Consider the following 57,671-nt stretch of genomic DNA (forward strand, 5'->3'; position numbering starts at 1 on the left):
CCAGTGTGGCCGATCACCCTCTCAGGTCGGCTACGCATCGTCGCCTTGGTGAGCCGTTACCCCACCAACTAGCTAATGCGCCGCAGGCCCATCCCCAAGTGACAGATTGCTCCGTCTTTCCAGTTCTCTTCAGGAGAAGAAAACAACTATTCGGTATTAGCTACCGTTTCCGGTAGTTGTCCCAAACTTGAGGGCAGGTTGCCTACGTGTTACTCACCCGTCCGCCGCTAACCATCAGAGAAGCAAGCTTCTCTTCAAGTCCGCTCGACTTGCATGTATTAGGCATGCCGCCAGCGTTCGTCCTGAGCCAGGATCAAACTCTCCAATAAAGATGAATTTCAGCAGCGTGGTTAGACGCTATGAAAATCATCGGTGGTATTGAAAAGAGCGATAAGCTCATTTTGAAACTGACGATTCATTATGAATCAAAAGTTACTATCCATTTGTTCAGTTTTCAAGGAACTTGTTGTCCGTTTGTGTTAATGCTTGTCAACCGGACAGGAATCTTATCTTATCATGTCGACTAACTAACTGTCAACTCTTTTTTTCGTCAGCGTTCAAAGCGTTTCGACAATCATTCGCTTGAGGCGACAAGAAATAATATATCATGATCTAATTTATTTAGCAAGCACTTTTTAATAACCTTTATATAAATGATTTATAATCCACAACTCCCGCTATCTAACGAAACTCTCAACTACATCAATCGACAGATTATATGAATCCGGATGGATCAACTCTATTTACATACAGATACTTCGAGTTACTGAAAAATGAATTCTATTTACTTAAAACAGAAAGGGTACATCTACTTTTGAACCAATAGTATTAGATAACCAATTAGAGGATACTTTTATATTAGAAGTGTTTCCCTTCACCTTTTGATACAAGTGATCCAAAACGCTCTATAATAAGGTATATATAATATAGAATAAGGAATGAATATGATACTCCCGTTCAAGTAATCACTGACACAGTACACAATAATACTAAATTCAGAACCGCTCTCTAATCACAATCGGCTTCATTTATATCGAGGATGTTCTGATGAATAACCTATATGGGGTGAAAGCATATGAAGCAATGGCTGAAGAACATTCGAAAGGGTTATGGTAAAAAGCTCGTTTCCATTCATGCCTGGAATGCCTGGATTGTTGTCATCCTCGCGGTATCAGGTCTTATGTTGGTCGGTGGTTTCTGGCGTGAGTTACTCGGGATTGGACGCGTATGGTTAAAGTGGCTACATATTGTCGTCGGTCTAGCTATGCTAGCACCTGTGGTGTATTACTTACTTTTGGCCGGAAAGCACTGGAAACAACTTCGCAATAGGCCATGGCAGAGAGCAAATACAATCGTTGTTCTTGCACTGCTGGTAGGGTGGCTGTTATCAGGTATAGTGTTATGGCAGTTCAAGCTCGCTGGGCCGAGATGGTCGAATGCCGCGCTTCTGGTTCATGATTTGCTGACTTGGGTGGGCCTGCCTTATATCATCTACCACTCCATTACACGAACGAGATGGTTAAAAGATCCTGCACGCCGTGCAGTAAAAGCAACGACAGTTGTAGCAGAGGGTAGAAATAGGGTGCATTCAACTGATGCTCCTGATGAATATACAACGCCAGCAGCGGTAGTTTCTACCGAATCTATACGTACCATTAAGGAGAGTCCTCTCCATCAACCAGAGAAACCTCAACCCGTGTATACACGGCGGGCATTTATTCGTTCTGCTGTAGGCGTGGGCCTAGCTGTGACTTTGGGGCCTACTTTTATATCATGGGTTGGACGAAACCTCAAACTAGACAATAGTATTGATAGCATGCTGGAGAACGACCCCAATCACATGGTGCCTTTGCCACAAGCGCTGCCAGCTTCCTCACCGCCCGTCGGAGGCGGAGCTGAAGGTCATTTTCGCGTATACACGGTTACACCGATACCTTCCTTTTCCAATGCAAACTGGTCATTCCGGATTGATGGGCTTGTTGAACGGGCACAGGTATGGAACTGGGAGCAGTTCGTGAAACTTGCACGTACCGTTCAGGTCAGCGACTTTCACTGCGTTACAGGCTGGTCTGTATATAAGAATACTTGGGAGGGAATATCTCTTAAGCAACTTTTGACCCAAGCAGGCGTAAAACCCGAAGCGCACAGCGTCAAGTTCTACTCCGGGGACGGTGTATATACGGATGCGATAACGATGGATCAGGCACAGATGGATGATATTATGGTAGCTGTCATGCATGACGGCAAACCGATCCCGGCAGATTTGGGCGGTCCGGTACGCTTGGTCATTCCCCAGATGTATGCCTATAAGTCTGTCAAGTGGCTGAATCGTATTGAACTGATTGACAGCGAACATATCGGCTACTGGGAAGAACGAGGTTATGACAAGGATGCATGGCTTACTGGTGCTTCTCAGGCGCGTTCCTGATTTGAGTTACTGCCGATATACAGTTGAGTTTAAATAAATGTGCAAACAAAAGACCCCCGTTCCACTTATTCGTGGTACAGGGGTCTTTAAGTTATCTATACCTTATTCGAGTTACGCTCCGATTTAATCAAAGCCTACTCCACATTCAGAATCTATCCCTCTTGATTTAAAAGACGTACAAGTTCGTCCTCATCCTCAATGGTAGGAATGCCGAGATCATGAGCTTTGGTCAGTTTAGAACCTGCCTTCTCTCCGGCAATAACGAGGTCTGTCTTTTTGGAGACACTACCCGTTACCTTCGCTCCAAGTGCTTCGAGTCGTTGCGTTGCCTCTTCCCGCGTAAGTTGATGCAGCGTTCCGGTCAGCACGACCGTTTTGCCACTGAAGAAGGAATCTTCCACAATCGCTGCTGGTGCCTCAGGCGCCTGAGCTTTCACGCCTAAATTCAGCATCTTCTCGATAGCTGCCTTTGTAAACGGGTCTGCAAAGAAAGTCACAATGCTCTCAGCTACAATACCACCTACATCAGGTAGTTCAACGAGTTCCTCTGCCGTTGCATTCATAATGGCATGCAGGTCGCGGTAATGATCAGCCAGCATACGTGTAGTTGATTTACCTGTATTCGGAATACCCAGTGAATATAGGAACGAAGCGAGGTCACGATCCTTGCTCTGCTCCAGTGCAGCAATAAGGTTGTTCGCTTTCTTTTCACCAAACCGCTCCAGCTTCACCAAATCATCGAATTGCAATGTATACAGGTCAGCAGGCTCACGCACGTTCAATTCATCGTACAGCTGAATCGCCGTTTTCTCGCTGAATGTCTCAATGTCCATAGCATCACGGGAAGCAAAATGAGAAATCCGGGCCACCGTCTGCGGTTTGCACGCCAGCTTGTTGTTACAGAACAAATGCGCTCCACGCTGTTCCAGCGGGAATCCACATGCCGGACATTGCTCAGGGAACACGATTTCCTCGCCATCACTCTCTTCAGTCACTTTACCCAGGATCTCAGGAATGACATCATTGGAACGACGGATAAAGACACGTGTACCCAAGGCAAACTTCAAATTTTTCCTCTCAATGTCACCCACGTTATTCAATGTACAGTTCTGTACCGTTACCCCAGCTAGCTCAACCGGTTCAACTCGAGCAAGTGGAGTCACTTTGCCGGTACGGCCCACATTCCAGACAACAGAGTTCAGAACGGTCGTGGTCTCTTCCGCCTCGAACTTGTACGCTACCGCCCAACGAGGGAATTTATCCGTATAACCCAATGCCTCACGGGTGCGCATGTCTGTGATTTTAATAACAGCTCCATCGATCAGGTAGTCCAGTTGACCACGACTTTCTTGTATCGCAGCCAATTGCTCCATCACATCATCAAACTCATGGAAATATGTAATAGATGGATTGACTTTGAATCGATTCTCACGGAGAAAATCCATCATCTCCTGATGGTTGGCAAACTGAATATCATCCGAATAACCTACATTATAGAAATACGCGTTCAACCGCCGCTCTGCGGTAGTCTTCGGGTTCAGGTTGCGCAGTGCTCCTGCTGCGGCATTCCGGGCATTTTTGAGCGGCTCTGCTGCTGTTTCATTATAACGATTCAATACAGACAGGTTCATGATGCCTTCACCCTGGACTTCAATGGTGCCGCCTGTATAAGGGATTTTGAGGGGAACCGACTTAATCGTTCTAACCTGAGCCAAAATGCCCTCGCCTACGGTTCCGTTTCCACGCGTAGAGGCTTGAACCAACTCACCGTTTGTGTACGTTAGATTCAGGGTCAAACCGTCAAACTTCAGTTCAATCACATAGCCAGGTTCGGGCAACGGATTGTCTGGATTTTTGGTGTTGAAGTCATTGACCAGCTTGAGCACACGAGTATTCCAGTTTCGCAGCTGCTCTATATTCTGGGCTTTGTCCAAGCTCCACAATGAGGATAAATGGCGATGAGGTGTAAACCCTTTGAGCAGTTCACCACCCACACGCTGTGTCGGAGAATCAGGCAAAACCATGCCACTCTCCTGTTCCAGCGTAACCAGTTCATCGTACAGAAGATCATACTCCTTATCACTGATCTGCGGCTGATCCATCGTGTAGTACTGATAATTATGCTGGTTCAGCTCGGTAACGAGTTGCTCCATCCGGTGCATCGGGTCCATACAGGGCCATCCCTCCGTTATTATAATTTGGATCTATGTAGAACGAACGTTAGAGCAAGCTCTAAGTTCGTTCATGAACATCTATTCTACTTTGGTGATCGGGGCAAAGCCTGCAAGCAGACGTTTTAGGCCAACCGGGGCCGGGAATGCGATCTGAAGCTCTGTGTCATTACCTGTGCCTTTCACCCCAACAATGGTACCTGTTCCCCATTTGCCGTGTTGTACTTTATCTCCGGCTTTGAAACCATCAGAACCAGCTCCGGCAGCGACCGGTTTAGATGCTGACGACGGGGCAGGCGTGCTGGATGTGCTGGACGACGTACTCATGGTAACCCGTGAGGAAGTAACTGACGAAGCGGAAGAACCACTTTGGCTCTGACGATCAAACAACTTGCTTGCTCCACCAAAGTTACTCCCTCCACTGGCACCAAGTCCACGGCCACCATATGATCCACCTGCGCTGCTACCACGACGGTAGCGGTCACGAGCGATGGAGGTATCTTCTTTTAGCTCATCCGGAATTTCATCTAGGAAGCGTGATGGCGGGTTCGCCGTTGTGCGTCCGAACAAGGTCCGCATTTGCGCGCAAGACAGGAAGAGTTGTTCTTCCGCACGCGTAATGCCCACATAAGCCAGTCTGCGTTCTTCCTCCAGCTCCTCGTTATCCATAAAGGCCCGGCTGTGTGGGAAAACTCCTTCCTCCATACCAACGATAAAGACGACAGGGAATTCCAGACCTTTGGCACTGTGCATCGTCATCAGGGTAACTGCGTCACTCTGATCCTCTTCATCATCGTTCATACTGTCGATATCTGCAATCAGTGCGAGATCGGTGAGGAATGAAACGAGCGTTTTGTCTTCATTATTTTTCTCGAATTCCATCGTAACGGACAGGAACTCATCAATGTTCTCCAACCGCGCGCGGGATTCGAGCGTATTTTCATTTTGCATCTCTAGTCGGTACTGACTCATCTCGAGAATCTTCTCGGTCAGTTCGGTCACAGACAGATATTCTACCATCTGATGCAGCGCGGCGATCATATCATAGAACTCCACCAGCGCATTCCGCGTTCGACCGGCAAAACCGAGATCGTCCACAACCTGAAGCACACGGTATATTGAAATCCCCCGTTCTCCTGCTGCAGCTGCCAGCTTCGCTACCGTTGTATCACCAATGCTGCGTTTTGGTACATTAATAATCCGGGTAAGGCTGATGTCATCATCGGGGTTCGACAGCAGGCGCAGATACGCCAGAATGTCCTTGATCTCTTTACGATCATAGAACTTGATGCCGCCAACGATCTGATACGGAATATCAGACTTAATCAGAATTTCCTCTATAACCCGGGACTGGGCGTTGGTACGGTACAAAATGGCATGGTTCTGATAGGATTTGCCGTTCTTCACATTTTTACTAATCTCGGAGGTTACAAAATACCCCTCATCATGTTCGGAATCCGCACGGTACACCTTGATCTTTGAGCCACCCTCTTTGTCCGTCCACAGTTTCTTCGGTTTGCGCCCAGTATTCAGGCCGATTACCTCATTCGCTGCATTCAGGATATTCGAAGTGGAACGATAGTTTTGCTCGAGCAAAATCGTATTGGCTTCAGGGTAGTCTTTCTCAAAATTCAGGATGTTGCTGATATCCGCTCCACGCCAGCGATAGATCGATTGGTCACTATCCCCTACGACGCAAATGCGGTGATGACTATCAGCAAGCATACGGCAAAGCATGTACTGCGCACGGTTGGTATCCTGGTACTCATCCACGTGAATGTACTGGAATTTCTTTTGGTAAAAGTCGAGAACTTCCGGTACCTCTTTGAAAAGTTGAATAGTCGCCATGATGAGATCATCAAAATCGAGCGAGTTGTTGGCTCTGAGCCGTTTTTGGTACATCTTATACACTTTCGCCACAATGCCTTCAAAATAGTCAGCAGCCTGTTTCTCATATTGCTCCGGACTGATCAATTCATTCTTCGCGGTACTCATCATCGATTGAACGGCTTTTGGCTCAAATTTCTTGGTGTCGATGTTCTGGTCTTTCATACAACTACGAATGACAGATAATTGGTCAGATGAATCCAAAATGCTGAAATTGGAGGTGAAGCCGATGCGTTCAATGTCACGGCGCAGAATACGCACACACATGGAGTGAAACGTTGATACCCAGATGTCACGACCCTGAGAGCTGCCAACCAGTTGGGATACCCGGTCTTGCATCTCGCGTGCCGCTTTGTTCGTAAACGTAATAGCCAAAATACCCCAAGGGGGTGCTTTTCGCGTTGCAATAAGATAGGCAATCCGGTGTGTTAGAACACGGGTCTTGCCACTGCCCGCTCCAGCCATAATCAACAGCGGTCCATCCGTCGCCTCGACGGCTTGCCGTTGGGGGGTGTTAAGCCGTGCTACGGCATCATGTATATTTACAGGTTGCATGCATGCATGCTCCTTTCATTGGTTGAAATCGATATAAGTAGTACTAAGGGTTACACTCGTCACTACGATGACAGAATAATCTTCCGATCGCCGTTATTCCCGGATTTTTTGATCTACTTTTTTCAAAGTGAAAATCCGGTAATAAATGCGAGCACTTCGTTTCTCCAGCTTATTTCTGTCCTCTTCGTTCTCGTGTAAAAATTTAGTTTAGCTTATTTTTAAGAGTAGTTGAAATTACAATTGAACTGCAATTACTATCTTTCAGTTCTTTCAGTTGTTGAAAAAGTGAGAACGCTCCGCTTCTCCATTGCAGTCTACGTTCTTGTGTAAACGACATTGCGCTCATGTAACTTGTTCTATTTAGCAAAGCCGAAGTTCTATTTTAACAGATCAGGAGGGGAAATTGGGGGAATGGTAAACTAAACCGATTAAACGGATTGTTTCACAGCTTGGACCGTCTCCAACGCCTTGTGCAAATCACTGTACACAATGTTTCCAACCACAACGGTGTCTGCTACCTGTGCAGCTTGTCTAGCTTTCTCCGGACTATCAATCCCGCCGCCGTAGATAAGATGCGCCTTGGTGAGTTGTCTGTGTGTCTCTCCAACCAGCTCCATATCTCCAAACGTTCCGCTGTACTCCATATATACGATAGGCAGGTTTAGCAGACGTTCCGCAGCCTGGGCGTAAGCAACCGCAGCATCCGTCGTTAATTCCGTATCCGCTCCCGTCATTCGGGCAACAGTGGAGTCGGCATTAAGGACAATATAACCTTCTGCAATAAGCAGATCCCATGGGATCAGGTAACCGTAACGCTCGATGGCTTGCTGGTGCTGTCCGATCATCCATTTGCTATCCGTTGCATTCAGCACCATCGGAATTAGATATCCGTCAAAACCAGGCACAACTGCCTCCAGCTCGGATACTTCTAGCACGCAGGGCAGCTCGTAGCGACGTACTCTGGACATCAGGTCAACCGTGTTGTCATAGGTAATTCCCGAAGACCCACCAACAATAATGGCATCGGTACCCGACATGCAGATCAGGTCAAGTGCTTCATCCGTTATTTCCCGGTCCGGGTCTAGCTTAAATACATGTCTCCACTGCTTAATCATGTCTATCAACGAACATTCCTCCAGAGGTTCTTCTGCATCCTAAAAAGCTTGTAAACTAAGTCTAAGTCAGCAGGGAGTGAGTGTCAATGTTCGTATAAAAAGGGGAACAAAAAATCACAGACTTTTCCCTGGAATTGCAGGAGAAGCCTGTAATTTTAGATGGCAGGGATGTGATGCTACAGAATTTAAGCCAGCGCCTGCTGCCACTTCGAACATCAATATCTTGAGTAGAGTTGGATCCAAAGTCTCAAGTAGGAATACCGCAACCTCTGAATCATAATTTTATACTCAAGGTTTCCAGGCAAAACGTGTGTTCATCTCATCCAGTTCCTGCTCGGTTAATACATCCGAATACACGCCGTACACGCCCCATTTCTCATAGTTTGCTACCTGATCGGTGTCATTAATGGTATGAACGTAGGTGACGGCTCCTGCCTGCTTCAGCTTGGCCACGAAATTCTGGTTTACTTTATATTCCGGCATGGTTACGGCATCGATGTCATTCTTTTGTACAAAATCAACCACCTGAGCTTCAGTATCCTGCGTAGCATAAAGGGTATAAATAATAGAAGGAAACGCGTAGATTTCTTTCACGGTTTCGAGCATCGGCTCGTTATAGATCTGTACTACAACCCGATTAAGAATTGAAGGGTCATGTTTCTTGGCTGCGTCCACGAGTGATTTTAGCACCTGCTGAATATCCTCGTCCTTCTGTTCTTTGGTATCGGTCACGATATACATATCCGGGTACTTGGCTAATACATCCATAATGCCGTCGGCATCCATCGGTTGGTACATGCCCAGAATAGGGGTATTCATAAATTCATCATGTGTCAATGCTCCAGCCTGTTTGTCTTCGGGTAACTCCTCGTCCTGTCCCAGCATTTTGCTCATGTTGGCGGTCCATTCATGTCTGGCTACTGCTTTGCGGTCCGAGGTCAGCATAAAGTCAATCTCAAACACGCGTGTGCCCTTCTCATAATTGGCAATCATCGCCTCATAGGCGTTGGTGTAAGGCTGTTCACGGATACTGCCCATGGCATGAGCAATCAGTCGATAGGCCGTAAACCCATCGTGCTGCTCCTCGCTCTGACTGTCATAGGCAAAAAAGAGTGTGCCCACGGTTACGATGAGTAGTGTAATGACGGCGGCAATTCGTTTCATATGGCGTTCACATCCTTATCAGGGTGGTAGGGAAGAAAAAGAGTACGAATAAGATGATATGACGAAGCATGTGCGGTTTTTCCTTTTTGATAGCTAACTACCCTGATTGGAGAGGTGTAAAACAAAAAGCCGCCCGAAGGCGGCTGTTAAATCTAGGGATGCAGTATTTCGGATGGATAAGAAGCACCATCTATTCGGTTTGTTGCACACTCAATTCATTCAGAAATGCGATCAAAGCTTCGCGCCAAGCTCTCATGGGTGGCAGACCGTTTGTACGAATAGCGAGATGATCCATTACGGAATATTGAGGTCGAGGAGCAGGACGTGGGAATTGCCCGGTGGTACAAGGCTCGAGAACAGCACTCAGTTTGAATCCGGATTGCTTGGATGCTTCTTCTGCAATGGCCTGTGCAAATTCATACCAGGTGCACATTCCAGAATTAGAGGCATGGTAGATACCATATTTCTCAGTTAATGAAAGTTCACTCACGAGTCTGGCTAAATCCACAGTATATGTGGGCGACCCTTGTTGATCATGAACGACCTGAAGTCGGGGACGCTTCTCCAGAAGTTCCAACATGGTTTTGACAAAATTACTGCCGTGTACTCCAAACACCCATGATGTTCGTATAATAAACCATCGCGTGCAGAGACTCTCGACCAGTCTCTCTCCGGCAAGCTTTGACTTGCCATACACGGTCTGCGGATTCGTCAAATCAAATTCCTGATAAGGCCTCGTTGCCGTGCCATCAAATACGTAGTCGGTACTAATATAAATCAGTTTGGCTTTCACTTTCTCTGCAGCAACGGCTATATTTCTAGTGCCTGTTACATTGACTGTGTACGCCATATCCTCATCTGTCTCGGCCTTATCAACGGCTGTATAGGCAGCACAATGAACGATGATGTGAGGCTGGAAAGCGTTAATGGTTTCTCTGCATTGCTGTTGATCGGTAATGTCCAATTGGTCCCTGTCACAGGCCATGACATCATGACCACCAGCTCGAAATATCTTTACAACATCGTATCCGAGCTGTCCCGCAGCCCCCGTCACCATTACTCTATACTTCATTTTGTAGGATCACCCATTCGATCACCATACTGAAGTTTTACATAATCTTGATACGTACCTGATTGAATTCGTGTCCACCATTCCTGATGATTCAGATACCACTGGATGGTTTCCTTGATCCCTGTCTCAAAATTGTGCACGGGCTTCCAGCCAAGCTCAGTATGCAATTTGGTCGGGTCAATCCCATAACGTCGGTCGTGGCCTAGTCGATCCTGTACATATTGAATCAAACTTGCAGGTTTGCCTAGTTGTTCTAGAATCTTTTCAACAATATATATATTGGTACGTTCATTATTTCCCCCGATGTTATATACCTCTCCAATCTTGCCATTATGAATGACCAGGTCGATAGCACTACAGTGATCTTCTACATAGAGCCAATCACGAATATTAAGCCCATCGCCATAGACAGGAATAGCCTCATCATTTAATGCACGAGATATAATAAGCGGTATAAGTTTCTCTGGAAATTGGAAAGGTCCATAATTGTTCGAACAACGTGTAATGTTTACAGGCAAACCAAAGGTTTCATGATACGCTCTGACAAGCAAATCCCCACCCGCTTTACTGGCAGAGTATGGACTGTTCGGCATCAATGGTGTCTCTTCTGTAAACAAACCTGTTGGACCAAGTGAGCCATATACTTCATCCGTAGACACCTGAACATATTTGGTAACTTGATATTTTTTCGCCGCATCCAGCAACACCTGAGTTCCGAGTACATTGGTACGCACAAAAATATCGGGGGACAGAATGCTGCGATCCACATGAGACTCAGCCGCAAAATTGACGATTACATCGATCCCTTGGGATATAATTTGTTCCATTTGCTGAACGTCAGTGATATCCGCTCGGATAAACGTATATTGAGAATTCGATTCTACGGATTGCAAATTCTCAAGGTTGCCCGCATACGTTAAGGAATCCACGTTAACAATTTCATAATCAGGATGCTCACGAAGCATATACATCACAAAGTTGCTGCCAATAAATCCAGCCCCTCCAGTAACGAGCAGTTTCATGTTATCTCTCTCCTTCTGCCCCCAGATACTGTTCGATCCGAGAAGCTTGTTTTAGTTAGCCAAAATTCAGTTCCGCCCCTTCAAGTAAAGGGTGCTTCTGATCTTTCTCGGAGAGAATGGGATCCGACACAGGCCAATCAATTCCGAGCGCTGGATCGTTCCACAAAATACCCCGGTCATGTTCAGGCGAATAGTATGCATCCACCTTGTATGTCACCTGTGTATGTGGCACCAGTGTACAGAATCCATGAGCGAAACCTTGGGGGACAAGCAACTGCCGCTGATTATACTCACTAAGAATGACACTTTTCCACTGTCCAAAGGTTGGTGAAGTCGTACGAATATCTACAATAACATCATAGATGGCTCCGGATATTACTCTGACCAACTTGGTCTGTGCTCTGGGCTGAAGCTGGTAATGAAGTCCGCGAAGAACTCCAGCTTCGGCGGACAGGGATTGATTGTCCTGAACAAACACATGATGTATACCATTTTCATACAGAACACGCTCATTATAACTTTCCATGAAATATCCCCGATGATCGCCATAAACCTTAGGTTCCAATATAGCTGCGCCATCCATAAACAGCGGAATCACCTTCATGTTATCCCTCCGTTATTGCTATTAACAGCATTTCTTCATATTAATCTATGTATATGTAAAGCATCGGGCAAGTGATCGTTCATTGGCCTGGTTAAATCATGATATTTCAATACGTTGTTCCATAAAATAATTAAAACCCAGCCGGTGTTTTACTTTCGGCTGGGCTTGATCATAGCGATTTCTCTATTTGTTCTGTACTATATGCTCCAGATACTTCAACAAATCCTCCCGCAAATCCGGGCGCTGAAGGGCATAATGAATCGTGGTTTCAATAAAACCAAGCTTCTCCCCAACATCATGACGCAGACCGTCAAAATGATAGGCGAGAATCTGTCGTTGGTCATTCAGACGGGACAAGGCATCCGTTAACTGGATTTCTCCGCCCACGCCAGCAGACTGCTGACCAAGAATATCGAAGATATCCGGCGTCAGAATATAACGTCCCATAATCGCCAAATTGGAAGGTGATTCTTCCGTCTTCGGTTTCTCGATCAAACGACGCGCACGGTACACACGATCTTCGGTGCGAGATACCAATTCCCCGTCCACAATCCCGTAACGTGACACTTCGCTCCAATCAACAGGCTGCACACCTACGATCGGAGATTGCAATTCATCATAAACTTCGATCATCTGCTGAAGACAAGGATGATTGGATTCCACGATGTCATCCCCCAGTAGCACGGCAAATGGTTCGTTTCCGATAAACTTGCGGGCACACCAGATGGCGTGCCCAAGACCCTTTGGTTCCTTTTGACGGATATAATGGATGTCTGCCATCTCGGAGGGTTTGCGAACTTCATTCAGCAGATCCCACTTCTGTTTACCAGCCAGATTCTGTTCCAATTCGAATGAATAGTCAAAATGATCCTCGATGGCCCGTTTACCTTTACCTGTTACGATAATGATATCCTCAATGCCTGAAGCTACAGCTTCTTCAATAATGTACTGGATCGTCGGTTTGTCAACGATTGGCAACATCTCCTTGGGCATCGCCTTCGTGGCAGGCAGAAACCGGGTACCGAGCCCGGCCGCTGGAATGATTGCTTTGCGAATACGCACGCTAGATCCGCTCCTTCTGGTGGAGAAATAATTATATATTAGATAAATCGAATACTAATTTGGCTAGACTTCATTATACCATCAACAGCTCCCGGATATCCTGCTCGGATAAGGTAGTCGATCCTCGATCTCCGGGTTCAATGACTTCGGCAATCAAATCCTTTTTGCGCTGCTGCAGCTCCAAAATCTTCTCCTCAATCGTACCTTCCGTAACGAGGCGGATAACCTGTACGACTTGTTTCTGCCCCATACGATGGGCACGTCCGATGGCCTGTTCTTCCACGGCGGGATTCCACCAAAGGTCATATAAAATAACAGTATCTGCACCTGTTAAGTTCAATCCGGTACCGCCAGCCTTCAAGGAGATCAGGAACAGCTCAGCTTCACCCTCGTTGAATCTGCGACACATCTCTACCCGACTCTGTGCAGGTGTCTGACCATCCAGGTAGAACAAATCTCTCCCCTGTGCAGCGAGCGTCTGTCGAATCAGATTCAGCATGCTAGCGAACTGGGAGAAGATGAGAATGCGTTTCCCAGCAGCGAGACAATCCTGGACCGTCTCCAGCAGCTGCTCCATTTTCCCGGAATCCCCTTGATAACCCTCCACAAAGAGAGCGGGATGACAGCACAACTGGCGCAGGCGTGTAATACCAGCCAGTATTTTAATCCGGTTCTTCTGAAAACCGTTCTCTTCCATATCCTTGGATGTCTCATCCTGAAGCTGAGACAGGTACGCGGCATACAGTTTCTTCTGTTCGTCCTTCAGCTCGGAGCGCTGAACGGTTTCAATACGATCCGGCAATTCCTCCAGCACATCTTTCTTCAGACGGCGAAGAATAAACGGACGGACCATCCGGGCAATGCGTTCAGGAGGCAGATCTCGGAATCTGCGATAGCTTGGAAATAGGCCCGGGAAAACCGCTTCAAAGATCGACCATAGCTCATCCAATGAGTTCTCCACGGGTGTTCCTGTAAGAGCGAAGCGACGTGGTGCCTCAATCTGTTTAACCGCTTGGGCTGTCTGGGAAGAAGAGTTCTTGATAGACTGGGCTTCATCCAAAATAAGCGTATGAAACGTTCTCCCGAGATATGTGTCCAGATCGCGGCGCAATAGCGGGTAGGACGTCACAATAACATCTGCGTCATCCATACCTTCGAGCATACTGGCTCGTTCGTCTTTCTGCCCAGCTGCAATCAGAACTCGCAAATGCGGCGCAAATCGGGCAAATTCATTGGCCCAGTTGTACGTTAACGAAGCTGGTGCAACGACGAGTACCGGGGGATGAGTAGATTGTTGGTCCAACAGTTCGGCCTGTACTTCATCTGGGATGTTATTCCCGAAAGTTCCCTCATCGACAGTGTAATCAACATCACCTGGATTGCTTATGTGCTGTTTCGGCTTTTCTTTCAGTTCTGCCGCGATATAGGCAATACTTTGCAGCGTTTTACCAAGTCCCATATCATCTGCCAGGATACCGCCAAATCGGTAAAATGCGAGTGTACGCAGCCACTGATATCCACTGGCCTGATAATCACGCAACACGGGAGCAAGCGCATCCGGTAATGCAAAATCCATCCGCTCGGGATCACGAAGATCATCCAGGAAACGTTTCAGAGAACCTCCCCACTTCACATGGCCCGAAACCTCGTCTCGGCCAGGAAGCTGCAAGGCCCGAACTGCCGGCATCCGTATATGACTGCCATTGATATCGCCCGACGCCAGTCCAAGGGAATCCGCCATGTGTGCAAAGCTGTCCGCTCCGTCATTTTCGAGAGAGACAAACACACCGCTGCGCAAGCGGAAATACGGTTTCTTTTCCACAATGCTGCGCATAATTTCCTGAAGCTCCAGCTCATCTACACCTTCCATCTCGAATGAGATCTCCAGCCAATCCAAGCCTTTGCCCAGATCTGCCCGAACTTTCGGCGGTGTCGGATAGGATTGCACCATTGCCTTCACCGCATTCGGGATATAGACATCTACCTGCTTCTCAAGCTCCGGCAGCAAATGATACATCACATCGTATACCGCATCTTCTCTTTCACTTGCCCATACACTGCCATCCCGTTTCAGGAAAGAGCGATCTAGTCGGTCGATTAGGTTACGCTCCGCATGACGGTCACGTACCAAAATCACCTTTTTCTCTTCCTCATCGATCAAATATTCGGCCAGCGGATTAATCACCATTACACCGTAATCAAACTCCAGACGCGCAGTAATCCGTTCCCGGTAGAAATCAATATACAACTTTGGCGCGAGCTCCGGCTCTGCGATTCGTTCTCTCACCTGGGAGTCGATCGACAGATGTCCAAGTGTACGCAATTCCGGCACTACATGCTGCACGAATTCATCCACCTGCTGAGCAGAAATATCGATACTTTCCTTGATTCCATAAGAAGTGAGCGCTCTGCTCAAATCCTCCAGACTTCGCATCTGCATCGGCTCCAACATATGCAATTGCCCTTCCACCACGGCAGCATCATAGGCTGGAAGAAGAATTAACTCACGCAATCCGGAGATCTCAAGCTGATATCCTTCATTAGTCCCCTGCGCAATACGATAAAATAATGGCAGTGCCCCTTCACCCAAAGTGAGCGGACCATTGGCTAACCCTGTTCCCTCCATCCGGCTATCTGCCTGCAGCAGCAAATCCAATAGAGGCTTCCAGACCAGAGGAGCAATCAATATATCTCTTCCGTCTGAAGCACCCAAGTAACCCGAGATGGATTCACGGTATGCTTCCTCACTCTGCCTCATCCGAATAAGCATAGACAGGATCGCCTGATCCTGGGGCTTAAAATAATGCTTTGAAGGGTCGTAGAAAAATAGCTTGGTAAACGACATCGGCTCACCATTCTCAATGCAGTTCAGGAATTGCTTCACTTTCTGAACGACATACAGGCGTTTATTTCCTACCTTCAGTTCAAGCGCGAGTTTGGCTCCACCTTTGTGAACTTGAACAAGCTTGCATATAAATTGGAGCTGCAGCTCCTCCCGCAATGAAGACCGGGTTACAGGCGCAGTGTATTTACGATCATTTGATTGCAGGGGGCTGCGTTCTTTAGCAAACATGGAAAGAATCTGATCTGCTGTGCGGTAGGAAGGTTTATCTGCTGATCTACCCCATCCAGGAGCCGAGCTTGGTCGACCCGCTTGAGCGAAATGTACGGACGGACGATCCATATCCGAATGGTCATCAAGCTTGGATTCGGAAGACAATGGCTCGGCTGCAAAGGCCTGAGCAGATGAAGTTGAATGAGATCCCACATTCATTACTGAGTCGGTATTTGAAATGGAGTTTGGACGCTCCCACTCATTCTCCTCCACCAGCGTTCCTACTCTGGAACTGGAGCCACGATCAGGTTTGGACACCAGCTTCGAGGATGTTTGAGAGCCCGTGTCACGCTGTTCTCCCCATTCATGAATCGCCAGCAAAACGGCAGCCACGTGTTTGCAATAGTCATAATATCTCCCATCGCCCGGACAACTGCATCCGGCAACAACCTCACCTGCATCATCCAGATCAACCGTTACTTTGTATCGTTCTGTACCTCGAACCACAGCTTCGTAATGACGTTCATCCTGACTGGCAACCAGATTGGTCACCCTCCCAGATTGGTTATACGCTTCTCCCCGTTTGAAAGCCGTGACCCCGCACAGCAATTTGATATCCATCATCGTGAATGGCGCCACGGTTCTTCGCCTCCTATATTTCTCTGACAAACAAGATACCACATACGAATTTAGTATAGGTGTAGTTCAAGTCTCTTTTATAGAAAAAACCCCAAGAGCTCCGTAAAGCAGAGATTGGGGTTGCAGTATACTTCATGCCTGTTGCTGTTTGTTCCGGTTTCGATCTATTATTTCACCAGTTGACCACGCGTTACGCCAAGCTGGTTTGTTGCTTTCAGCGTTTTCCAAACTTGTGTACCACTGATCTCGCCACGCAGAGCACGGTTATACAGATCAATAACCTCACGCACCTGCTCTGGAGTTTCCTCCAGGAATTCCACACGGTAGCGGGATACACCCAGATCCATGAAGTTGGTCAGGTATTCTGCACCGGATTGTTCCACCGCATTATACACGGTATTACGGCAACCTTCGTCCACACGTACCGGGTGAGACATGCCGATCCGGTCTTGCAAGGAAGCCCGGTGATCTTCACATGGACGTCCACAGTTCGTAAAGTCCGTTCCTTCACTCATAAACGTACAGTACACACAGTGCTCGGTATGGAACATCGGCAAATGCTGATGAATAACCACTTCGGTCTGGCTTGTACGGGAGTGACCCAGCAGATCAACCATTTGTTGGATGTTCAGGTCATAGGATGGCGTGATCCAGTCACATCCTGCTTCCAAAAACAGTTCTACCGCTTTATGGTTGGCGATGTTCAATGAGAAGTCACCGATCAGTTCCGGGTGCTTCGCATCCGGGTTCTCCATCCGATGGCGCAAGTAGAAGTATAACGCACCCGTATTACGTACGAGCACAGCATCCGGCTGCAAACGCAGGATGTTGTTGTGATATCCGTTCTCGCCAGGCATATGAATGCGTGGTGTTGCCAACGCAATCTTGCGGCCTGCGGCACGAACAGCTTCCACCGCTGCCGGGAACTGCTTGATAAACTCGAAGTCGGCGTAGATCATGCCGACACCTGCTTCCAGCGCTGCCTCCACTTGTGGCAGGCTGCGGCATAGCGCGGTCAGCTCCGCATGACCGCGAGCGACTGGCGCTGCTGGTTTAACCGCATCGCCGTAGACTTCCACCGCCCGTTTCACGTAGACGGGCGGTTTAGGGCGCTCGCCCGCGAGTTGTTCCACCGCCTGACGGCGAATGTTATTCAACTCGCGCATCGGGATGATGACGTCACCGTGCAAGTTGACGTCCAATTCTTCCAGCTGGAACACAGTGCCGCCCAGACGTCCGAATTGCTCTTCGAGCAGTTCGTGTGTCATTGGACGCTTCTGGGCAATATCCAGTTCCATCTCGGAATTAACACGGACCGTCGTGCCCTTCTGCACGTCCGTCCACCATGTGCTAAGCGGCTGCCCTGGGCTGCCGATAACTTTTACGTTTACCGGGAAGATACGATAAGGCTTCTCGATTTCAAAGCTCTGACGCAGACGTTTGTCCAGCGCTGGATCATTCGTTTTCCATACTTTGTCGCCAACTTTCACACGGCGCAGGTCCACGTCACTACGGCCTGGTACAACGTCCACGATCCAGCCTTCCTCTGCTTCGCCTTCAAGCTTCACGCCTTTGCGACGTACATCGTAGACACGCCCGCCCTCTTCCTTCTTCGTCGGATCTCCGGCATCAAATACGATTCCGTCTCCACGTTTAACGGGTGCATCTAGCTTCAGGACGACACCATCACGCAATACTTGGTCTACACGACCCAGATAGACGCCACGGCTTTTCGGGAACGTACCGTCAACCAGCTGTTTATTATTCGTTCCGTCCAGGAAACCGTGTGTGAATCCACGAGAGAAGCTCTGCTGCAATTCACGAACTTCTTCCTTACTAGGAGGAGTATTATCTCCATCAAAGTAACGGTCAATCGCTTTGCGGTATTTACTAACCACGTTGGCCACGTATTCCGGCGTTTTGAGACGTCCTTCGATTTTGAAGGAAGTTACGCCTGCTTCGATCAGTTCCGGCATCAAGTCAATTGCAGCCAGATCCTTCGGAGACAGCAGATACGCCACATCGCCCATTGGTTTATGCTCACCATCCACCATCAGGTCGTACGGCAGACGACAAGCCTGTGCACATTCCCCACGGTTGGCGGAACGTCCACCCCACATTTCAGAAGTCAGACATTGCCCGGAATAAGACACACACAACGCACCGTGAACAAATACTTCCATCGGTAACTTCGCCTGTTCTCCGATCTTCTGGATCTGCTTCAGGTTGTTCTCCCGTCCAAGCACGACACGTTCCATATCAAACGGCTTCGTAAACTCCACCGCTTCCGGTGACGTAATCGTCATTTGGGTGGAACCGTGAATCGGGAAATCCGGCGAGATCTCGCGAATCATTTTGACCAGACCCAAATCCTGTACAATCACGGCGTCCACACCTGCATCGACACAAGCGTCAATCAGTTCTTTGGCATCCGTCAATTCATTTTCAAAAATCAATATATTAAAGGTCAAAAAACCTTTTACGCCATAACTGTGCAAAAACGCCATAATCTCTGGCAGCTCGTCCATACGGAAATTGTTCGCCCGTGCCCGTGCATTAAATTTTTCGACTCCGAAGAAAATCGCATCCGCGCCGTTGGCTACCGCCGAACGCATACAGTCCCAGTCACCTGCGGGTGCCAGAAGCTCAACGTCTTCTCTTCGTATTGTTGCTGTTTTCATGTGTATCCTCCCCATAACCGGCATAGCCGGATTTCATCCCTAATACCCTGTACGCTAATCCTGTTCCTTGATTCCATACGCCTGCATTGTCACTGTATCGCTATATCTATACATTATGTCTGTATTGCCTGATTCCCAAGCCTACAGTCATTCTTATTTTTCAGAACAGCAGTCATAACTCCTGAACTAGTATAGTGTACCACTTCTGCAACGACTCTTCTACGCTTTCCTGAAAAAACCGTTTATCATTTTCATTTCCATCTCACTCAACATGCATATACTAAAAACCGGAAGGTCTCTCGACCCTCCGGCAACATACATCTATTTATTTCAGTATTTCGTATTATTTGATAAAAGTAAATGAGTTCACGGCTTTTTCCAGCGCTGCTGCCTGGACTTCCGTCTTGTTGGCGTCATTCAGCCCGCTCGTAATGGTATACGTCGTTCCGTTCTGTTCAAACACGATCTGACGTCCGGTATACGGCACACCATTGTCCACTTCATGATAGATAAAGGAAAACGCAGGCACACCCGCAAACGTCAATTCCTCACTGCTAATCAATTTGAAATTTTTACGCGTTTTGGTTGCTTCCGCATACGCCTCTCTAAGTTGACTGACAGTCATTTCAATGGATTTGTCCTCACTCGCGGCAATGGAGAATTGACCACCTGTGAAGGTATAAACCACAGGAGAATACTCAAACCGATCATTGTACGGCGTCCAGTAACGTGGAATATCTACACTGTAATGATAACGTTTGGACGTTCGTGTCACAGATTTTGTTTTATCCGTCAAATATGGGTCTTCATCCAGCTGTCCGAAATTATCAGATACGGTATCAAAATCAATCTCAACACTCTTCATGATACTCTTAAACCATTCCCGATCCTTCGTCTGCTCCTCAGGGAACGTATACTCTGCATAATAGCGATAGCCATTTTTTTGCAAAAGAACATCGAACTCCGTCTGCCATCCATCGCCAAAGTTATAACGGAACTCATTCACTTCGGCAGTCTCGCCTGATACATCCATCGTATACGAACCTATCGGCTCATAACTTTCCGGCGTGAATGTCTCACGCATCCACTTGTCCAGTTGGCCACTCCACTCTTTGACCGTCGCACCTTTCGGTGCAGATGTAACACGTAGTTGCAGATATGCACCATCCTTGGCTTCGTATATCATCTGGGTGTTGTCCATGGACCAGCCTGCTGGAATCTTCAGTTCAATGCCATAATCATCATTCCAGGTAGAGCGCATACCCTCATCCACGGTTGAAAGATCCTTAATTGTACGATCGGACTGAGCATAAGTAGGCTGGAATGAATTGAGTAGCGCTGCACGTTTGCCCAGATCCTTGTAATTCAGTGCTCCATAATCCGCGAGGTATACGTCATATTGGCGACCATCATGGATATATTGGCGCATTTCCCATAACACCCCGTCCGCATCCTTAACCACAATCCGGGCATAAGGTGTTTTCCCTTTGGCAATCGATTCCCGATCGAGCACCGTATCTCCGCTCTCTTTTGCTTCCTGAACAAGCTGCTGTAACAAATCATCCGAATCCAGACTCACATCCTGGTCACTCACGTACACTTCAAGATAATAACTGCTGTCTTCCGCGCCAAATGTCATCATGCGCTCCTGCTCACCCGTTTGCAGAATCATGAGGTCGGATGGGTAATTAATGGACCAGCCGTAATAACTGTTACCAATTCTCGTTTTGCCTTCGTCCAGATTAATGCCGCCCTCGTCCTCATCCTCCGATTCGTCCGTTTGCAATAATCGAATGACCATTTCTCCTGAACTGCTTGGAGCAAGAGTAGCACCAATCCCCGCAGCTACCGGGCGGAGTGGCACCATGAGCACGCCATTTACCATTTTTGGGGCTGCGCCCATCTCTTTTTTGAATCCATCCACCCAGGCAATCGAACTGCCAATGGTTAAGGTGACAGTATGCGGACCTTCCTTAACTTTGACCACATCATTCTTCTCCAGTCGGATCTCGCTGCCAAAAGCCTTCTTGAATACACCAACAGGAACCATCGTAACGCCTTTGAACTGATATGGTTTGGCGATTGCCTGCTTGCTGCCGTTGATATAGGCGCTCGTACTACCCGCTGTGATCCGCAGCTCACTTGTTATAAGATCGGATGCCCACGCAGGCAAAGCCGCTCCAATGCTCAGCATCCCGGCTAACATACCTGTTCTTAGCACACGTAAAAATGATTTTTTCATTCCGTTCATTCGTCCTCTCTGGATCCGGATTGCTCGCCGGGCTTTATTGATCTTCATCTACAGTGAACTGCTCATCTTCATCGTCTTGGATATCCGCTCGATCAGCAAGGACCACCGTACGAGTGACAATATCGCCGTCCGTTTGCATTAACAGTTTGACTTTCTGTCCTGGCACATACTTTTTGAGCAACTCATTGATATCCACCACAGAGGACACACGTGTGCCTGCCACACTGTATAACACATCCCCCTCTTTAATTTTGGCTTTCTTCGCTTGAGCTGACAGCACACCCGTAATCGTCAAAGGATCATCAGTAGGCAGGCCCACAATCGCTGACCAGCTCTCTTCCAGTTGCAAGCCGAGGCTTGCACGCTTGATTTTTCCGTATTCAAAGAACTGATTGATAATATATTGAACGGTATCTACTGGAATTGAAAATCCCATGCTCTCGATACCCACTGCTGAAAATTTCATAGAGTTAATACCAACAACTTCACCTTTGAGGTTGACCAGCGGTCCGCCGCTGTTGCCAGGGTTAATGGCTGTATCTGTTTGAATCAACCGATAGGTGGCCTCCACTCCCCGATTAAGACCACTGATTACGCCCACTGTCGCCGAGTTACGCAAAGAGAAGGAAATCGGTGTGCCGATGGCAATGACGGTTTCTCCAACAGTTGTTTGGGAAGCTTTGGCGAAGGTCGCCGGTTTAAGAGATTTGGCATTAATTTTGATTAGAGCGATATCGCTTAACGGGTCACTGTATGTTTTGGTGATTTTATATGTATTGCCATCAGTCGTCACGACCAACGGATTTATTAATCCATCAACCACATGGGCATTCGTCACAATCCAGCCGTTGGAGCGGATGATCACGCCAGTGCCATGAGCTAGGTTATAGCGATCCGATGTGACGCCATCCTGTAATTCAGTAGATTTGCCGATAATGCCTACAACAGAAGGAGATACTTTTTCAATTACTTTCGGGACTGCTTCACTGCCCTTATACTGAAACGTTCCAGACTTGGCGTCATATTGCCCACTTCCTCCGAGCGCTTTGACCAAATCCTTTGAACTAACATATACTTGTCCATCTACCATTTTGGCTTGCATACTTGATGAAGACTCCGCTGCCCCAGCCGTTGCTGCAACACTGATCGAGAGTACAGCAGCCATCAGTATGGCTACGCCCTTTTTCCCCAACACTCTCATTCTCTCACCTAACCCTCTCTATATATCCTCCGTTATGCAACCGAACCATATGATCCATTACTGAATCTCTTTCTCTATTATCTGCAATACCGGTATCCTCAAATTTAACATACAAATTATTCCTGTACAATCTCTTTAAGACCTAATTTCGATAGAGAAGACCGTATGATCCGAACCACTCTGCAAAACACAAAAAAACACCCTCCTTAATTCTCTGGAAAGTGTTTGTCTGTTCTTCTACTTGCTGTTTTCAAATAAGTTCAGCGGTGTCTCTACGAACCAAACCAACCGGTAATCATGGCATAGTCCGTCAAAAGGAATACCAGCAGACTAACCACTGCAAATCCGATAGCAAACAAATTCTTCTTCGGTGCGCGAACCAGTCGGACAACTCCAATGAAAATCAGGATCGTAAATAAGATGACAAAAATATCAAACGCATTAAAATTCGAAGTACTCGCCGCGGCAGCTTCTGCAAACAGCATGGATAGACAGACCTCCTCACCATAGTTGAACAGCTAAACGCATACCCTAATATCTTCCTCTATGTTATCTGTACCCTGCTTGTAATGCAAGCCCTATCATCCAGAAAAATGAAAAAAATCCAGTTTGGCAGTAGATTGATGGAATGCTTGCTCTACCACATATGTAAACACTTTCACCGATGTCATATTAAGATTGACACAACGGTAAAATATCAGAAAACCCTTCTCCTTGAAAGAAGAGGACATCAGATCATACACCGATGCCATCTACTTCATGAAAAGAAGGGTTAGATATTCACAAACAACCTGTAAACTGGAGCATTTACTCCGTCAATTGTAACGTCTTGCTTCGTTCCGTATCCCGCTCCAATACTGGCTTCAAGTACTTACCGGTATAGGAAGCTTCCACTTTAATAATATCCTCAGGCGTACCTGTCGCAACAATGGTTCCGCCACCGCTTCCACCTTCCGGACCCAGATCAACGATATAATCGGCTGTTTTGATAACATCCAGGTTATGCTCGATAACGAGTACCGATTCACCGGAATCCACCAGACGGTGCAGGACGTTCAGCAGACGATCAATATCATCGACATGAAGACCGGTCGTTGGCTCATCCAGAATATAGATCGTTTTACCCGTACTACGACGATACAGCTCGGAAGCGAGCTTCACGCGTTGTGCTTCACCACCGGACAACGTTGTTGCAGGCTGGCCCAAGTTAATGTAGCCCAACCCCACGTCGAGCAAGGTTTGCATTTTGCGATGAATTTTCGGAATGTTCTCGAAGAACTGCGTTGCATCCTCTACCGTCATTTCCAGCACATCTGCGATATTTCTATTTTTGTATTTGACTTCAAGTGTTTCGCGATTATACCGTTTGCCTTTGCAGACCTCACAAGGCACGTAGACATCCGGCAGGAAGTGCATCTCAATTTTGATAATGCCGTCCCCGCGACATGCTTCACAACGTCCACCTTTAATATTGAAACTGAACCGACCTTTTTTGTATCCGCGCACTTTGGCTTCATTGGTCTGTGCAAACAGATCACGGATGTCATCAAAGACGCCTGTATACGTAGCAGGGTTGGAGCGTGGTGTTCGTCCGATTGGTGACTGGTCAATATCAATAACTTTATCGATATGTTCCAGACCGCGAATCTCTTTGTGCTGACCTGGACGTACCCGTGCACGGTTCAAATCACGAGCAAGCGTTTTATACAAAATCTCATTAATTAGCGTCGATTTACCCGAGCCGGATACACCCGTTACTGCGGTAAATACACCCACTGGAATTTTTACATTCAGGTTTTTCAGGTTATTTTCCTTCGCTCCACGCACTTCCAGCCAGCGGTCCCCGACACTACGGCGTTCGGTACGTACCGGAATAAACTTGCGCCCACTCAAATATTGACCCGTTAGCGAGTTCTCATCATTCATGATTTCTTCCGGTGTACCCTGCGACATGATGGTACCACCGTGGATACCTGCCCCCGGACCAATATCGATAATATAATCGGCGGCCATCATCGTATCCTCATCATGTTCAACCACGATCAGTGTGTTACCGATATCCCGCATGTGAGCGAGTGTGGAGATCAGACGATCGTTATCCCGTTGATGCAGACCAATACTCGGCTCATCCAAAATATACAGCACACCCATCAGGCTGGAACCAATCTGTGTCGCCAGTCTGATCCGCTGGGCTTCACCACCGGACAACGTTCCTGCAGCACGGCTCAGGGTCAGGTAATCCAGTCCTACGTTTACTAGGAAGCCGAGACGGCTGTTGATTTCTTTTAAAATAAGTTTGGCGATTATTTCTTCTTTCTCACTCAATTGCAGCGAATCGAAGAAACGGCCAGCTTCTCCAATGGACAAACTTGTCACATACGCCATGTTGTGATCGTTAATCGTAACAGCAAGGCTTTCACGTTTCAGTCGCTGTCCTTTACATGTTCCACAAGGCTTGGCACTCATATAACCTTCAATGAATTCACGGATACCTTCGGATGCTGTCTCACGGTAACGACGCTCCAGATTATTCACAATACCTTCAAAGGTAACCAATGCTTCTTTCCGCTGTCCAAAATCATTCTCATACCGGAAACGAATTTTCTCCGTACCTGTACCCTGCAACAGCTTGTTCATTTGTTCAGCAGGCAGATCTTCTACAGGTACGTTTTGCGGGATGTTAAAGTGTTCGCATACCGATTTGAGGAACTGCGGATAATAGGTGGATGTACCACCTGTCCAGGCATCAAACGCACCCTCTTCAATTGTTTTGCTGCGATCCGGTACCAACAGGTCCGGGTCAACAATCATTTTGACACCTAATCCATCACAATCCGGGCAGGCTCCAAATGGGCTGTTGAACGAAAACATGCGCGGCGCCAGCTCTTCAATACTGAATCCGCACACCGGGCAGGCAAAGTTGGAACTGAAGCGCAGCTCTTCCTCACCCATAATATCTACCAGCAGCTGTCCACCGGACAAATTAAGTGCAGTCTCAATAGAATCGGCCAAACGTGATTGCACTTCTTCCTTAATCACGATCCGGTCAACGACGACTTCAATCGTATGCTTTTTGTTCTTCTCCAATTGAATATCTTCCGACAAATCACGCAATTCACCGTTAACCCGTACACGAACAAAGCCCTGCTTGGACACATCGGCAAATATACTTTTGTGTTCACCCTTGCGTCCCGAGACAATAGGTGCCAGAATCTGCAACCGGGTCCGCTCAGGATATTGCATTATGCGGTCAACCATTTGTTCTACGGTCTGGGAGCTAATTTCCACGCCATGATCCGGACAATGAGGATGTCCCACACGTGCAAATAACAGACGCAGGTAGTCATAGATTTCCGTAACGGTTCCGACGGTGGAACGCGGGTTACGGCTTGTCGTTTTCTGATCTATGGAGATAGCCGGGGATAATCCTTCAATGGAATCAACGTCCGGTTTCTCCATCTGCCCCAGAAACTGTCGTGCATAAGCCGATAATGATTCAACATAACGTCGCTGTCCTTCGGCATATATCGTATCAAAAGCCAGCGAGGACTTGCCTGAGCCACTCAGACCGGTCAATACAACAAAACGGTCACGCGGGATGGTGATATCAATGTTTTTGAGGTTATGCGCTCGCGCGCCTTTGATGACAATGTTCTCGCTCGCCAATGGTATTCATCCTTTCAATGTTGAAATTCCAACCTTTTTTAAAGGCTTTTCAATCCCTCCCAAACCCTCCCTTCCAAGGGAGGGCCCCAGAGGGCGCAGCCCTCTGGACACCCGAAACAGGCGGTGCAAGGTGAATGGTCGGGTCTTGCTATGTGAAGGTTGTCGTGTGCCCGCAGCTTCGTCCAAGATCCCGGCCAAATGCCGTTCTCTTAGACGGCCGCTCTACAACGAGAGGGCGCTCACGGCTTCGCCTTGCTCGCGATGGTCGCCATTGCCTTTGGCTCGGCTCCTGGGTACACGACTTCCAAATGTTTTCCTATAAACCTTTTAACCAATTTCAACTTTTCTATCAGTATAGACCTGATTTTACGTTTTCAACATGTCTAATTATCGGTAGATATCACTGATTTCCTGACTCAGCAAGAGAACGGCCACCCGGCCGTTCTCTTGTTGCAGATCTATCCATGCTGCGACACATTCTACTGTGCCTCTATCTTAAACTTATGCTGTCTGCCTTAATAAGCTATTCTGCGCGCAGTTCCAGCAATGCATCACGAAGTTCAGCAGCACGCTCAAACTGCAAGTTTTTGGCTGCGTCTTTCATCTCTGCCTCTAGGCGCTGAATAAGCGACTGACGTTCCTTCTTCGACATCTTCTCGGCAGCGCCTGTAAGATAGTCTTTCTTGGATTCGGCAACTTTGGTTGCTTCAATCACATCACGCACTTTTTTGCGAATCGTCTGTGGTGTAATCCCATGCTCTTCGTTATACGCAATTTGGATCGCACGACGGCGTTCCGTTTCCTTCATCGCTTTTTCCATCGAATCTGTCACTTTGTCACCGTACAGGATAACTCGACCTTCGCTGTTCCGTGCAGCCCGACCAATCGTTTGGATCAGTGAGCGTTCCGAGCGTAGGAAGCCTTCTTTGTCGGCATCCAAAATGGCTACCAAGGAAACTTCAGGAAGATCCAGACCTTCCCGGAGCAAGTTGATTCCGATAAGGACATGGAAAACCCCAAGCCTTAGATCACGTAGAATCGCCATACGCTCCAATGTCTTGATCTCGGAGTGCAAATAACGTACCTTGATTCCGATCTCCTTCAGATAATCTGTTAAATCCTCGGACATCTTCTTCGTTAATGTTGTGATCAGGACCCGCTCGTCTTTCGCAATCCGGTCATTAATCTCACCGATCAGGTCATCGATCTGCCCCTTCGTTGGACGCAGTTCAATAATTGGATCAAGCAGACCGGTTGGACGAATGATCTGTTGCACCATCGTATCCGTATGCTCAATCTCGTAAGGACCTGGTGTCGCAGATACATAGATAATCTGATCCATCTTCCCTTCAAACTCATCGAATTTGAGAGGGCGGTTATCCAGCGCAGATGGCAGACGGAATCCGTGATCAACCAGTACAGTCTTCCGTGCTTGGTCACCGTTATACATCGCACGGATCTGTGGAAGAGTCACGTGGGACTCATCGACCACAATCAACATATCATCCGGAAAATAGTCCATTAGCGTGTAAGGTGTATCGCCTCGTTCGCGGAATGTCAGTGGGCCGGAATAGTTTTCAATCCCTGAACAGAAGCCGACTTCTTTCATCATCTCGATATCGTACCGTGTACGTTGCTCCAGTCGCTGAGCCTCCAACAATTTCCCCTGTTCACGCAATACTTCAAGACGCTCTTCCAGTTCACGCTCAATATTCACTAGCGCAACCTTCATCGTCTCTTCCTGGGTTACGAAGTGAGATGCCGGGAATATCGCAATGTGCTCACGTTCCCCAACCAGTTCTCCGGTTAACACATCAATCTCCGTAATTTTCTCAATCTCATCACCGAACAATTCCACCCGAATCGCATGTTCACCCTTCGATGCCGGGAAAATCTCGATAACGTCACCGCGAACGCGGAACGTACCACGCACAAAGTTAATGTCATTTCGCTGATACTGAATCTCCACCAGACGGGACAAAATCTGATTGCGCGGTTTCTCCATCCCTACCCGCAGGGACAGAAGCATGCTGGAATAGGAGTGCGGCGAACCCAAACCATAGATGCAGGATACACTCGCTACAATAATGACATCTCTGCGTTCAAACAATGAACTCGTAGCCGCATGGCGCAACTTATCGATCTCTTCATTGATACTTGAATCCTTCTCGATGTACGTATCCGAGGAAGGAATATAGGCCTCTGGCTGAAAGTAATCGTAGTAACTGACAAAATACTCAACCATGTTATTTGGAAAAAAGTCTTTGAACTCACTTGCAAGCTGAGCTGCCAGCGTTTTATTGTGGGCAATAATCAGTGTGGGACGTTGCAGCTTGGCAATCGTCTGTGCAATGGTGAACGTCTTACCCGTACCGGTTGCACCCAGCAATGTCTGATATCTCTTCCCCTCCTGAACGCCCTTCACCAATTCTTCAATGGCTGCAGGCTGATCACCTTGGGGAGAAAACTCTGATTCGATTTCGAACGTTTTGTCGCTCATTATAATATCGCTCATTGCCGTATCTCACCCTATCGTCTAAAATAATAGTCACTATATATTGTCGAAGTTCCCCGAATTTACATATGGGAAAACTTATAGTAATAGGAATATTTGTTCCCGTATAATTATACCTCGTCTGTGCAAGTGATGCAATCGCGAACTAAAGATAGGAGTGGGTTAATTTATGGATATTGCGACACTTATCGGCATTATTGCCGGGATTGCCGCAGTCATTAGTGGTTTTTTATGGGAAGGTGGCCAATTATCCGGTCTGATGCAAAAGACGGCTGCTCTAATTGTATTTGGTGGAACGATTGCCGCAGTTGTTGCCAGTTTCCCTGCACATCGGCTGCGTACGATTCCTGCTGCCCTCCGCATGGCCTTTGGGCGTAACAACAATGACTCAAGCCAGTGGGTTGAAGAACTTGTAGATATGTCTTCAATCGCTCGCCGCTCAGGCGTGCTTGCACTGGAACGAAAAGTAATGGACCATCCGCATCCATTTTTGCAAGATGGTATTCAGATGGTTGTCGATGGCACAGATCAGGATGTTGTTCGTCAGATCATGGAGATGGAGATTGATTCCGTCGAACAAAAATATGAAGGTTATGCCAAAATTTTTGAATCAGCAGGCGGTTATGCTCCAACGATGGGTATCATTGGTACCGTGATGGGACTTATTCAGGTACTCGGCAGTCTGACCGATCCTACCGGACTCGGACCAGCGATTGCTGTTGCCTTTACCGCAACCCTTTACGGGGTCGCCAGTGCCAATCTTATCTTTTTACCCATTGCTTCCAAAATTAAATCCCGTGGAGCAGACGAAATTCAGACGATGGAAATGCTGCTCGAAGGCGTATTATCCATCCAGAACGGGGAAAACCCTCAGCTTGTGCGTAAACGGCTGGAGTCCTTCACACTTACTCACCGCCAGATTACACGTCCTGTAGTGAAGGAGGGATTGGATGAGTCGGCGCAGTAAACGGCGCGGAAAACGTGAACCTGGAGATCATCGAGATCGCTGGATGATTACCTATGCCGATCTCATCACTCTGCTGCTGATCTTTTTTGTGATCATGTATGCCATGAGTCATCTGGATTCTGGTAAATACGATGTGGTTACTCAATCGTTGCAAAATACTTTCAACCAATCCAACTCCCTGCTCGATCAAGGTGAAGGTATTGGTGGTACAGCTGGACAAGCTATTACCAAGAATCCGCCTTCCCAGATTCAGGGCGAAGACCCCGGAGAAGGCGAAGGACCCTCTTCCGGCTCCGAGACAAGTAAGCCAACTGATGACGATCAGCCACTTACGGAGCGTGAAGAGCAATTCAGATCACAGGAGCAGGAGCTGCAAAATTTGTTCAATGTGATTACCCAGTATATCGAGGACAATAAACTGGAAAACCAGATTTTTGTTGCGGACAAGCCCCAAGGCATCTCTATCACACTCAGTGACCGCTTCCTGTTTGATCAGGGAAAAGCTGCACTCAAAAGTGATGCTTCACCCACACTAAGCAAATTGGCAAGCTTGTTCCGTGATCTGAGCACCGTTGTTAGCATTGAAGGGCATACGGATAACGTTCCTGTCGGGGCAAACGCTACCTATAAAGACAATTGGGAGCTTTCCGGGGAACGTGCACTGTCTGTATTGCGTTTTTTTCTCGACAAAGAAAAGCTTGACCCTGACGGATTTCAATATGCTGGATACGCGGATACGCGCCCAACTGGGGATAATACCACCGCAGCAGGGCGGCAAAAAAATAGACGTGTGGAAATCACCGTCTTGCGTCAACTCCAGCCTTAACTTCTAACATTTCGTATGGACCACCTTTGCTCTATTATAAAAAGCACGTTCTTACTGAATTCGATTCAGCAGAGCGTGCTTTTTGTTTTTATTCTATACTTTTATTGCTAAAAAAGCGGATCACTTGTTTTATTCGTTTTACAGCAATGGCACACGATGTGATTACCTTCATCATACAAACGATTCACACTTTACGCATCTACGCCTGGCTGGCTGGGACGAAGAATCGCAGAACCGACCGTCAGCAAAATGGCTGCCATGCCAAACAGTATCAGCAGCGGCATTGTGATATCCGACAACGTACCACCAGCAGAGACTGTTTCCACCGCTTGAATCGCCCATTTCTGTGGAACAAAATTAGCAAGTTTTTGCATGTAATCCGGCATGATCGACAGTGGCCAGAAACAGCCACCAATCATACACGTCGGTGTGATAATCAGTGAATTCAGCATGGTTGCATTTTTGGATTCACGAATCAAACCGGCAACCGTACTCGCAATCCCCATGGAGACCAGCATAAATGCGGCCAAAATAAGCAGATGGATGCCAAATGGAATCCCCGCATCATAATGAAGCACCCATCTGCTAATCCCCAGTACCAAAACAATTTGGATTAATCCGATCGCAAAACTTCCCAGAAAATTGCCCAGTGCGATTTCATAGGCGCGGACCGGAGCCGTGTAGACTCTTGCCATCGTCCGCAGCCTGCGGTCTTCCATAATAACAGCAACTGTACTGGTCAGCAGACCCATCATGAACATAATCGTAAATCCGGTCACGTTGTTCAGACCCGGTTTGGGATAAATACGCAGCTCAGTTGCTTCACCCGAAATTTGATGTATACCAAGTTCAAGTAACAATTCTTTAAATTTGGCTTGGGCCAGAGTTGGATCAGAAGTCTCACCTGATGCCGCATCTGTCGCTGCCAATACTGCCGAAGCAGATTGTCTCAATCCCGCTGCCAAACCTTCAACCGCAGCCCTCAAAGTATAGGAGCTTTCACTGACACGAAGTTCCACTAGCTGAACTTCAGGTTGTTTGTCTTGCAGTAAATTGTCCGTGTAATGCGCCGGGATAATGAGTCCTGAACTCCCCCTTTGCTGCGCAATGGCTTCCTTAACTTCCGCAACGTTGTTCATGGGTTTGAGCAGATATTCCTCTTTGCGGCCCAGCTCATCCAATATCCATCTGCCTGCTGCACCCTGATCCTCGTTTACATAAGGAATGACGGCACGTGTTCCCTCCTCGCTCCCAAACAGCGCAATTGTACCTGTGACGACAAGGCAAGGAAGAAGAAAGAACGTGATGAAACCCCGTTTTCGCAATATCGTGCGCCGGATCATCAGCCAGGCAATATTCAGGCTATTCATAGCGATATCCCGCCTTTCTATAGATCAGTCCCGCTGCCGCCACCATTACCGCACATACCGAACCAAGCATCATGATGCTGTACATAATCTCACTTAAGGGGGCGTTCAGCATCATCCGCAGAAAACTTTGCAAAGCCCAGTGGTTTACCGTAAATTCGCTTATTCGCTGTACAAAACCAACGGCAATGGGTGTAAATCCACCGCTAATAAATGTCATGGCAATAATGATGCCTTGAAGAGCGGCGCTTGCGGATGCGGAATTCTTGAAAAGCAGGGTAACAATCACGCCGAGAGTCATGGAAGCCAGCGTAATCAGCACACAGATTAGAACAATTAGCCAGGGATGTGTGCCCCAGTTCACACCATATAACCAATGTGTCGCCAGTACGATGATGATGGCCTGCAAGAAAGCAATTAGGCTATTGCCTGCAATTTTCCCTGCAAAAATGACCCCATTGCCGATTGGAGCTGCTTGTAAGCGAGTTAGCGTTTTTTTATCTCTTTCACCAAACAGACTGTTGCTGGTTGTCATACCTGAGTAAAGCATGAACATGGCCAGCATGGAAGCTGCATAATATTGTGAAGCACTATAAGAGGTACCCACTTCTCCGGGACTGCTGACGGCTATATATGAAGAGCTCGTTCTATTGGTCTGTGAATGCTCAGACATTGCAGCTACTGCGTCAGGACCTAACACTTTCGCCGCAGCGACCTGTCTGTTCAGTTCATCCGTGAACCGCGTAAACAAAGTCTCACCTACAACATTGAGCGTGCCATCTTTCCCCAATATCCATTGCAACCTTGCCTCTTCCCCTTTCATGAACTGCTCCTCCAGATCTGATGGGACAATTACGGCAAAATCCAGATCACCACGTCGCAGTGCACTTACAGCCTCTTTTTCCGTAGGTATGTTCTGTACCTTCATCATTTCGCTTACTGCCAAAGATGTCACAAATGTATTTAAAGCTTCGCTGATCGCTCCAGAACCGGAATCCTCTTCTGTTTGAATGATCCCTACTCTCACCGGGTCAGGAATGGCTTCTTTTGCCGTCCCCATTGTACTGGAGAGTGCAGTACCCAATATAAAGATGAGCAGCAGCGGCAGAATAAACAGATTCAGCAGAACGGAGCGAATTCTCAGAATCCTTCTCAACTCAAAGATGCAAATATGCCATATGTTCATCTGAGATCCTCCTAGTCCCGAAGCGTACGTCCGGTCAGATTGAGGAAGAGCGTTTCCAGATCAGGCTCTTCGACCTTGAGCGATTGAATGGAGATTTCATGTTTGCTGCAAATGAAGAGCATATCTTGTAGATCCTGCTGTGCAGAAGGCAGCATAACGGTCAATGTATCGTCTGATACTTCAACCGCCCGCACACGGGGGTGAAGCTTCAACTCCTCCACAACATCAGGACCAATGCCCGAAGTGGTGAGCACTATTTTTTCCTCAGATGCAACCCGTTCTCTCAGCTCTGCTTCGGTGCCACAGGCGATGATATGCCCCTGATCCATAATCGCTACCCGGTGACTGATTGCAGCAACTTCCTCCATGTAATGACTTGTATAAATGATGGTTGATCCCATCTGATTAAGCGTACGAACCGACTCCAAAATATGATTCCGCGATTGCGGGTCAATGCCCACTGTTGGTTCATCCATAATGATTAAATCCGGCCGATGCATAATGGCACACGCAATGTTCAGCCTGCGTTTCATACCGCCAGAGAAAGTGGAAGGGGCATCCTTCGCTTTGTCCTGCAAACCTACAAATTCGAGGGATTCCTGTACTCTTTCTTTAAGCATTTTCCCACGGAGTCCATATAGTCTGGCAAAAAAAGTGACATTCTCCGCAGCGGTCATCGTTTCGTATAGAGCCAGATCCTGTGGTACCAGCCCTATTTTGCGTTTTACTTCAAGCGGCCGCTCCTTAACTGATATGCCATCCAACCGAATTTCACCCTGATCCATATTTAAAAGACCGGCAATCATGCTAATGGTGGTACTTTTCCCTGCACCATTGGGTCCAAGCAATCCAAAAATTTCACCTTTACCGACACTCAGATTTAAATGATCCACTGACAGCTTGCTACCGTATCGTTTCACGACGTGATCCACTTCAAGCATAGCCATAGATTATACACTCCTCTTCCGTCCAGCTTCCTGCGACTGGATTTTCATATCTGTATTGTAACGAATTGTGATCTTCTGCGAAGGTACGAAAGGTCATGAAACAAAGGTGACTTAAGTCATCTTCGGATGGGAAAACTGCCTATGATATAATCGACATACATAACCGGAAGGTATACCTTCACTTCTAAAATAAAGGATGTCTCTGACATATGCCGATGCGGTTGCTACAATACGGTTTACTCATAGTTCCTGCGGTTCTGTACATTCTGGTGCTACCCCTGGAAAAAGAAGATAGCTATACTCTGTATATTATCATTGCCCTAGGACTCGCGGTGTGGAAAGACTTCTCCCGTTCAGGTATGCAGCGTCTGCTGCTTGCGGCCGAAATCCTCTTCAGCTGCTGGCTGATCGCTCTATATGGCCCATTTATGTTTTTCCTCTCCTTATCTGCGCTTTATGTGTACATGTACAGACTGGATAGGACCCAACGGTGGTTAATGCTCGCCATTCAGCTTATCGCCAGCAATACCGCGTTACATTGGTATTACGCCCCACCACAGGAGCTTCATGCATGGCTTACACTTCACAATAACACGGCCATTCCTTTTAGCTTCACCCAAGAGACAATGGCTCGGGTTGCAGGTAACTTGCTCCTGCTCATCACCGCAACACTCTCTTGGCAGGGTTCTAGAAGCGCGAGCAGCCGTGGGCAGCTTGAACAGGTGTACGATGAGCTGCGCAGTAAACATTACGAGCTTCAGGAGGCACGCGAACAATTGCTGCAATTCACAAAGCAACTTGAAGGAGCGGCACAGGTTGAGGAACGTACCCGGATATCCAGACAGCTTCATGATGATATTGGTCATCGCCTAATTCGCACCAAAATGATGTCTGAGGCAGCCCTCCTCACCCTCCCTATACACCCAGAACAGGGCACGGAAATGGTGAGACAGATTCGGGATCAATTGGCCGCCAGTATGGATGACATGCGAACCACGCTTCACAAATTGCGGCCTGACTCATATATATCCGATGCCTACGCACTAGATCGTCTGCTTGAAGACGTTGGAAGGGAAACGGGTGTTAAAACGCGTTACGAAGTGCGTGGTCATTCACATGTACTCTATCCCAGTATGCAAATCGTTTTGTACAAAAATGCAAAAGAGGCCCTGACCAATGCCCTCCGTCATGGAAATGCCACTACGATTACAGTGGAACTGGAATTTGGAGAAAGAGAAATCTGTATGTCTATCAGCAACGATGGGAAGATCCATACCCTTTCCACCAAGGAACAAACGAAAGCAAGACATGAAAGATCTCGTGCTAACCCGGGCGTAAAGATAGAGTCTACAGGACTCGGCATGGGGCTCGAAGGTATGCGCCTACGCACACAGTTGGTTGGTGGGAAACTTGAGATCAAGTCGGACTATCCCTATACGGTGATTACACGCCTACCCATGGCAAACAAAGCTGAACTGATCTGAAAAAGGAAGTGATTTGCTCATGTCTGACCTGAATGAATTAAATAACTCGAGCCATTCTGTTCACCCTCAGTCCATTCGGCTGATGCTTGCGGATGATGATTCCTTTATCCGTGAAAGTCTCAAAGTCCTGCTTGGACTCGATCCCGGCATTACCGTTACAGGTACAGCTTCAAACGGCCGGGAAGCTCTGGAACTGCTGGAGTCCGGAACAATTGCCGACGTTGTACTTATGGATATTCGCATGCCAGATTGTGATGGAGTTGAAGGTACCCGAATCATTAAAACACGTTTCCCTGACGTGCGTGTACTGATGCTTACTACGTTTGACGATGATGAGTATATTATCCAGGCTTTGCAAAACGGAGCCAGCGGTTATTTACTCAAAAATGTGCCACCTGACCGGATCATTCAGGGCATCAAGACTGTACATAACGGGGATATGTTGATTCATCCTGATATTGCTCGTAAGCTCGCGAGTCTACTTCGTCCTACTGCAGCGCCTCAGACACATGAACCCATTGGCTCTTACGGACTAACCCGTATGGAACTGGCTGTTGCGGAGGCTATATCAGAAGGGCTGTCCAATAAAGAAATTGCCGCGAAGCTATTTTTAAGTGAAGGCACGGTCAAAAACTATGTTACGGATATTCTCGGCAAGCTTAGTTTGCGCGACCGGACTCAAATCGCCATTTTCATGTTGAAAAAGTAGCAAAAAGGGTATTTCCCTCGCCTAATATGGCGGAGGAAATACCCTTTCTTCATTACATCTCTACAGATCTTTGCTCCCCCGCCGGGGCGGGTGGCAATGCTAGTGGAGCCTCAACATTAAGCTGATCTTTCCGACGTCGTGCGAACAACTTGAGACTTACGATATGAAATAGAGTTAGCGGACGCAAGCGGAGCGCCCAGGCTTCATGATTGTCCGGGGCCATGAGCACCCCGAGCTGATGATGCTCTCCTTCATAGATCGCCCGTTGCATGAACTTGCTCTCACCCTGATGATTGCGTACCTCCAGCTTACAAAAGGCCGGATTCATACGCAAAGCGCGATGTAATTGCTCCGGCGAATGCACCAATACGCCATTCACCTTGTACAAGGTCTCCCCAGCTTCAATTCCCAGTTCTTCTGCGGGACTATCAGGAATGACACCCAGTACCTTCAGGCCGTGCTCAGGGTGTACAAACAGCGGGCTGCGGTTTTGCTCCTCGAAGCCACTGTACCACACCAGGAACTCATGCCCAATGAAAGCAGCCAAGGCTGCAACAACCATGAGTGGAGACCACCATGCAGCCAAGAGACTGAGCACAAGTAGCCCTGTCCCATATAGCAGCAATCGTTTTGCGGAAATCTGGACTTTTTCCCCGGGGAGCATACTTTGCGTAACTTCTCCGAATCCCAGCATAATCGGTAGCGCAACCAACATGTAGCCATTTCCTCCGCTGATCAAAGCGGTCCATGGCAATTCGGCCCCGCCCGTAACTGGAACAAGAATCAGTAACGGAATCGGCCAGAAATGCTGCAACTGGTATCCTCCAACGAGCTTGCCGCGTTTACCTTCGAAGAGCAAAGGCGATGCCATGGATACCCCTTGCATACGTACCATCAGTGCTTCACCGATATGTAATACTGCTGCGAGCACAAGAAGTGCAGGCATATCCAGCGCACGTAATGCTTCAGTGACACTTCCCATCCATCCTGCCGGCTGCCAGCCCGAAGCCAGATTTAAACCAAACTGCAACACGCCAAGCAAACCTGCAGCATAAGCAAAACATAAGTATCGGATACGGAATAATGCCAGAAATAACGTAGCTGCCCATATACAGATCAGGCTGCTCAGTGTAAGATGTGCCCCAAGAAACAACGACACGATTGAGACCATTGCACCAATCACAATACCTCCAAGTACTGCACGAATGGTCTGTGTGATCGAGCTTTGCAGACGAACGTGGAACAATTTACGTTCCTGTAAGAGTTGACGATGATAAACGAGAGCAATCAAGATTACCGCAATATAATAAAACGGCTGAATAAACAACTGCAACAATGCTTCTCCTAATGTGGTCAACCATGGCCAAGCCCATTCCATTGTGGACGGTCACCCCTCTCCTTCAGCCGGTTCAGAAAAAAAGAAGGCTGAAAATCAGCCTTCTTTATGGCTTCGACACTGCGGACGAAATATCCTTTGAGACATTTTCGATCGCGCGCTTCAGCTGTGCATCATATTGAGGATTGGCAATGCGTTCAATCAGAGCCGCTTCCAGTGATTCCGCGGTTTTCTCATCAATCTGGCCAGTTGCCTGAATGCCTTTTTGTTTCTGGAATGCTTTGACCGCTTCTTCTGTCTTCTGGTCATAGTATCCATCTACACGATCCGGCTTAAAGTCAAGTCCTCTCAGCATCGTCTGCGCACTTTTCACATCCGTGCTATTGCTGTCGTATTTCAAAGGTAATTTTTCTTTGTTGATTGGTGCCACCGAGAAGTAATCCGGCTGGTTCACCGCAATATCCGGTTTGATCCCTTTTTCGTGAATCCAGTCTCCGTTCGGAGTCAGCCATTTCGCAATGGTGATTTTCAGCAGACTGCCATCACCCATCTGCTTGTCATAACTCGTTTGTACGGTTCCTTTACCAAAGGAGTTTTCTCCAACCAGCGTTGCGCCTGCCGACTGTTGCAATGCACCAGCCAAAATTTCCGACGCACTCGCGCTTCCTTTGTTCATCAATACCGTAATTGGGTACGATTTACCTGATCCGTTCGATTTGCTTTGTTCCTTTTTACCGTTCTTGTCTTCGACTTGAACAATAACTTTGCCTTTCGGAACAAATTGCTCTGCAATATCAATAACGACCTGCAAAACACCACCCGGGTCATTACGAACATCAATGATCAGGCCCTTCATGTTCTGCTTCTCCAGCTTCGCCAGTTCTTCTTTGAAGCGATCTCCTGTGTTCAGCGAGAATTGGGTGATCGTAATAACACCAACACCGTTATCCTCCATGTGGGCGTACACCGTCTCCAGATCAATGTCATCACGTACAATGACAAAGTCAATCAGTTCGGAAGATCCGGCACGTTTAACCTGTACCTTCGCTTCACTGCCTTTTGGACCTCTGATTTTGTTAACGGCTTTGTTCAGTTCCAAACCTTGCAGAGATTCACCATTCACGGACATGATCATGTCTTTCGCGCGAATACCCGCTTTCTCGGCAGGTGATCCTTTGATCGGTGATACCACTACGACATTCCCGTCCTGTGAGGATACCTCTGCGCCGATTCCGGTAAATGAACCTTCAATCGACTCCTCGAACTGGGCTGCTGTTTCCTGCCCCATATAGTTGGAGTACGGATCACCAAGGGATTCCATCATGCCGTTGATCGCACCATCAATCAGTTTGGTTTGATCCACGTCTTTATAGTAGTTGCTTGAGATCAAATCCATCGCGGTTTCAATCTTCTTCAAATCGTTCTTCTGCTGCGAACTGCCAGTAACGCTTGCGAGCAATCCTTCGCCAGGTGTCGTCTGTGCCAGGCCAGGAGAGCTCATCAGCACCAACGTAAGCAGGCTTCCTCCGAGAAGGGCTACAATGACAAGCAGCAGGGCCGATCTTTTCTTCATCATCCGTTTGTCACCGCCTTTAGTATTGAAGCGTGTCAAATTCAATCGTTCCGTGAATCATTCCCTGAACATGCCAGCTTAGTATATGCCTAGCTTGTACGGAATATGTTTGTTCCATTCCAACTGTTGGCTAAAAACTACAAATAGTTAAATGGATTCACTGCTGTTCCATTATCACGTACTTCAAAATGCAAATGCGGTCCAGTGGAGTTGCCTGTACTGCCTGATTCAGCAATTATATCGCCACGGCTTACCGTGTCACCCTTGCTAACCTTAAATCCGCCTTCACGTAAATGACCGTATAGCGTCCATAATCCGCCTCCGTGGTCAACAATGACGGTGTAACCATATCCACTATACCATTCAGCCATGATGACGATCCCGCCTGAAGCGGCATGAACGGACGTTCCTTGAGCAACAGCAAAGTCTACACCTGCATGCATTTTACCTACTTCGCCCGTGATCGGGTGAATACGAGGCCCAAAACCGGAAGATACACGCGCACCTGATACTGGCATCCCAAAGATGCCGTTACCACTGGAGTATGTGCTGCTACTGCTGTTGGAGCTGACCTTGGTCGGCGCCTTCGCAGCAGCCGCGGCACGTGCAGCAGCTGCTGCTTTTGCTTTGGCGGCCGCCGCCGCTTGTTGCTCACGCAATTTATTTTTCTCTTGCAGAAGGGCCGAACGCTTGCTGGCAATCTGCATCAATACATCTTCCTGTTCTTGCGTCAGCTCTTCAGACTCTTCAATTTTAGCATCATAGGAAGCGAGAAGCACTTGCTTCTCCTGTTCCTTCTCATTCAATTGGGACTTACGCTGTTTCTTCTGCGCATACAGGCTCTTGGCTTCTGCATATTGCACATCGAGTTCTGCTTTTTTGTCCACGACGAGCTGCTTGTCCTTTTTGTGTTCATCCAGCAGATGCTGATCCTGATCCACAATCGTTTTCAGTGAATCGGCACGAGTCAGGAAATCAGTGAAGCTTGTGGAAGTTAACAACACATCGAGATAAGAAACGGCACCATCTGTATACATCAGCCGTACACGTGATTCAAGTAATTTCTCTCTTGCAACGATACGTTCTTCTGCAGCTTGCAGATCTTTTTTCGTTGTCCGGAGATCCTCTTCCGTATTTTCAATCTGCAAGGATACGTTTGCCAGCTCATCACTAACCACATTGATCTGCTCCATGACGACTTTCAAGTAAGCATTGGTCTTGTTCTTGTAATGCTGGGCTTCCTTTTTGTTGCTGGCAGCCTTTTGCTGCTCCTTTTTGGCCGAAGCCGCCTTGCTCTCCAGTTGCTGAATCTGCTGATCAATGTCGCTAATGCTACTCTTGGCATATCCGTCAGAAGGTTGAAGCGTCAAACTGGCCAATAACGTTAGAGCCAGCAGCGAAGCTGTTTTTTTCAAAATGTGATCCCCCATCCTATGAATTCACAAGAAAGCAACCTGCACAGGTGGTGAACAGCATGTTCTTTGCTTTCTTTACACTAAAGACTCCGTCTTTACTACATATCGTCAAACAGTGTTCAGTTGTGAACCTGCTTTGCCATTCTTTTTCGATTAAACGTTAAGAGATTTGCGGATGGACAATGTGCTTCCCAAAATACCAACCAGCACACCGAGTCCGATCAACAGTGTTCCAAACAGCAACCAAATATCACCGAGTGGAATCAAATTAAGCATCTGCATAAATACATCCTGACCAATCGTGGCCATCAGGCGGCTGTAACCGAAGAACAGTACTGCTACCGTAATCGCCGAACCGATCAATCCAATCAATGCCCCTTCGACAAAGAAAGGCCAACGAATGAACGTGTTGGTTGCACCAACCAGTTTCATAATACCGATCTCCCGGCGCCGGGCCAGAATCGTTACGCGAATCGTATTCGAGATCAGGAACATGGACATTAACCCCAGTCCCCCAACAAAAATAAATCCGATATTCCGGACAAGCTTCGTAAATTTGAACAACACTTCCACTGTTTCCTTGCCGTAGTTCACTTTCATGATCGGCTTCTCCGGATGTTTATCGTTCAATGCTTCGATTTTTTGCGCCACAAAAGTGACGGTTTCCGGTTCAATAACCTCTACTTCAATGGTCTCCGGCAGTGGATTGTTATCCACATCGAAACCGCTTAGCACATTGTCTGCACTTTCTCCGAGACGTTCACGGAACTCCTTGAGTCCCTCTTCTTTGGAAACAAAACGAATTTCACTGACTTCAGGCATCGCACTGATTTCCTGCTCCAGCGTGTTACGCAGGTTCTCATCCACGTTCAGCTCAAGAAACGTACTGATCTCGACCTGACTGTCCACCTGGTTGGCCATGGAATTCACATTGAGCACCAGCAGCATGAACACGCCCAGAATGAGCAGAGACACGATAATGGACATGATGGAGGCCACGGACATCCAGCCGTTGCGGAATACGTTCTTGAATCCCTCCCGTAAATGGCGCAAGAGAGTACTAAAATTCATAACCGTATTCCCCTCTCATCTGATCCCGTACAATCTGTCCCCGTTCAATCGCAATAACCCGTTTACGCATCGTATTAACGATATCCTTGTTGTGGGTTGCCATGACAATGGTTGTCCCGCGGAAATTAATTTCATCCAGCAGTTGCATAATGCCCCATGACGTCTCCGGATCAAGGTTGCCCGTTGGCTCGTCCGCAATAATAACAGACGGATTGTTCACGATGGCACGTGCGATGGCAATACGCTGCTGTTCCCCACCCGACAACTGTGAAGGTTCACGATTCGCCTTGCTGCGCAATCCAACCAGATCAAGCACTTCCATCACTCGTTTCTTAATGTGACGCTTCGGTGCTTCAATAACTTCCATGGCAAATGCCACATTCTCAAATGCCGTCATGCGTGGCAGCAACCTGAAATCCTGGAACACAACGCCGATATTCCGGCGTACGTAAGGAATTTTGCGTGGCTTTAACTTTCCGATATTAAATCCGTTAATGGATATTTGTCCTTTGGTCGGAACTTCTTCCCTGTACATCAATTTCATAAATGTCGATTTGCCTGCGCCGGACGGACCGACGATATAGACAAATTCATTGCGGTCGATCTTCACCGACACCCCTTGTAATGCGTGGGTACCATTGGCGTAGGTCTTCCACACGTCCTGCATTTCTATCACATCATCACTTCCCGTTGCATAGTTAGCCATTATCATTTCGACACAATCTTGGCATTTCCTTTAAAAAGACCTGAATTTCATCAGGGAAAATCCATTTCGCCCCTTTTTCGATGGTGAAGCATGGATTCATATGAATTTTATTGTAACAAATTTGTTACCTATTGAGTACCCGAAAGTTTTCCATCATTGGATCATATATATGGAAAGTGTTACGAAATGCGGAACAACAGAAGTACAAAGGAGCGTACGGATATGAAAAAAATACATTTGATGGTCATTGCACTGTTCTCCATCCTATTAATCGGTTCCGCGTCCTATGGATTGCTGTATATGTACGTGAACCAACCCGCCCTACCAGAAGGAGTACGTGTTGCGGAGTGGTCGGTTGAGGGCGTGAATCGCAAGGAAGTTCTACCGGCACTGGATGAACGATTAAAACAAATGGAAGCATGGCCGATCACCCTGGAGGTTGACGATCCTACACCAAAAACAATGATGTTCACCGCCGCCCAGACAGGCGCAAGCTACAGTGCTGATGACTTCCGGACAGCTGTGCAGCAATTGGATGAAGGCAATCTGTGGGAGCGCGCGTATGCCCGATATCATTTCATCAAGGAGTGGTCTCTGAAGCTGACTTACAATTCAAAATCGTTGAAAGAGCAACTTACCCCTGTCTGGGAAAAGGAAACCTTCGGTACACCCGCGAACGCTGTTCGCCGCATTACCGCAAGTGACAAGGTCCAGTACATCCCGGAAAAAGGCGTCCGCCGGATCGCCTGGGATGAACTCGCGAGCCAGATGCAGGCTAAGCTGCACCGGGATTTCGCTCCACTGGACCATGATGCGAAGCCCAACCCGCTGTTGATTCAGCTGCCGTTGTATACACTGCAACCCGAAGTGACTCTCGATTCGCTGCGCCAAGAGGGAATTGACCGGAAGATCATCCAGTTCTCCACTGGCCTTGGAAACAGCAGTGCAGGCCGGATACATAACGTCAGCGCAGCAGCGCAAGCCGTTAACGGCATGATTTTGCCGCCAAATGGTACTTTTGATTATGAGAAGGTCATTAGGAAGGCCGAGGAAGACTATGGTTTCCGGGAAGCCCCGGTTATCGTGAATGGACAGCTGACCCCCGGCATTGGAGGCGGCATCTGCCAGGTATCGAGCACCGTTTACAACGCAGCCCTGTTGACCGGACTGGACATTGTAGAACGCCGCAACCACTCCCTGCCCGTCAAATATTTGCCGAAGGGGCTGGATGCCACGTTCGCCTCAGGTTCCATCAATTTTCGGTTCAAAAACAATACCGGTAAGTCTCTACTCATTCATGCCAAAGTGGAAGGTGGAAGCTTAACCGTCAAATTTTTCGGGACCTTCCCGGAGAACGTCAGTTATGCCCTGGAATCCCGTACAATTGAGACATTAAGTGCTCCCGTCAAATATGTATCGAGTAATGTGCTGCCTGACGGCGCTCAACAGGTGCTCCAAAACGGTCAACCCGGATATATTGTGGAGACGCTGCGCACCAAAAAGGTAAATGGTAAAATTGTCGAATCCAAAACCATTACACGTGACACATACAAAGCCCAGAATCGCCTGATTGCCCGCTCTGGTCATACTAACCTGCCTGATCCCAAAGAGCCATCAGTTGTAGAGGATGGCATCAGCGACACGAAGCAGCCTTAATCTTACTTTCACATGAGTGTAAATAGATACGCTCAATTTAGCAAAAGTAATAACAAATAGAAAAAGACACATCTCCTGTTCCCCATTCGGGGTCCTTCGAGAGATGTGTCTTTCGTTTGTTTTACAGATACATATTGTGTATTGATTAGACTGAAACCTTTTAATGTCCGCCTGTGTACTCTTTCTGCTCCTCACCGATAACCATCTTCTCATTACCCATGAAGAAAGCAGCAATCAACGCGAGTGCAGCCGGGATCGCAGCCCAGGCAAAGAGCTGCACGATGGATGAAGACAACGCATGCGTAATGGTATCCAGCACCTGAGGCGGAATCGCTTTTCTCAGCTCTGGCGATAGCAGCGCATGTGGATCACTTAGATCCACTCCCTGAGGCACGCCGCCTGCAGGAGCACCAGCGTCCCCTGCTTCCGCCGCTGATCCGGCGAGAGCATCATTCATTTTGCGCGTAAATACCTGGCTCTGCACGATACCAAAGATCGTAATGCCCATCGTCATCCCAAGTGAACGCAGGAAGTTAAGTGTGGAGCTTGCCGCTCCGCGTCGTTGCGGTTCAAACGCGTTCATGGCTGCATTGCTGAGTACCGAGAACGACGCCCCTACACCGAGACCAATCATCACCATGAATATACGTATCGTCCATAGAGATGAAGTTTCATCCAGTGTCGTCAGCAATCCAAGACCAACCACAAGCAAGGCCAGTGTAGGAATCATAATGTTGCGATACTTGATTTTGGTCATCAGTACCCCACCCATGGAAGCCGTCACAACGGACCCCAACATCATGGGCAATAACACGAGACCAGAGTTGGTCGCTTTGCCACCGAGTACCCCCTGGATGAAGATGGGAATGTACACGGATGCGGTAATAAACGCCGCACCACTGAACATGCCAATAACGTTACTGGACCAGTACACCCGGTTGCGGAACATCCCGAAGGAAATGATGGGTTCTTTGGCTCTCGTTTCTGCAAACAGGAAGAGCAGCGCTAGCACGACAAATCCGGCAAACAAACCGAGGATCTGCCATGAGCCCCAGGCATACGTTTTGCCGCCCAGTTCAAGCCCGAAGATGAGACAGACTACCGCACCAATCAGTGTGATAGCACCCAGCCAGTCAATCTGTTGGGATTGATGCTGATGAGATTCCTTGTAGAAAAATGCAATAAACACAAACGCAATCAGACCAAGCGGCAGGTTGATATAAAATACCCATTCCCATGTCGCATACTGCGTAATGTAAGCACCCAGCAGTGGACCAAATACGCTGGATAAACCAAACACAGCTCCGAACAAACCGCCCAATTTACCCCGTGATTCCGGTGCGACCACATCAAACATGATCGTAAAGGCAATCGGCACCAATGCACCCGCACCAATACCCTGAATAGCTCTGTACATCGTCAGCTCAACGATTGATGTTGCCGTTCCACATAATGCGGATCCGAGCATAAATACCAGTATTCCGAAAACAAAAAACTTCTTCCGTCCGTACATGTCGGATAACTTACCGAAGATTGGCATACCGGCCATCTCGGCCACCATGTAAGCAGAGGTCACCCATACGAATTTGTCGAGCCCACCTAGCTTCCCGACAATGTCGCCCATAGCTGTTGCCACGATGGTATTGTCCATCGAAGCCATCAGTATGCTTAGCAGTAACCCTGCCAGCACCAATCCAATATTATTTTTACGTGTAGCCATTCTACTCAATCTCTCCCATTCACATCCGATTCATATGACTGAATTAGTATATCCGAAAAGTTACGGCGGATAATCAGTCCAAGGACCGATTGCTTTGCACCAAAACTTCCGATTGCGGATGAATTTGCAGAGAAGAGCGGTATTCCACAGTACCAATTCGGCACCCAGGGCCAATTTTTATTTTATCTCCTCGTACAACCTCGGCCTCCGTGTTCTCAAGTTCAATTTCGTCGCCTTCGATTAGATTGGCCTTGAGAATAGACTTGTTACCAGTGAACAAACCCTCCAGCAGTTTTCCCCGCGAATTCTTTACTGATATGATGGAACCGCCCATTTCCTTGACCTCGGATGGACCCATAATTTTAAGTGTCATACTTTCGGCACTGAGCATACCCGTTATCGTAAAACGGCCATTCAACTTCATATTCTCCACCTGACAATCGCCTGACACATGAAGCTCGCCTACTACTTTCATATGTTCAGCTTTTGCATACAGGTTAGAAGAAAAACCGCCCTCCTGATCTTCGTCGCTGGTAGCAGCCCGCTCTTTCAGGGTAAGGGTTCCCGTAATTTTGATATCGGTTGATTCCAGAGATCCGTATATGACCGATGTGCCGGTGCATTTGAATTGATCACAGATCAGATTATTATTAAATGACGAATCCCCCACTACCTTGACCTTGCCGTACACACCGCCAGAAGAACTGCCGTCGCCGATGATGCTAATATCGTGTTTTTTAGCCAATGAACCAGCAAAATGGTTATTCAAATCGATCACATCCCTTTCTCTCCAGGTCAAAACTTAAATTAAAACTTAAATCCGCTGGCTGCTGCCCACCTTGGCATCTGGATCAACCTCTAGTTCACCCGAATATTCGACCAACCTGATGTTACAGCCACGACCGATATGAACCTTGCTGCCACGAACAATATCAGCCTCGGTATCTTCCAGCACGATTTCATCCCCCTCAATCAAGGATGTCTTGAAGGATGGGGTACCGCCCAGGCCAATACTTTTCCAAAAACCAGTCTGTTCCTTACGCCGAATATCAATGCGTTCCCCGCCAATCTCTCTCGCCGAAGAAGATGTATGCAGCCTGATCTCTACCGTTCCGGCATTCAGAAAGCCACTAATTTTAATATTGCCCTGTACGTTCAAAGACTCACATTGTACGTCGCCTTCAATATCGATCACGCCACCAATATCAATCCGTTCCCCATCAACCCGTCCACGAACAGTACACTTCCCGTTGACTTCGAGCTCAGGGCTTCGGAGGTCTCCGTTAATGGTTGTTAAGCCATCCACACGAACACGAGAACTAATCAAGGGGCCGTTCAGCGTGCACATGCCGTTGATCGTTGCACTCTCTGAGCTCAAAGCACCGTGCATCTTCAATGTTCCATTCACATTCACGGAGGTACAGTCCAGGTTACCGTTTACTTTAGCCATGCCATCGATAGATACCCGGTGAAAATTCCCACCTGCCGTTTGGCTCATGCCCGCTACGTTCAGATCATTGCGCAAATTACGTTCCTCCATATATGATCCTCTCCTTATCCCAATTTGAGTTTTAACTCTTCCATGAACGTCCCCATCGACTGCCTGAGAACGACCTTCACTCCATTGTCAAAATAAAGCTCTGTTCCTGCCGTTACCAGCAAGAATGAAGGGACACCCATCTTGCGAATAAGCACCAGCTCGCTTGGTTTGCCTGTGAAACGATAATAATGCTCGGACATGACATCGATTAGCAGCGTACCCTCCTGCCGGGTAATATCTCCGCTCATTAGCAGCTTATCGAGTACATAAAGCATCATGATCTGCTCCAAAGCATACAGCGGCCGCTCCCGACCCGCTTCTTTCAACAGCTCAAGCGAAATGTTCGAAACAATGTTTCGCTCTAACAGCTCCTGAGCGGACATTTCCACTTCACCCAGCGTTGGTGAAAACACGTCTGCCAGTTCATCCAGTGACAAGCCGTCTTTCATATTGAGAATCTTGTCAATCCGCAGTAAAATCTGTTGTTTTGGAAAAAAAGTTTCTTGTCCCGTATAGGACGACTTCCGAATAAACCATTCCTCCGGAATGAGATTCTTCCGTTTCCAGCGGTACAACTGGCCGTAGGAGATACCCGTCAGGTCCAGCAAATCTTTTTTGGAGATCAAATCATCCGTCATATATGGTCCCCCTTTGTGTTGAAAAGAGTGTAACATAACATTGTTACGCTGTAAAGAAGATGAATAACTAGTGGTGAATTTCTTATTATTGCAATGAAAAGACTTTGCGTATAACCTGTTTATTATAGATACTATGGAACCATTATGGATTCTGATCCCATCCTATTGAATCGGGTCAGGACACATCGTTAATGGACTTATGAAAGGGGTTTCTCCTATACATGGCACTTATTAAATGCGACTTTTACTCTGACACGCTTGGTCTAAGCACCAGCATGCATGTCATCCTGCCACAACAGACCCACAATCAGATTGGAATGGAGAACGTATCCGGTCTGGGGTTACATCCCACGCTGTATCTGCTGCACGGGCTATCGGATGATGACTCCATCTGGCTGCGTCGTACATCCATCGAACGATATGTTGCGGACCTTGGTATTGCTGTTGTAATGCCTCAGGTCCATCGCAGCTTCTATACGGATATGGCGGAAGGTGGACGCTACTGGACATTCATCAGTGAAGAGCTGCCTGCACTTGCACGTTCCTTTTTCCCGCTATCACACAAACGTGAGGATAACTTTGTTGCCGGATTGTCCATGGGTGGCTACGGGGCATTCAAGCTGGCACTTCACAAACCGGAGCAATACGCCGCTGCGGCAAGTTTATCCGGAGCGCTCGACATGGTAGCGCATATGGATAACCGAATTGTTAAGGCATTAAGTGATGCTGAGTTCAAGCGGATTTTCGGAGCAGAGATTAAAGGCTCGGAGAATGACTTGCTGCATCTGCTCGAAGAAAGCAAAGCAATTCAGGGCCCAAAACCTTTGCTCTACCAATGCTGTGGGACAGAAGATTTCCTGTATGAAGAGAATCAATCGTTCCGTAAAGCTTGTGCACAGACCGATTTCCAACTGACGTACGAGGAAGAACCCGGTGGACATGACTGGGGATATTGGGACGAGAAGATTCAGAATGTGCTGAAATGGTTGCCTTTGCGTGAACGTAAGTAGTCGAGAAATTTAAATGAAGCCACTGCATTTTAGTTAGATATGTACAGAAATAACTATATAAGTTCAACTAATGCATATTTACACTGGCACTCCAATGACAGAACAACCTTCCGATCGCTGTTATCCAGTAAATGTTGAGTTGAGCATATCTAGATCGTTGTAACACACAAAAAAGCAGGCCCTTGAGAAGAAATTCTCGGCCTGCTTTTGCGTTATATATCTTTATTTCATTCTAGTAACTGTGGCATTATCCCCGATTGGTGATCCATTGCTCTGTAATTTCAAGCACCTTTTCACTACGTCCAATCGCCTCAGCCACCTGATTGGAAGCTGTTCCGCCGTAAACATTACGAGCATTTACAACCGCTTCTGGTTGCAGCACATCGTAAATACGCTCATCGAACAACGGAGAGAACTGACGGAATTCATCGATGGTCAGATCCAGCAAATACTTGCCGTTCTGGATACAGTACAATACCGTTTTGCCGATAACCTCATGTGCCTGACGGAATGGCAAACCTTCGCCCACGAGGAAGTCCGCAATATCTGTAGCGTTGGAGAAATCCTGATTGACTGCTTGACGCATCCGACCCTTGTTGACCGTCATCGTTGCAATCATCGGAGCGAACAATTGAAGTGCACCTTCCAGCGTCGCTACCGTGTCAAACATGCCTTCCTTGTCCTCCTGCATGTCTTTGTTGTAAGCCAGCGGCAGAGATTTCAACACTGTCAGCAGACCGATCAGGTTGCCGTACACACGTCCTGTTTTACCACGAACGAGTTCCGGAACGTCTGGATTTTTCTTTTGTGGCATAATGCTGCTGCCCGTGCAGAATGCATCATCCAATTCAACAAATCCAAACTCCGTGCTGCTCCAAAGTACCAACTCTTCGCTCAGACGGGACAAGTGAGTCATGATCAGCGAAGCGGCTGCCAGGAACTCTACGATAAAGTCACGGTCGCTGACCGCGTCCAGACTGTTCTCATATACACCATCGAAGCCCAGTTGTTCCGCCACAAAATGACGGTCAATTGGGAACGTTGTGCCTGCAAGCGCACCTGCACCCAGTGGCAAAACGTTAATGCGTTTGTAGCTGTCCATAAGACGCTCTGCATCCCGTTGGAACATCGATACATACGCCATCAGGTGATGAGCGAACAGAATCGGTTGTGCACGTTGAAGATGCGTATATCCCGGTACAATCGTATCAAGATTATCTTTGGCTTGCCCGATCAGCGCTTCCTGCAACGAGTGCAGCATGCCAACAAATCCAACTACGCGCTCACGCAAGTACAAGTGCATATCGGTTGCCACTTGGTCATTCCGGCTGCGTCCTGTATGTAATTTGCCGCCTACAGGGCCAATGGTATCAATCAGGTTTTTCTCAATATTCATGTGGATGTCTTCATCCGATACGGAAAATTCCACTTCGCCTGCACGGATTTTATGCAGAACAGTGATTAAACCTTCCTTAATCGTTTCTACATCCTCTGCTGGCAGAATTCCACATTTGCCCAGCATCGTGACATGAGCCAGACTTCCTTGAATATCTTCCTCGGCCAACGCTTTGTCAAAGTTGATTGACGCTGTATATTCCTCAACCAGGTGATTGGTTTGTTTGGTAAAACGTCCTCCCCACAGCTTGCTCACAGTGAGTACTCCCCTTTCGCTCATGGACAAAGCCGCTCCTGCCAGATGTGCAAGAACGGCCCGCCTTGTCAGTTATTATCGTGATGCTGTATATGCATAATGAAATTAGTTTTTGTTTTGTTCCACACCGGAATTTACTTTCAAACGTAATGCATTCAGGCGGATAAAGCCCGTTGCATCCCCTTGATCGTAGGCTTGTGTTGGATCAGCTTCCATCGTGGCAATGTCCGGGTTGTACAGGCTGACAGGGCTTTTCACACCTGCGCCGATGATGTTGCCTTTATACAGTTTCACACGAACGGTACCTGTTACATTTTTCTGGCTTTCAGTCACCAGCGCTTGCAACGCCAGACGTTCTGGTGCGAACCAGAAGCCGTTGTAAACGAGTGTGCTGTAACGTGTAATCAGGCTATCACGCAAATTCATGACTTCGCGATCCATCGTGATGGATTCCATTTTGCGGTGAGCAGTGAACAGAATTGTTCCACCTGGTGTCTCGTATACGCCACGGCTCTTCATGCCAACGAAGCGGTTCTCTACCATGTCCACACGGCCGATACCATGTTTGCCACCAAGTTCATTCAGTTGCTCCATCACTTGCAGTGGGCTCAGGCGCTCACCATTCAGTGCAACACAGTCACCTTGTTCGAATTCAAGTTCAACATATTCCGCTTGATCCGGCGCATCTTCAGGTGCACTGCTAAGCAGGAACATGTCTTTGTTCTCGTCCGCACTTGGATCGAACCAAGGATCTTCGAGCACGCCGCTCTCATAGCTGATATGCAGCAGGTTACGGTCTGTGGAGTATGGTTTAGCCGCCGATGCGGTTACCGGAATGCCGTGTTTTTCTGCGTAAGCGATCATCTCGGCACGTCCAGGGAACTGATTGCGGAATTCTTCCAGACGCCAAGGCGCGATGACTTGGATGTCTGGTGTCAACGCAGCTGCGTTCAACTCAAAACGAACCTGATCATTCCCTTTACCCGTAGCGCCGTGAGCAATCGCAGTAGCGCCTTCTGCACGAGCGATATCCACCATACGTTTAGCGATCAGTGGACGTGCGATACTTGTGCCAAGCAGATACTGTCCTTCATAAAGGGCGCCTGCTTGGAACATTGGATAGATGAAATCTTTGGCGAACTCGTCGCGCAGATCGTCGATGTACACTTTGGAAGCGCCTGTAGCGAGAGCTTTTTCCTCAAGGCCGTCCAATTCATCCTTTTGTCCGATATCCGCCGTAAATGCGATAATCTCCGCATCATATGTTTCTTTCAACCATTTCAAAATTACAGATGTGTCCAACCCGCCTGAATACGCGAGTACAATTTTTTCTTTAGCCATGTTCAATGGTCCTCCCCAAGATCAGTTGCTATAAACTTTTATCTATCATCGCGAAATCTGCGCCTAAAATCAACCCATTCAGGCAAACAGCATCTATTCGCTCATTAACGCAGCCATCAATGCTTTCTGCGCATGCAGTCGGTTCTCCGCCTGATCAAAGATCAGGGAGTTAGGTCCGTCAATTACCCCAGCACTCACTTCTTCTCCGCGGTGAGCTGGCAGGCAGTGCAGGAACATATAATCCGGCTTCGCGCCTTTCATCAGTTCCTCATCGACCTGATACGCAGCGAATGCTTGTTCACGAATCTTCTGTTCCTCTTCAAAACCCATGCTCGCCCATACATCCGTATACACGATATCCGCATCTTTCACAGCTTCCTGAGCACTGTACGTTACAGTCACCTGTGAGCCGCTCTCCTGTGCAATGCTGCGCGCCTGCTCTACAACTGCGCTGTCAGGCTCATAGCCTTCCGGAGTCGCTACTGCAACATGCATACCCATCTTCGCTGCACCAAGCATAAGGGAATGAGCCATGTTATTGCCGTCTCCGACATAAGCCATTTTCAGACCTTCCAGCTTGCCTTTGTGCTCCAGCACAGTTTGGAAGTCTGCGAGTACTTGGCACGGATGTGCTGCATCGCTCAGTCCGTTAATAACCGGAATATCCGCATGTTGTGCCAGTTCAGTCACATTATGGTGTCCAAAGGTACGAATCATGATGCCGTCCAGGTAACGTGACAGGACTTTGGCTGTATCATGTGTCGTTTCCCCGCGACCGAGTTGGATATCATTTTTGCTCAGGAAGAGCGCGTGTCCGCCCAGTTGGAACATACCGACTTCAAAAGATACACGCGTACGTGTAGATGATTTTTCAAAAATGAGTCCGATCGTTTTGCCTTGAAGTGGCTGATACGGCACACCGTTTTTCTGTTTGCCTTTAATCTCAATCGCAAGGTCCAGCAAATAGCGAATTTCCTCTGCTGTATAATCTGTAAATTCAATGAAATCTCGGCCTCTAAGATCGACCTTCTGTACCTTTTCCGTCTGTTGCGCTTGTGTCATGTTAGTGTTGTCCTCCTTATTTCCGGTTCCCTGCACCCGCATGGGCAGAAAAGTGTAGAAGGTTGATATCTTGCCATCCGACTACTCACTTTCATCTTCCGCTAGTTTACCGCGCGGCTACAGGGATTCATGATTCATCATTTAGTTCCGCTTCGAGGCCCATGAAGGCCCCGAGTCAGAAAGGTTGTATAAAGCCTTATTAAGCGTTCTTCGCCGCCACATGCTCTTCAATCAACGTAGCTACCAAGGATACCGCCTCATCGATCTCTTCCTTGCTCACATACAAGTTTGGAAGCAGACGAATGACATTCGGTCCTGCGGAAACAAAGAGAATGCCTCGTTTCTGACCAGCAAGCACGATGTCGCCTACCGCTTCAGCACATTCGATTCCAACAAGCAGACCCAAACCCCGAACTTCTTTTACAAACGAATTACCAGCCAAACGCTCCCGCAGAGAGTTCATCAGGTATTCGCCCATTTCAGCTGCACGCTCTGGCAAATGATCTTCGAGCATGGTTTCAATCGTTGCAATGACCACAGAAGAAGCAAGCGGTGTACCGCCAAACGTTGTTGCATGACTGCCCGCAGTAAACGCATCCTTCAAATAACCTTTACCCAGCATCGCACCTACAGGGAATCCACTACCAATACCTTTGGCTACCGTGAAAATGTCCGGCTCAATGCCATAATGCTCATGCGCGAACAGTTTGCCTGTACGTCCCATTCCGGTCTGTACTTCGTCTACAATCAACAGCAGTCCGTGCTCTTCACACAGTTTGCGAACGTGGTGGACAAAATCTGGTTTGACCGGATGCACGCCACCCTCGGCTTGCACCATCTCCAGCATAATCGCTGCTGTATTGGGTCCGATCGCCGCTTCGAGAGCCGCTGTGTCATGCAATGGTACGGTTACGAATCCGGCTGGCAATGGCAAAAATCCTTCTTTCACCTTATCCTGCCCAGTTGCTGTCAAGGTTGCAAGTGTCCGTCCGTGGAAAGACTGGGCAAATGTAATAACTTCGTACCGACCTGTGCCTTTTACCTTCTGGTGATAGCGACGCGCCAGTTTGATTGCCGCTTCATTCGCTTCTGCACCACTGTTACAGAAGAATACAGCGTCTGCGCACGTATTTGCAGTCAACAAAGCCGCTGCTTTTTCCTGACCGGGAATCTGGAACAGGTTGGATACATGCCACAGCTCATCAATCTGAGCTTTCAGCTTGGCTCCGACTTTCTCCGGTGCATGGCCCAGACTCGTTACAGCCAACCCGCACATGAAATCAAGATAACGATTGCCTTGATCATCCCACAGCCAGCTGCCTTTACCTTTGACCAAACTGATTGGATAACGGGCATACGTTTGGAAAAGAGAGCTTTCCGTCTGTGCCGCTGCACCTGTCGCTGCTACGCCCGCTACTGCTGTGCCAGAACCTGGCTGTTCATTGCCTTTTGCCATCACCTATCACTCCTATTGGTTGGTGCAACGGCAATCATATAAGAGCTATAATTTACACTAGACCACTCCGATTGCAGGACCATCTTTTGAACGTACGCATAATCCACTTCGATGACAGAACAACCTTTCGATCGCTGTTATCCCCGGATTTTTTTGATTGATCCTTAAAGGGGAAAATCCGGGGATAAAGGCGCACGCTTCGCTTCTTCAGGTTATTTCTGTCCTCTACGTTATGCATTTTTATTCTTCAGATTGGTTCTGCACCCTACGTTATTGTGTGTGTAATATTAGATTTCTTATATAAAAAAGCGATGCACATATTTTTTTATTTACTATAAGACCATGAAGACACTAGCCCACTGAGAATAATTATTGCATACGGATAATTCGGGTTCCGATCGTTTCTCCGCCGAGCACACGGCTCAGGATCTGTGGTTCGCTGCCATCTACGATGATGACCTCACGCACTTTGCCGTGAATACAAGCGATCGCTGCGCGCACCTTTGGAATCATGCCGCCATAGATTTCTCCGGTTTGGATCATATCCTCAATTTCCTGTACAGAGACGGATGGCAGTACTTTTTTCTCGCCGCCTACATTCTTCATGATGCCAGGGACATCGGTTACTACGATCATCCGACTCACTCCGAGATGGGAAGCTACCGCACCTGCGGCTGTATCCGCATTGATGTTATAACGCTGACCGGATGCATCCACACCAACTGGCGCGATAACTGGCATATAACCCATTCCCACAATACCTTGAATAATCTCCGCGTTAACGCCCGTCACGTCACCTACCCAACCAATCTCTGAATGGTTGCTAACCGGTTTCGCCTGGATCAAACCACCGTCCACACCCGACAATCCCAGCGCACGTCCACCGACACTTTGGATTAGACGTACGATCTGTTTATTAATACTCCCCGCAAGAACCATCTCCACGACGTCCAGCACGGGTTCCGTTGTTTTGCGCAATCCGTTCACAAACTCGGTCTCAATGCCCAGCTTCGCCAAATTATCCGAGATCGCAGGGCCGCCGCCATGTACGATGACAGGCTGAGTTCCCTGGGACTGCAAGTCACGCAGATCTGCAAAAAAGGATTCAGGCAACGCCGCCAGCGTGCTTCCTCCACATTTCATTACAAACGTCTGCTTCTCGGCACCTGCTTCAGTTCCGGTACTCTCATTTTGCAATGTTGAATTCATGAGGGCACTCCTTTCGTTCAAATATTCTTAAAGGCCTAACACTTAATAAATCCAGATTAGACGGGTCTAGCCGTTACAAATTCGGATCGTTCTTTTGATCGCTGTTGTCTCCAAGTTTTTTGGATTCCCCTTCTCTAAGGGAACTCGGAGACAAAGGCGAACGCTGCGCTTCTACAGAATCGATTCCGACTTTTTCACTATCCCCGTCAATGATCAAACTCAAAAAGTTTAATCCTTATAGATGTTCTACATATTTTTGTAAAGCAGCTTTTCAATAATGAAGCTGCTAGATTAACTAAACTAACCACAAAATATTACGTGCGGTATGCCGCGTTGATTCGTACATAGTCGTACGTCAGGTCACAGCCCCAGGCGATGGATGTTCCCTCGCCGTGGTGCAGATCGACCACAATACGTACGGTATCAGTCTGCAAGTAGGCCAGCGCGGCTTCTTCGTCGAATACGACTGGACGGGATTGTGCAAGTACAGCGATTTCTCCCAGACGGATATCCACCGTCTCCGGGTTCACCGGCTGTCCTGCGCGTCCTACGGCTGCGATGATTCGTCCCCAGTTGGCATCTGCGCCAAACATCGCGGATTTCACCAGGCTGGACCCAATGACGGTCTTTGCAATAGCTTGCGCAGATTCATCACTTACGGCACCCGTTACCTGTACTTCTACCAGCTTGGTTGCTCCTTCACCATCGCGTGCAATGGCTTTGGCAAGCACCTCACACACATAAGTAAATCCGGCAGCAAAAGCTTCCCAATCCGGATGTTCCATGGTCAGTTCTTCATTACCTGCCAGACCACTGGACATTGCTACCAGCATGTCGTTCGTGCTCGTATCTCCATCCACTGTAATCATGTTAAATGTATGATTGGTCGCCTGGCGTAACAGCCGCTGCAACGCTTCTGCACCAATGACCGCATCAGAGGTCATAAAGGCCAGCATGGTCGCCATATTCGGATGAATCATCCCCGATCCCTTGGCGGCACCGGCAATGGTAATCGTTTTGCCGTTCACCTCAACGGAGACGCAGGCTTCTTTTTTCACCAAATCGGTTGTCAGAATAGCTTGGGAAAAATGCTCTGCTTCTTCTGCTTCCTTGCCCAAACGTGCCGGAAGTCCGCTAATCCCCGAGTGTACAGCGTCCATCTTCAGCAATTCACCAATGACACCTGTAGAAGCGACAGCAACATCCTCTTCTGCTACTCCCAATTCACGTGCAGCCGCCGTACGCATGGCGTAGGCATCCTCTTCACCTTGTTGTCCAGTACACGCATTGGCATTCCCGCTGTTCACGATGACTGCCTGAAGGCGTCCATTGCTCAAGCTCTCACGTGTGACTTTCAAAGGTGCAGCCTGGAACACGTTCGTTGTATACACCGCAGCTGCAGTTGCCGGCACGTCACAGCGGATCGCTCCGATATCGTTACGAGACGTTTTTTTCAATCCGCAGTGCAGTCCACCAGCAGTGAACCCGTGCGGGGTTACAATCGTTCCGTTCTCAACTATTGTAAAAGCCTTTTGCTCCACATTTGTTCCCATATGTTATCCCCCGTTATGCGTTCGGCTGCATGCCGATTGTCCGCTTGCTTTGCCTGATCCGTCTTCCCCACATGGTTTCGGAATTGCGTCAAGACACTCTCCCAATGATTCAACCCTTATGGATATACCGGCGTCATGTTCAGCCCGAGGTTCTCCTCCC

The 57,671-nt window shown here is 47.9% G+C and carries 42 protein-coding genes and 1 rRNA gene (1 of these 43 running past the window's edge); 7 read left to right on the top strand and 36 right to left on the bottom strand.

What is annotated here, in order from left to right:
• A 16S ribosomal RNA gene (locus BUA17_RS10400) occupies window positions 1–329 on the bottom strand; the annotation flags it as partial.
• Window positions 330–1,075: 746 nt separating this feature from the next.
• On the opposite strand from BUA17_RS10400, the gene BUA17_RS10405 reads away from it, so the two are divergent.
• Window positions 1,076–2,428 (top strand): molybdopterin-dependent oxidoreductase, encoded by a 1,353-nt coding sequence (locus BUA17_RS10405; protein ID WP_072733556.1) that lies wholly within the window; start codon window positions 1,076–1,078, stop codon window positions 2,426–2,428.
• Between the two features lie 152 nt (window positions 2,429–2,580).
• Here the strand turns inward: BUA17_RS10405 and ligA are convergent, their stop codons facing one another.
• The 15 genes from ligA to uvrB form a co-directional block, all read right to left on the bottom strand.
• The gene (gene ligA, locus BUA17_RS10410) at window positions 2,581–4,599 is read right to left on the bottom strand and encodes an NAD-dependent DNA ligase LigA (RefSeq protein ID WP_072733557.1); all 2,019 of its coding nucleotides are present in this window, start codon (window positions 4,597–4,599) and stop codon (window positions 2,581–2,583) included.
• Window positions 4,600–4,680: 81 nt separating this feature from the next.
• Window positions 4,681–7,041 (bottom strand): DNA helicase PcrA, encoded by a 2,361-nt coding sequence (gene pcrA, locus BUA17_RS10415; RefSeq protein WP_072733558.1) that lies wholly within the window; start codon window positions 7,039–7,041, stop codon window positions 4,681–4,683.
• Window positions 7,042–7,469: 428 nt separating this feature from the next.
• The gene (locus BUA17_RS10420) at window positions 7,470–8,165 is read right to left on the bottom strand and encodes a heptaprenylglyceryl phosphate synthase (RefSeq protein WP_072733559.1); all 696 of its coding nucleotides are present in this window, start codon (window positions 8,163–8,165) and stop codon (window positions 7,470–7,472) included.
• Window positions 8,166–8,444: 279 nt separating this feature from the next.
• A complete protein-coding gene (locus BUA17_RS10425; RefSeq protein ID WP_072733560.1) occupies window positions 8,445–9,320 on the bottom strand; it encodes a phosphatidylinositol-specific phospholipase C/glycerophosphodiester phosphodiesterase family protein in 876 nt (291 codons plus the stop codon).
• 190 nt (window positions 9,321–9,510) lie between these two features.
• Window positions 9,511–10,392, bottom strand: coding sequence for a dTDP-4-dehydrorhamnose reductase (gene rfbD / locus BUA17_RS10430; protein WP_072733561.1), 882 nt, complete (start codon window positions 10,390–10,392; stop codon window positions 9,511–9,513).
• On the bottom strand, window positions 10,389–11,414 hold the full coding sequence (gene rfbB, locus BUA17_RS10435; protein ID WP_072733562.1) for a dTDP-glucose 4,6-dehydratase: 1,026 nt from the start codon (window positions 11,412–11,414) through the stop codon (window positions 10,389–10,391). The genes rfbD and rfbB overlap by 4 nt, the downstream gene beginning before the upstream one ends.
• Before the next feature lie 55 nt (window positions 11,415–11,469).
• Window positions 11,470–12,018 (bottom strand): dTDP-4-dehydrorhamnose 3,5-epimerase, encoded by a 549-nt coding sequence (gene rfbC, locus BUA17_RS10440; protein ID WP_072733563.1) that lies wholly within the window; start codon window positions 12,016–12,018, stop codon window positions 11,470–11,472.
• A gap of 183 nt (window positions 12,019–12,201) precedes the next feature.
• The gene (galU, locus tag BUA17_RS10445) at window positions 12,202–13,080 is read right to left on the bottom strand and encodes a UTP--glucose-1-phosphate uridylyltransferase GalU (protein WP_063568272.1); all 879 of its coding nucleotides are present in this window, start codon (window positions 13,078–13,080) and stop codon (window positions 12,202–12,204) included.
• 73 nt (window positions 13,081–13,153) lie between these two features.
• Entirely contained in the window at window positions 13,154–16,774 is a 3,621-nt protein-coding gene (locus BUA17_RS30600) for a DEAD/DEAH box helicase (protein ID WP_083584665.1), read from the bottom strand.
• Between the two features lie 167 nt (window positions 16,775–16,941).
• Window positions 16,942–19,455 carry a U32 family peptidase gene (locus BUA17_RS10465; protein WP_072733564.1) on the bottom strand — a complete coding sequence of 838 codons (2,514 nt, stop codon included), beginning with the start codon at window positions 19,453–19,455 and terminating at the stop codon, window positions 16,942–16,944.
• Window positions 19,456–19,798: 343 nt separating this feature from the next.
• On the bottom strand, window positions 19,799–21,697 hold the full coding sequence (locus BUA17_RS10470) for a stalk domain-containing protein (protein ID WP_244552121.1): 1,899 nt from the start codon (window positions 21,695–21,697) through the stop codon (window positions 19,799–19,801).
• Between the two features lie 43 nt (window positions 21,698–21,740).
• Window positions 21,741–22,907, bottom strand: coding sequence for a S1C family serine protease (locus BUA17_RS10475; RefSeq protein WP_244552122.1), 1,167 nt, complete (start codon window positions 22,905–22,907; stop codon window positions 21,741–21,743).
• Window positions 22,908–23,179: 272 nt separating this feature from the next.
• The gene (locus tag BUA17_RS10480) at window positions 23,180–23,392 is read right to left on the bottom strand and encodes a hypothetical protein (protein WP_063567497.1); all 213 of its coding nucleotides are present in this window, start codon (window positions 23,390–23,392) and stop codon (window positions 23,180–23,182) included.
• Between the two features lie 322 nt (window positions 23,393–23,714).
• The gene (gene uvrA / locus BUA17_RS10485) at window positions 23,715–26,573 is read right to left on the bottom strand and encodes an excinuclease ABC subunit UvrA (RefSeq protein WP_072733565.1); all 2,859 of its coding nucleotides are present in this window, start codon (window positions 26,571–26,573) and stop codon (window positions 23,715–23,717) included.
• Between the two features lie 523 nt (window positions 26,574–27,096).
• Window positions 27,097–29,088 (bottom strand): excinuclease ABC subunit UvrB, encoded by a 1,992-nt coding sequence (gene uvrB / locus BUA17_RS10490; protein WP_063567499.1) that lies wholly within the window; start codon window positions 29,086–29,088, stop codon window positions 27,097–27,099.
• 169 nt (window positions 29,089–29,257) lie between these two features.
• On the opposite strand from uvrB, the gene BUA17_RS10495 reads away from it, so the two are divergent.
• Together BUA17_RS10495 and BUA17_RS10500 are read left to right on the top strand one after the other, a co-directional pair.
• The gene (locus BUA17_RS10495) at window positions 29,258–30,055 is read left to right on the top strand and encodes a flagellar motor protein (RefSeq protein WP_072733566.1); all 798 of its coding nucleotides are present in this window, start codon (window positions 29,258–29,260) and stop codon (window positions 30,053–30,055) included.
• Complete coding sequence (locus BUA17_RS10500; RefSeq protein ID WP_072733567.1) at window positions 30,039–30,881, top strand: flagellar motor protein MotB; 843 nt, start codon at window positions 30,039–30,041, stop codon at window positions 30,879–30,881. The genes BUA17_RS10495 and BUA17_RS10500 overlap by 17 nt, the downstream gene beginning before the upstream one ends.
• A gap of 191 nt (window positions 30,882–31,072) precedes the next feature.
• On the opposite strand, the gene BUA17_RS10505 is transcribed toward BUA17_RS10500, so the two are convergent.
• Genes BUA17_RS10505 through BUA17_RS10515 form a run of 3 tightly spaced genes read right to left on the bottom strand, consistent with a single transcriptional unit; the run spans window position 31,073 to window position 34,381 of the window.
• Entirely contained in the window at window positions 31,073–32,251 is a 1,179-nt protein-coding gene (locus BUA17_RS10505; RefSeq protein WP_072733568.1) for an ABC transporter permease, read from the bottom strand.
• Window positions 32,244–33,434 (bottom strand): ABC transporter permease, encoded by a 1,191-nt coding sequence (locus BUA17_RS10510; protein ID WP_072733569.1) that lies wholly within the window; start codon window positions 33,432–33,434, stop codon window positions 32,244–32,246. Before BUA17_RS10510 ends, BUA17_RS10505 begins: the two co-directional genes overlap by 8 nt.
• An 11-nt stretch (window positions 33,435–33,445) precedes the next feature.
• Complete coding sequence (locus tag BUA17_RS10515; protein ID WP_072733570.1) at window positions 33,446–34,381, bottom strand: ABC transporter ATP-binding protein; 936 nt, start codon at window positions 34,379–34,381, stop codon at window positions 33,446–33,448.
• Window positions 34,382–34,590: 209 nt separating this feature from the next.
• Here BUA17_RS10515 and BUA17_RS10520 point away from each other — a divergent pair, with 209 nt between their 5' ends.
• Window positions 34,591–35,865: a sensor histidine kinase gene (locus BUA17_RS10520; RefSeq protein ID WP_072733571.1), complete on the top strand. Its 1,275-nt coding sequence runs from the start codon at window positions 34,591–34,593 to the stop codon at window positions 35,863–35,865.
• Window positions 35,866–35,884: 19 nt separating this feature from the next.
• The gene (locus tag BUA17_RS10525; protein WP_072733572.1) at window positions 35,885–36,574 is read left to right on the top strand and encodes a response regulator transcription factor; all 690 of its coding nucleotides are present in this window, start codon (window positions 35,885–35,887) and stop codon (window positions 36,572–36,574) included.
• A 52-nt stretch (window positions 36,575–36,626) separates the two neighbouring features.
• On the opposite strand, the gene BUA17_RS10530 is transcribed toward BUA17_RS10525, so the two are convergent.
• The 5 genes from BUA17_RS10530 to ftsE all read right to left on the bottom strand — a co-directional run bounded on the left by BUA17_RS10530 (window position 36,627) and on the right by ftsE (window position 42,645).
• Window positions 36,627–37,952, bottom strand: coding sequence for a PDZ domain-containing protein (locus BUA17_RS10530; RefSeq protein ID WP_072733573.1), 1,326 nt, complete (start codon window positions 37,950–37,952; stop codon window positions 36,627–36,629).
• Window positions 37,953–38,016: 64 nt separating this feature from the next.
• The gene (locus tag BUA17_RS10535) at window positions 38,017–39,486 is read right to left on the bottom strand and encodes a S41 family peptidase (RefSeq protein ID WP_063567507.1); all 1,470 of its coding nucleotides are present in this window, start codon (window positions 39,484–39,486) and stop codon (window positions 38,017–38,019) included.
• A 134-nt stretch (window positions 39,487–39,620) separates the two neighbouring features.
• On the bottom strand, window positions 39,621–40,898 hold the full coding sequence (locus BUA17_RS10540) for a murein hydrolase activator EnvC family protein (protein ID WP_063567508.1): 1,278 nt from the start codon (window positions 40,896–40,898) through the stop codon (window positions 39,621–39,623).
• Window positions 40,899–41,051: 153 nt separating this feature from the next.
• Entirely contained in the window at window positions 41,052–41,969 is a 918-nt protein-coding gene (gene ftsX / locus BUA17_RS10545) for a permease-like cell division protein FtsX (protein WP_063567509.1), read from the bottom strand.
• Window positions 41,959–42,645, bottom strand: a complete 687-nt coding sequence (ftsE, locus tag BUA17_RS10550; protein ID WP_024631580.1) for a cell division ATP-binding protein FtsE — start codon at window positions 42,643–42,645, stop codon at window positions 41,959–41,961. Before ftsE ends, ftsX begins: the two co-directional genes overlap by 11 nt.
• Window positions 42,646–42,897: 252 nt before the next feature.
• Between ftsE and BUA17_RS10555 the strand changes: the two genes are divergently transcribed.
• Window positions 42,898–44,331 carry a VanW family protein gene (locus tag BUA17_RS10555; protein WP_072733574.1) on the top strand — a complete coding sequence of 478 codons (1,434 nt, stop codon included), beginning with the start codon at window positions 42,898–42,900 and terminating at the stop codon, window positions 44,329–44,331.
• A gap of 160 nt (window positions 44,332–44,491) precedes the next feature.
• Here the strand turns inward: BUA17_RS10555 and BUA17_RS10560 are convergent, their stop codons facing one another.
• The 4 genes from BUA17_RS10560 to BUA17_RS10575 all read right to left on the bottom strand — a co-directional run bounded on the left by BUA17_RS10560 (window position 44,492) and on the right by BUA17_RS10575 (window position 48,229).
• Window positions 44,492–46,051 carry an MDR family MFS transporter gene (locus BUA17_RS10560; protein WP_072733575.1) on the bottom strand — a complete coding sequence of 520 codons (1,560 nt, stop codon included), beginning with the start codon at window positions 46,049–46,051 and terminating at the stop codon, window positions 44,492–44,494.
• A 73-nt stretch (window positions 46,052–46,124) separates the two neighbouring features.
• Window positions 46,125–46,829 (bottom strand): hypothetical protein, encoded by a 705-nt coding sequence (locus tag BUA17_RS10565; RefSeq protein WP_072733576.1) that lies wholly within the window; start codon window positions 46,827–46,829, stop codon window positions 46,125–46,127.
• 36 nt (window positions 46,830–46,865) lie between these two features.
• Window positions 46,866–47,591 (bottom strand): polymer-forming cytoskeletal protein, encoded by a 726-nt coding sequence (locus BUA17_RS10570; RefSeq protein ID WP_072733577.1) that lies wholly within the window; start codon window positions 47,589–47,591, stop codon window positions 46,866–46,868.
• A 14-nt stretch (window positions 47,592–47,605) separates the two neighbouring features.
• A complete protein-coding gene (locus tag BUA17_RS10575) occupies window positions 47,606–48,229 on the bottom strand; it encodes a YhbD family protein (RefSeq protein ID WP_072733578.1) in 624 nt (207 codons plus the stop codon).
• 221 nt (window positions 48,230–48,450) lie between these two features.
• Here BUA17_RS10575 and BUA17_RS10580 point away from each other — a divergent pair, with 221 nt between their 5' ends.
• Window positions 48,451–49,239: an alpha/beta hydrolase gene (locus BUA17_RS10580; protein ID WP_072733579.1), complete on the top strand. Its 789-nt coding sequence runs from the start codon at window positions 48,451–48,453 to the stop codon at window positions 49,237–49,239.
• 247 nt (window positions 49,240–49,486) lie between these two features.
• Here the strand turns inward: BUA17_RS10580 and argH are convergent, their stop codons facing one another.
• From argH to argC, 8 genes are all read right to left on the bottom strand, one after another.
• Complete coding sequence (gene argH / locus BUA17_RS10585; protein ID WP_053779582.1) at window positions 49,487–50,890, bottom strand: argininosuccinate lyase; 1,404 nt, start codon at window positions 50,888–50,890, stop codon at window positions 49,487–49,489.
• A gap of 105 nt (window positions 50,891–50,995) precedes the next feature.
• The gene (locus tag BUA17_RS10590; protein WP_063567516.1) at window positions 50,996–52,231 is read right to left on the bottom strand and encodes an argininosuccinate synthase; all 1,236 of its coding nucleotides are present in this window, start codon (window positions 52,229–52,231) and stop codon (window positions 50,996–50,998) included.
• 93 nt (window positions 52,232–52,324) lie between these two features.
• Complete coding sequence (gene argF / locus BUA17_RS10595; RefSeq protein ID WP_072733580.1) at window positions 52,325–53,293, bottom strand: ornithine carbamoyltransferase; 969 nt, start codon at window positions 53,291–53,293, stop codon at window positions 52,325–52,327.
• Window positions 53,294–53,492: 199 nt separating this feature from the next.
• Window positions 53,493–54,749: an acetylornithine transaminase gene (locus BUA17_RS10600; RefSeq protein WP_072733581.1), complete on the bottom strand. Its 1,257-nt coding sequence runs from the start codon at window positions 54,747–54,749 to the stop codon at window positions 53,493–53,495.
• 369 nt (window positions 54,750–55,118) lie between these two features.
• Window positions 55,119–55,958: an acetylglutamate kinase gene (gene argB, locus BUA17_RS10605; RefSeq protein ID WP_072733582.1), complete on the bottom strand. Its 840-nt coding sequence runs from the start codon at window positions 55,956–55,958 to the stop codon at window positions 55,119–55,121.
• 73 nt (window positions 55,959–56,031) lie between these two features.
• Window positions 56,032–56,181 carry a hypothetical protein gene (locus tag BUA17_RS31165; RefSeq protein ID WP_170867829.1) on the bottom strand — a complete coding sequence of 50 codons (150 nt, stop codon included), beginning with the start codon at window positions 56,179–56,181 and terminating at the stop codon, window positions 56,032–56,034.
• Between the two features lie 91 nt (window positions 56,182–56,272).
• Complete coding sequence (gene argJ, locus BUA17_RS10610; protein ID WP_072733583.1) at window positions 56,273–57,511, bottom strand: bifunctional glutamate N-acetyltransferase/amino-acid acetyltransferase ArgJ; 1,239 nt, start codon at window positions 57,509–57,511, stop codon at window positions 56,273–56,275.
• A 116-nt stretch (window positions 57,512–57,627) separates the two neighbouring features.
• On the bottom strand, window positions 57,628–57,671 hold the 3' end of the coding sequence (argC, locus tag BUA17_RS10615; RefSeq protein ID WP_072733584.1) for an N-acetyl-gamma-glutamyl-phosphate reductase. The gene runs 1,006 nt beyond the window's last position; only the last 44 of its 1,050 coding nucleotides appear in the window; its start codon lies beyond the right edge, outside the window — the gene reads right to left on this strand; the stop codon is at window positions 57,628–57,630.

The organism is Paenibacillus sp. ov031, from assembly GCF_900143165.1.
GTDB classification, from domain to species: domain Bacteria; phylum Bacillota; class Bacilli; order Paenibacillales; family Paenibacillaceae; genus Paenibacillus; species Paenibacillus marchantiae.

What these genes read in the sequence shown, in the direction of transcription:
- BUA17_RS10405 (WP_072733556.1), top strand. Translation starts at nt 1,076, where the DNA reads ATGAAGCAATGGCTGAAGAACATTCGAAAGGGTTATGGTAAAAAGCTC.
- ligA (WP_072733557.1), bottom strand. Translation starts at nt 4,599, where the DNA reads ATGGACCCGATGCACCGGATGGAGCAACTCGTTACCGAGCTGAACCAG.
- pcrA (WP_072733558.1), bottom strand. Translation starts at nt 7,041, where the DNA reads ATGCAACCTGTAAATATACATGATGCCGTAGCACGGCTTAACACCCCC.
- BUA17_RS10425 (WP_072733560.1), bottom strand. Translation starts at nt 9,320, where the DNA reads ATGAAACGAATTGCCGCCGTCATTACACTACTCATCGTAACCGTGGGC.
- rfbD (WP_072733561.1), bottom strand. Translation starts at nt 10,392, where the DNA reads ATGAAGTATAGAGTAATGGTGACGGGGGCTGCGGGACAGCTCGGATAC.
- rfbB (WP_072733562.1), bottom strand. Translation starts at nt 11,414, where the DNA reads ATGAAACTGCTCGTTACTGGAGGGGCTGGATTTATTGGCAGCAACTTT.
- rfbC (WP_072733563.1), bottom strand. Translation starts at nt 12,018, where the DNA reads ATGAAGGTGATTCCGCTGTTTATGGATGGCGCAGCTATATTGGAACCT.
- BUA17_RS10465 (WP_072733564.1), bottom strand. Translation starts at nt 19,455, where the DNA reads ATGAAAACAGCAACAATACGAAGAGAAGACGTTGAGCTTCTGGCACCC.
- BUA17_RS10470 (WP_244552121.1), bottom strand. Translation starts at nt 21,697, where the DNA reads ATGAAAAAATCATTTTTACGTGTGCTAAGAACAGGTATGTTAGCCGGG.
- BUA17_RS10475 (WP_244552122.1), bottom strand. Translation starts at nt 22,907, where the DNA reads ATGAGAGTGTTGGGGAAAAAGGGCGTAGCCATACTGATGGCTGCTGTA.
- BUA17_RS10480 (WP_063567497.1), bottom strand. Translation starts at nt 23,392, where the DNA reads ATGCTGTTTGCAGAAGCTGCCGCGGCGAGTACTTCGAATTTTAATGCG.
- uvrB (WP_063567499.1), bottom strand. Translation starts at nt 29,088, where the DNA reads ATGAGCGATATTATAATGAGCGACAAAACGTTCGAAATCGAATCAGAG.
- BUA17_RS10495 (WP_072733566.1), top strand. Translation starts at nt 29,258, where the DNA reads ATGGATATTGCGACACTTATCGGCATTATTGCCGGGATTGCCGCAGTC.
- BUA17_RS10500 (WP_072733567.1), top strand. Translation starts at nt 30,039, where the DNA reads ATGAGTCGGCGCAGTAAACGGCGCGGAAAACGTGAACCTGGAGATCAT.
- BUA17_RS10505 (WP_072733568.1), bottom strand. Translation starts at nt 32,251, where the DNA reads ATGAATAGCCTGAATATTGCCTGGCTGATGATCCGGCGCACGATATTG.
- BUA17_RS10510 (WP_072733569.1), bottom strand. Translation starts at nt 33,434, where the DNA reads ATGAACATATGGCATATTTGCATCTTTGAGTTGAGAAGGATTCTGAGA.
- BUA17_RS10515 (WP_072733570.1), bottom strand. Translation starts at nt 34,381, where the DNA reads ATGGCTATGCTTGAAGTGGATCACGTCGTGAAACGATACGGTAGCAAG.
- BUA17_RS10520 (WP_072733571.1), top strand. Translation starts at nt 34,591, where the DNA reads ATGCCGATGCGGTTGCTACAATACGGTTTACTCATAGTTCCTGCGGTT.
- BUA17_RS10525 (WP_072733572.1), top strand. Translation starts at nt 35,885, where the DNA reads ATGTCTGACCTGAATGAATTAAATAACTCGAGCCATTCTGTTCACCCT.
- BUA17_RS10530 (WP_072733573.1), bottom strand. Translation starts at nt 37,952, where the DNA reads ATGGAATGGGCTTGGCCATGGTTGACCACATTAGGAGAAGCATTGTTG.
- BUA17_RS10535 (WP_063567507.1), bottom strand. Translation starts at nt 39,486, where the DNA reads ATGATGAAGAAAAGATCGGCCCTGCTGCTTGTCATTGTAGCCCTTCTC.
- ftsX (WP_063567509.1), bottom strand. Translation starts at nt 41,969, where the DNA reads ATGAATTTTAGTACTCTCTTGCGCCATTTACGGGAGGGATTCAAGAAC.
- BUA17_RS10555 (WP_072733574.1), top strand. Translation starts at nt 42,898, where the DNA reads ATGAAAAAAATACATTTGATGGTCATTGCACTGTTCTCCATCCTATTA.
- BUA17_RS10560 (WP_072733575.1), bottom strand. Translation starts at nt 46,051, where the DNA reads ATGGCTACACGTAAAAATAATATTGGATTGGTGCTGGCAGGGTTACTG.
- BUA17_RS10570 (WP_072733577.1), bottom strand. Translation starts at nt 47,591, where the DNA reads ATGGAGGAACGTAATTTGCGCAATGATCTGAACGTAGCGGGCATGAGC.
- BUA17_RS10575 (WP_072733578.1), bottom strand. Translation starts at nt 48,229, where the DNA reads ATGACGGATGATTTGATCTCCAAAAAAGATTTGCTGGACCTGACGGGT.
- BUA17_RS10580 (WP_072733579.1), top strand. Translation starts at nt 48,451, where the DNA reads ATGGCACTTATTAAATGCGACTTTTACTCTGACACGCTTGGTCTAAGC.
- BUA17_RS10590 (WP_063567516.1), bottom strand. Translation starts at nt 52,231, where the DNA reads ATGGCTAAAGAAAAAATTGTACTCGCGTATTCAGGCGGGTTGGACACA.
- argF (WP_072733580.1), bottom strand. Translation starts at nt 53,293, where the DNA reads ATGACACAAGCGCAACAGACGGAAAAGGTACAGAAGGTCGATCTTAGA.
- BUA17_RS10600 (WP_072733581.1), bottom strand. Translation starts at nt 54,749, where the DNA reads ATGGCAAAAGGCAATGAACAGCCAGGTTCTGGCACAGCAGTAGCGGGC.
- argB (WP_072733582.1), bottom strand. Translation starts at nt 55,958, where the DNA reads ATGAATTCAACATTGCAAAATGAGAGTACCGGAACTGAAGCAGGTGCC.
- argJ (WP_072733583.1), bottom strand. Translation starts at nt 57,511, where the DNA reads ATGGGAACAAATGTGGAGCAAAAGGCTTTTACAATAGTTGAGAACGGA.